The 57,671-nt window shown below is 63.3% G+C and carries 49 protein-coding genes and 1 riboswitch (2 of these 50 cut by a window edge); of the genes, 30 read left to right on the top strand and 19 right to left on the bottom strand.

What is annotated here, in order from left to right; all coding sequences use genetic code 11:
• Positions 1 to 560, bottom strand: the beginning of a protein-coding gene (gene ettA / locus CO676_RS07730; RefSeq protein WP_014765189.1) for an energy-dependent translational throttle protein EttA. It extends 1,090 nt beyond the left edge of the window; 560 of the gene's 1,650 nt are visible here — the first part of the coding sequence; its start codon is at positions 558 to 560; its stop codon lies beyond the left edge, outside the window.
• A gap of 117 nt (positions 561 to 677) precedes the next feature.
• Entirely contained in the window at positions 678 to 1,451 is a 774-nt protein-coding gene (locus CO676_RS07725; protein WP_097520156.1) for a ribonuclease, read from the bottom strand.
• A 255-nt stretch (positions 1,452 to 1,706) separates the two neighbouring features.
• Here CO676_RS07725 and CO676_RS07720 point away from each other — a divergent pair, with 255 nt between their 5' ends.
• Positions 1,707 to 2,660 carry an alpha/beta hydrolase gene (locus CO676_RS07720; RefSeq protein WP_097520154.1) on the top strand — a complete coding sequence of 318 codons (954 nt, stop codon included), beginning with the start codon at positions 1,707 to 1,709 and terminating at the stop codon, positions 2,658 to 2,660.
• An 83-nt stretch (positions 2,661 to 2,743) separates the two neighbouring features.
• Positions 2,744 to 4,390 (top strand): thiamine pyrophosphate-binding protein, encoded by a 1,647-nt coding sequence (locus tag CO676_RS07715; RefSeq protein ID WP_097520152.1) that lies wholly within the window; start codon positions 2,744 to 2,746, stop codon positions 4,388 to 4,390.
• A gap of 87 nt (positions 4,391 to 4,477) precedes the next feature.
• Here the strand turns inward: CO676_RS07715 and CO676_RS07710 are convergent, their stop codons facing one another.
• From CO676_RS07710 to CO676_RS07700, 3 genes are all read right to left on the bottom strand, one after another.
• Entirely contained in the window at positions 4,478 to 4,684 is a 207-nt protein-coding gene (locus CO676_RS07710) for a hypothetical protein (protein ID WP_097520150.1), read from the bottom strand.
• A gap of 360 nt (positions 4,685 to 5,044) precedes the next feature.
• A complete protein-coding gene (locus CO676_RS07705) occupies positions 5,045 to 5,383 on the bottom strand; it encodes a TIGR01244 family sulfur transferase (RefSeq protein WP_014765194.1) in 339 nt (112 codons plus the stop codon).
• Between the two features lie 73 nt (positions 5,384 to 5,456).
• Complete coding sequence (locus tag CO676_RS07700; RefSeq protein ID WP_097520148.1) at positions 5,457 to 6,299, bottom strand: DUF4432 family protein; 843 nt, start codon at positions 6,297 to 6,299, stop codon at positions 5,457 to 5,459.
• A gap of 249 nt (positions 6,300 to 6,548) precedes the next feature.
• Between CO676_RS07700 and CO676_RS07695 the strand changes: the two genes are divergently transcribed.
• Both CO676_RS07695 and CO676_RS07690 read left to right on the top strand, forming a co-directional pair.
• Positions 6,549 to 8,021 carry a L,D-transpeptidase gene (locus tag CO676_RS07695; RefSeq protein WP_097520146.1) on the top strand — a complete coding sequence of 491 codons (1,473 nt, stop codon included), beginning with the start codon at positions 6,549 to 6,551 and terminating at the stop codon, positions 8,019 to 8,021.
• 175 nt (positions 8,022 to 8,196) lie between these two features.
• Positions 8,197 to 9,486 (top strand): FAD-binding oxidoreductase, encoded by a 1,290-nt coding sequence (locus CO676_RS07690; protein ID WP_097520144.1) that lies wholly within the window; start codon positions 8,197 to 8,199, stop codon positions 9,484 to 9,486.
• A gap of 69 nt (positions 9,487 to 9,555) precedes the next feature.
• Here the strand turns inward: CO676_RS07690 and CO676_RS07685 are convergent, their stop codons facing one another.
• From CO676_RS07685 to CO676_RS07660, 6 genes are all read right to left on the bottom strand, one after another.
• Positions 9,556 to 10,272 carry a ParA family protein gene (locus CO676_RS07685; protein ID WP_014765198.1) on the bottom strand — a complete coding sequence of 239 codons (717 nt, stop codon included), beginning with the start codon at positions 10,270 to 10,272 and terminating at the stop codon, positions 9,556 to 9,558.
• A 201-nt stretch (positions 10,273 to 10,473) separates the two neighbouring features.
• Entirely contained in the window at positions 10,474 to 11,619 is a 1,146-nt protein-coding gene (locus CO676_RS07680; RefSeq protein ID WP_097520143.1) for an iron-containing alcohol dehydrogenase, read from the bottom strand.
• Positions 11,616 to 13,001 (bottom strand): aldehyde dehydrogenase family protein, encoded by a 1,386-nt coding sequence (locus CO676_RS07675; RefSeq protein ID WP_097520142.1) that lies wholly within the window; start codon positions 12,999 to 13,001, stop codon positions 11,616 to 11,618. The genes CO676_RS07680 and CO676_RS07675 overlap by 4 nt, the downstream gene beginning before the upstream one ends.
• Before the next feature lie 194 nt (positions 13,002 to 13,195).
• Entirely contained in the window at positions 13,196 to 14,560 is a 1,365-nt protein-coding gene (locus CO676_RS07670) for a glutamine synthetase family protein (RefSeq protein ID WP_097520355.1), read from the bottom strand.
• A 94-nt stretch (positions 14,561 to 14,654) separates the two neighbouring features.
• A complete protein-coding gene (locus tag CO676_RS07665; protein ID WP_097520353.1) occupies positions 14,655 to 16,202 on the bottom strand; it encodes an amino acid permease in 1,548 nt (515 codons plus the stop codon).
• A 107-nt stretch (positions 16,203 to 16,309) separates the two neighbouring features.
• Positions 16,310 to 17,083: an N-formylglutamate amidohydrolase gene (locus CO676_RS07660; protein ID WP_097520141.1), complete on the bottom strand. Its 774-nt coding sequence runs from the start codon at positions 17,081 to 17,083 to the stop codon at positions 16,310 to 16,312.
• Positions 17,084 to 17,253: 170 nt separating this feature from the next.
• On the opposite strand from CO676_RS07660, the gene CO676_RS07655 reads away from it, so the two are divergent.
• The 6 genes from CO676_RS07655 to CO676_RS07630 all read left to right on the top strand — a co-directional run bounded on the left by CO676_RS07655 (position 17,254) and on the right by CO676_RS07630 (position 23,161).
• On the top strand, positions 17,254 to 18,132 hold the full coding sequence (locus tag CO676_RS07655; RefSeq protein WP_097520351.1) for a MurR/RpiR family transcriptional regulator: 879 nt from the start codon (positions 17,254 to 17,256) through the stop codon (positions 18,130 to 18,132).
• Between the two features lie 193 nt (positions 18,133 to 18,325).
• Complete coding sequence (locus tag CO676_RS07650; protein WP_097520140.1) at positions 18,326 to 19,429, top strand: ABC transporter substrate-binding protein; 1,104 nt, start codon at positions 18,326 to 18,328, stop codon at positions 19,427 to 19,429.
• A gap of 68 nt (positions 19,430 to 19,497) precedes the next feature.
• Positions 19,498 to 20,379, top strand: coding sequence for an ABC transporter permease subunit (locus CO676_RS07645; protein ID WP_097520139.1), 882 nt, complete (start codon positions 19,498 to 19,500; stop codon positions 20,377 to 20,379).
• A complete protein-coding gene (locus tag CO676_RS07640) occupies positions 20,376 to 21,164 on the top strand; it encodes an ABC transporter permease (protein ID WP_014765207.1) in 789 nt (262 codons plus the stop codon). The genes CO676_RS07645 and CO676_RS07640 overlap by 4 nt, the downstream gene beginning before the upstream one ends.
• Positions 21,165 to 21,168: 4 nt before the next feature.
• On the top strand, positions 21,169 to 22,230 hold the full coding sequence (locus CO676_RS07635) for an ABC transporter ATP-binding protein (protein WP_097520138.1): 1,062 nt from the start codon (positions 21,169 to 21,171) through the stop codon (positions 22,228 to 22,230).
• Positions 22,231 to 22,345: 115 nt separating this feature from the next.
• Positions 22,346 to 22,597, top strand: a riboswitch (FMN riboswitch).
• Between the two features lie 90 nt (positions 22,598 to 22,687).
• Positions 22,688 to 23,161: a 6,7-dimethyl-8-ribityllumazine synthase gene (locus tag CO676_RS07630; protein WP_097520137.1), complete on the top strand. Its 474-nt coding sequence runs from the start codon at positions 22,688 to 22,690 to the stop codon at positions 23,159 to 23,161.
• A 74-nt stretch (positions 23,162 to 23,235) separates the two neighbouring features.
• On the opposite strand, the gene CO676_RS07625 is transcribed toward CO676_RS07630, so the two are convergent.
• Together CO676_RS07625 and CO676_RS07620 are read right to left on the bottom strand one after the other, a co-directional pair.
• On the bottom strand, positions 23,236 to 23,562 hold the full coding sequence (locus CO676_RS07625) for a TfoX/Sxy family protein (RefSeq protein ID WP_014765210.1): 327 nt from the start codon (positions 23,560 to 23,562) through the stop codon (positions 23,236 to 23,238).
• A 130-nt stretch (positions 23,563 to 23,692) separates the two neighbouring features.
• Positions 23,693 to 24,664, bottom strand: coding sequence for a GlxA family transcriptional regulator (locus CO676_RS07620; protein ID WP_097520136.1), 972 nt, complete (start codon positions 24,662 to 24,664; stop codon positions 23,693 to 23,695).
• 109 nt (positions 24,665 to 24,773) lie between these two features.
• Between CO676_RS07620 and CO676_RS07615 the strand changes: the two genes are divergently transcribed.
• The 10 genes from CO676_RS07615 (at position 24,774) to CO676_RS07565 (ending at position 39,179) form a co-directional block, all read left to right on the top strand.
• Positions 24,774 to 25,676, top strand: coding sequence for a 3-keto-5-aminohexanoate cleavage protein (locus CO676_RS07615; RefSeq protein ID WP_097520135.1), 903 nt, complete (start codon positions 24,774 to 24,776; stop codon positions 25,674 to 25,676).
• 224 nt (positions 25,677 to 25,900) lie between these two features.
• Complete coding sequence (locus CO676_RS07605; RefSeq protein WP_097520133.1) at positions 25,901 to 27,391, top strand: carnitine 3-dehydrogenase; 1,491 nt, start codon at positions 25,901 to 25,903, stop codon at positions 27,389 to 27,391.
• Between the two features lie 189 nt (positions 27,392 to 27,580).
• Positions 27,581 to 28,741, top strand: coding sequence for an acyl-CoA dehydrogenase family protein (locus tag CO676_RS07600; RefSeq protein ID WP_097520132.1), 1,161 nt, complete (start codon positions 27,581 to 27,583; stop codon positions 28,739 to 28,741).
• A gap of 92 nt (positions 28,742 to 28,833) precedes the next feature.
• Positions 28,834 to 30,897 (top strand): acetate--CoA ligase family protein, encoded by a 2,064-nt coding sequence (locus tag CO676_RS07595; protein WP_097520131.1) that lies wholly within the window; start codon positions 28,834 to 28,836, stop codon positions 30,895 to 30,897.
• A 5-nt stretch (positions 30,898 to 30,902) separates the two neighbouring features.
• Entirely contained in the window at positions 30,903 to 31,685 is a 783-nt protein-coding gene (locus tag CO676_RS07590) for a carnitinyl-CoA dehydratase (protein WP_014765216.1), read from the top strand.
• A 271-nt stretch (positions 31,686 to 31,956) separates the two neighbouring features.
• On the top strand, positions 31,957 to 33,546 hold the full coding sequence (locus tag CO676_RS07585; RefSeq protein ID WP_097520130.1) for an ABC transporter substrate-binding protein: 1,590 nt from the start codon (positions 31,957 to 31,959) through the stop codon (positions 33,544 to 33,546).
• Between the two features lie 2 nt (positions 33,547 to 33,548).
• The gene (locus tag CO676_RS07580) at positions 33,549 to 34,655 is read left to right on the top strand and encodes an ABC transporter permease (protein ID WP_041414526.1); all 1,107 of its coding nucleotides are present in this window, start codon (positions 33,549 to 33,551) and stop codon (positions 34,653 to 34,655) included.
• Positions 34,652 to 35,479, top strand: a complete 828-nt coding sequence (locus CO676_RS07575; protein WP_014765219.1) for an ABC transporter permease — start codon at positions 34,652 to 34,654, stop codon at positions 35,477 to 35,479. Before CO676_RS07580 ends, CO676_RS07575 begins: the two co-directional genes overlap by 4 nt.
• Positions 35,472 to 37,103, top strand: coding sequence for an ABC transporter ATP-binding protein (locus CO676_RS07570; RefSeq protein ID WP_097520129.1), 1,632 nt, complete (start codon positions 35,472 to 35,474; stop codon positions 37,101 to 37,103). Before CO676_RS07575 ends, CO676_RS07570 begins: the two co-directional genes overlap by 8 nt.
• Before the next feature lie 78 nt (positions 37,104 to 37,181).
• Positions 37,182 to 39,179 carry a CocE/NonD family hydrolase gene (locus CO676_RS07565; RefSeq protein WP_097520128.1) on the top strand — a complete coding sequence of 666 codons (1,998 nt, stop codon included), beginning with the start codon at positions 37,182 to 37,184 and terminating at the stop codon, positions 39,177 to 39,179.
• 48 nt (positions 39,180 to 39,227) lie between these two features.
• Here the strand turns inward: CO676_RS07565 and CO676_RS07560 are convergent, their stop codons facing one another.
• A complete protein-coding gene (locus tag CO676_RS07560) occupies positions 39,228 to 39,632 on the bottom strand; it encodes an ACT domain-containing protein (RefSeq protein WP_097520349.1) in 405 nt (134 codons plus the stop codon).
• 7 nt (positions 39,633 to 39,639) lie between these two features.
• Positions 39,640 to 40,563, bottom strand: a complete 924-nt coding sequence (locus CO676_RS07555; RefSeq protein ID WP_097520127.1) for an alpha/beta hydrolase — start codon at positions 40,561 to 40,563, stop codon at positions 39,640 to 39,642.
• A 123-nt stretch (positions 40,564 to 40,686) separates the two neighbouring features.
• Between CO676_RS07555 and CO676_RS07550 the strand changes: the two genes are divergently transcribed.
• The 9 genes from CO676_RS07550 (at position 40,687) to CO676_RS07510 (ending at position 50,331) form a co-directional block, all read left to right on the top strand.
• On the top strand, positions 40,687 to 41,595 hold the full coding sequence (locus tag CO676_RS07550; protein WP_097520126.1) for a LysR family transcriptional regulator: 909 nt from the start codon (positions 40,687 to 40,689) through the stop codon (positions 41,593 to 41,595).
• A gap of 141 nt (positions 41,596 to 41,736) precedes the next feature.
• A complete protein-coding gene (locus CO676_RS07545; RefSeq protein WP_014765224.1) occupies positions 41,737 to 42,897 on the top strand; it encodes an ABC transporter substrate-binding protein in 1,161 nt (386 codons plus the stop codon).
• A 251-nt stretch (positions 42,898 to 43,148) separates the two neighbouring features.
• Entirely contained in the window at positions 43,149 to 44,147 is a 999-nt protein-coding gene (locus tag CO676_RS07540; RefSeq protein ID WP_097520125.1) for an ABC transporter ATP-binding protein, read from the top strand.
• Complete coding sequence (locus CO676_RS07535) at positions 44,144 to 45,094, top strand: ABC transporter permease (RefSeq protein WP_097520124.1); 951 nt, start codon at positions 44,144 to 44,146, stop codon at positions 45,092 to 45,094. The genes CO676_RS07540 and CO676_RS07535 overlap by 4 nt, the downstream gene beginning before the upstream one ends.
• Positions 45,084 to 45,899, top strand: a complete 816-nt coding sequence (locus CO676_RS07530; RefSeq protein WP_014765228.1) for an ABC transporter permease — start codon at positions 45,084 to 45,086, stop codon at positions 45,897 to 45,899. Before CO676_RS07535 ends, CO676_RS07530 begins: the two co-directional genes overlap by 11 nt.
• Before the next feature lie 25 nt (positions 45,900 to 45,924).
• Positions 45,925 to 47,352, top strand: coding sequence for a gamma-aminobutyraldehyde dehydrogenase (locus tag CO676_RS07525; RefSeq protein ID WP_097520123.1), 1,428 nt, complete (start codon positions 45,925 to 45,927; stop codon positions 47,350 to 47,352).
• A 458-nt stretch (positions 47,353 to 47,810) separates the two neighbouring features.
• Complete coding sequence (gene fhuF, locus CO676_RS07520; protein WP_245424283.1) at positions 47,811 to 48,470, top strand: siderophore-iron reductase FhuF; 660 nt, start codon at positions 47,811 to 47,813, stop codon at positions 48,468 to 48,470.
• Between the two features lies 1 nt (position 48,471).
• The gene (locus CO676_RS07515; protein WP_097520121.1) at positions 48,472 to 49,605 is read left to right on the top strand and encodes an ABC transporter substrate-binding protein; all 1,134 of its coding nucleotides are present in this window, start codon (positions 48,472 to 48,474) and stop codon (positions 49,603 to 49,605) included.
• 207 nt (positions 49,606 to 49,812) lie between these two features.
• Positions 49,813 to 50,331 (top strand): hypothetical protein, encoded by a 519-nt coding sequence (locus CO676_RS07510; RefSeq protein ID WP_014765233.1) that lies wholly within the window; start codon positions 49,813 to 49,815, stop codon positions 50,329 to 50,331.
• Here the strand turns inward: CO676_RS07510 and CO676_RS07505 are convergent, their stop codons facing one another.
• A complete protein-coding gene (locus CO676_RS07505) occupies positions 50,332 to 50,916 on the bottom strand; it encodes a cysteine hydrolase family protein (RefSeq protein ID WP_097520120.1) in 585 nt (194 codons plus the stop codon).
• A 114-nt stretch (positions 50,917 to 51,030) separates the two neighbouring features.
• On the opposite strand from CO676_RS07505, the gene CO676_RS07500 reads away from it, so the two are divergent.
• Complete coding sequence (locus CO676_RS07500) at positions 51,031 to 51,474, top strand: Lrp/AsnC family transcriptional regulator (RefSeq protein WP_245424278.1); 444 nt, start codon at positions 51,031 to 51,033, stop codon at positions 51,472 to 51,474.
• 17 nt (positions 51,475 to 51,491) lie between these two features.
• Here the strand turns inward: CO676_RS07500 and CO676_RS07495 are convergent, their stop codons facing one another.
• The 3 genes in view from CO676_RS07495 to CO676_RS07485 are tightly spaced (at most 53 nt apart) and all read right to left on the bottom strand, a layout consistent with a single transcriptional unit that may run on beyond the window.
• Entirely contained in the window at positions 51,492 to 53,027 is a 1,536-nt protein-coding gene (locus tag CO676_RS07495) for a trimethylamine methyltransferase family protein (protein WP_179875427.1), read from the bottom strand.
• A gap of 53 nt (positions 53,028 to 53,080) precedes the next feature.
• On the bottom strand, positions 53,081 to 55,528 hold the full coding sequence (locus CO676_RS07490; protein WP_097520117.1) for an FAD-dependent oxidoreductase: 2,448 nt from the start codon (positions 55,526 to 55,528) through the stop codon (positions 53,081 to 53,083).
• Positions 55,525 to 57,671 carry the 3' portion of an FAD-dependent oxidoreductase gene (locus CO676_RS07485; RefSeq protein ID WP_097520116.1) on the bottom strand. 301 nt of this gene lie beyond the right edge of the window, so 2,147 of the gene's 2,448 nt are visible here — the last part of the coding sequence; its start codon lies beyond the right edge, outside the window — the gene reads right to left on this strand; the stop codon is at positions 55,525 to 55,527. The genes CO676_RS07490 and CO676_RS07485 overlap by 4 nt, the downstream gene beginning before the upstream one ends.

Below are 57,671 nucleotides of genomic sequence, written 5' to 3'. Positions count from 1 at the left end.
AGATGGTTCGTCGGTTCGTCGAGCAGCAACAGGTCCGGCTGCGCCAGCAGCAGCTTGCAGAGCGCGACGCGGCGCTTCTCACCGCCCGACAGGTTGGTGACCTCGGCGTCGCCCGGCGGGCAACGCAGCGCGTCCATTGCCATCTCAACCTGGCTGTCGAGGTCCCAGAGGTTCTGGCTGTCGATGATGTCCTGGAGCTTCGCGCCCTCTTCCGCCGTCTCGTCGGAATAGTTCATCATCAGTTCGTTGTAGCGGTCGATGATCGCCTTCTTCGCAGCCACCCCTTCCATGACGTTCTCTAGCACGTTCTTCTGCGCATCGAGTTGAGGCTCCTGCGGCAGATAGCCGACCGTCGCGCCCTCGGCGACCCAGGCCTCGCCGGTATATTCGTGGTCGAGCCCGGCCATGATCCTGAGAACGGTCGACTTACCGGCGCCGTTGGGGCCGAGAATGCCGATCTTGGCGTCCGGGTAGAACGACAGATGGATGTTCTCCAGGACCTTCTTGTTGCCATAGGCCTTGTTGAGCCCGGCCATGTGATAGATGAACTGACGTGCCATAAAGGGATGCTCCGCATCGGAAGGAAAATTTGCCCGCTATGTAGGCGAATTATGGTGGCGGGGCAATCGCCAAAGGCCTGCCCCGCGCCGTTCCTTCGTTGCGATGAGGCCTTCCGCTCAGCCTCGTCCGGCTGCGTCGGCGATCCCCTTGGCGCATTTGAACTCGGTCGGCCCGGCCGCTTTCATCAGGCTTCCAAGGTCCGCCCTGTCAGAGAGATCACCGGAAAGTCCGATGGTCAGTCCGGTGATCACGCTGCGGCCGTCGACGGTCTGGCAGCGCATGCGTACCCGGTCGCCAGCCCCCGCCCCGAAACTCTGGTCGAAGGCCGCTTTGATCTGCAGCTCGCCGATCTCCGAACCGATCTTGTCGGCAAAGAGGGCTCTCACTGCCGATCCGTTCAGCTGGTCGAGAAGACGCAACTGCAGCGAGAAATATGCTTCCGCATTCTCGGTCTGGCAGGTGCCGCTGCGCAGCCATTGGTGCCGGTCGAGGCCGGACTTTACTCCCGGCATGGCGACGAGCAGACGCGCTGCGGTCTCGTCCGCCATGGCGAGCTTCGGCAGGTCGAGCCAATCGCCCTTGCGGTCTTGCGCCTTCAGCTCCGCCTCCACGCCGCAATAGCTCTTCTTCAAAGGCCAAAGGCCGTGAAGCGAAAAATGCGTGGCATCGAACCGCTCGGACGTCTGGTCGACGCATTCCTTGCGCGTCGGCCGCGTCTCGCAAAAGCCCGGCTGCCAGCTGACCGCCAGCACATATTGCGTCGTCCCGATTGCCGGCGCCGTCTTCGCCTCTTCACCCGGCGCCTCCTCCGCTGCGGCGAGGGACGACAGCCCCAAACCCAGAGCAAGCACTGCAACTCTCACCACCTGTATCATAGCCCGCACTGCCATATTGGCCTCCAGCAAAACAAAACAAGAACAAAATATCAACAAAAGCGGGAAACTTGCAACCCCCAATATATCTCTCCGAATTCGTTCTGATCTCATGCAAGAAGCAACAAGCAGCGATTGCCTTTGCCAGCCAAATCGATTTGATATCTCGCGGAGTGTTCGGCGCACTGGAGTCTCCCGCCCTGTCAATGAGCAAGGGCTGCCTCAACTTGGCGAGCGCATTCAGGCCTGGCGATTTGTATGGGAGTGAGGCACATGTTCGGGCAACTAAGGACGCTTCAGAGCCCGACAGGCGCGACGCTCGGCTGGCGCCACTGGCCGGCTTGCGATGCAGCGGAGGGCATCCTGCTGATCAGCCACGGGCTGGCCGAACATTCCGGCCGCTACGCCCGCTTTGCCGAAACCATGGCCAGGCATGGATTCCATGTCTATGCATACGACCATCGCGGCCACGGCGAGAGCCGCGCGCCGGATGCGCAGCTTGGTCTATTCTCCCAGCGCGGCGGCTTCGAAAAGGTGATCGCTGATCTGCGCCACATGCGCGAGATGGCCGTTACCAATCATCCCGGCCTGCCGATAGTACTTTTCGGCCATTCGATGGGCGGACTGATCGCCCTCAACGCCGCCGAGAGCGACCCAGAACTCTATGACGCTCTGGCCGTCTGGAATTCCAACTTCCGCCCTGGTCTCGCCGGCCGAGGCGCCCTGGCGATCCTTGCGATCGAGCGGATGCTGAAGGGCTCGGACGTTCCAAGCCCGCTGCTGTCGAAGCTCACCTTCGGTGCGTGGAGCAAGGCCATTGCCGACCGGAAGACGGATTTCGACTGGCTGTCGCGCGACCAGGATGAAGTTTCCAAATATGTCGCCGATCCGCTTTGCGGCTTTGATGCCAGCGTGTCGCTCTGGATCGACGTTTTCGAACTTGCCTTTGCCGGCGCGCGGTCCGACCGGCTTGCCCGTTTGCCCGCGAAGCTGCCGGTCCATCTGGTCGGTGGTAGCGCCGATCCTTCAACCATGAACGGCGACGCCATCGGCTGGCTCGGCCGACGCATGAAGGCGCGCGGCATGACAGATGTGACGGTCACGATCTACCAGGGGATGCGCCACGAGACGCTCAACGAAATCGGCCGCGAGACCGCGACGGAAGACTTCGTCCGCTGGTGCCTGGAAGCCGTCGGCGCGGAAAGCCGCGCAATCGAACGAATGTGACATAGATCGTCCGGTCCGACGTTGATGGTGGCGCGCCGGCGATCTGAACTCGGAATGAAAGAAACGCATTGGGAGGTGCTGACATGAAAACGGGTGGGCAACTGGTGGTCGAGGCGCTGGTCGCAAACGGTGTGAGACGCATCTCCTGCGTGCCGGGCGAAAGCTATCTGGCCGTGTTGGATGCGCTCTACGACACCGACATCGACGTCGTCGTCTGCCGCCAGGAAGGCGGTGCGGCGATGATGGCGGACACATGGGGCCGGCTGACCGGCGAACCGGGCATCTGCATGGTCACGCGCGGCCCCGGCGCGACCAATGCCTCGGCCGGGCTCCATGTCGCCCGCCAAGATTCGATCCCGATGATCCTCTTCATCGGCCAGGTGCAGCGCGACGCCCGCGAACGCGAGGCCTTCCAGGAGATCGAGTATCGCCGCGCCCTGACGGAGGTCGCAAAATGGGTGGGCGAGATCGACGACCCGGCGCGCATACCGGAATTCGTGACGCGCGCCTTTGCCGTCGCGACCTCCGGCCGGCCCGGGCCGGTGGTGTTGACGCTGCCCGAAGACATGCTGACCGAGAGCGCCGAAGCCCCTGCCGCACGCGCCTACCAGCCGGTCGAGAGCCATCCGGGATCCAGCCAGATCGCCCGGTTTTCCGCGCTCCTCGCGGACGCGAAGCGGCCGATCGCTATTCTCGGCGGCACCCGCTGGTCGGCCGAAAGCGTTGCCGATTTCCAGCAGTTCGCCGAACGCTGGCATCTACCCGTCGGCTGCTCCTTCCGCCGTCAGATGCTCTTCGATCACCTCAACCCGATGTATGCGGGCGACGTCGGAATCGGCGTCAATCCGGCCTTGGCGAAGGAAATCAAGGAGGCCGACCTCATCCTGCTTCTGGGCGGCCGCCTCTCGGAAATGCCCTCCTCCTCCTACACCCTCGTCGACGTGCCCTATCCGAAGCAGACGCTGGTGCATGTTCATCCCGATCCGTCGGAACTCGGCCGCGTCTATCGGCCGGATCTCGCCATCGCCGCGAGTCCCCGCGATTTCGTCGCCGCCCTCGCCGAGGTCGAACCCGCCGGCACGCCGGCCTGGGCGCAACGCACGGCCGCCATGCACGAGACCTATCTCAAATGGTCGACACCACCGGAAACGGGACCGGGCGACGTGCAGATGGGCCCGATCATGAACTGGATCGAGGCGAATACGGCGCCGGACACGATCTTCACCAACGGCGCCGGCAACTACGCCACCTGGCTGCATCGCTTCCACCGCTTCCGCCGCTACGGCACTCAGGCCGCGCCGGCCTCCGGCTCGATGGGCTACGGCCTGCCGGCGGCGGTGGCAGCAAAACACATCCATCGCGACCGCGAGGTCATCTGCTTTGCGGGTGACGGCTGCTTCCTGATGCATGGCCAGGAATTCGCCACAGCGATCCGCTACGGCCTGCCGATCATCGTGCTTGTCATCAACAACGGGATCTATGGCACGATCCGCATGCATCAGGAGCGGGATTATCCCGGCCGTGTCAGCGCCACGGACCTGACGAATCCGGATTTTGCCGCACTTGCCCGCGCCTATGGCGGCCATGGCGAGACAGTCGAGCGCACCGAAGAATTCGCCGATGCCTTCCTCAGGGCGCGCGCCAGCGGCAAACCGACGATCATCGAGATCAAGCTCGACCCGGAGGCGATCACGCCGACGCGCACGCTGAGCGAAATTCGCAATGGCTGAGGGGGGAGCAAACGGTCAAAGCCGGAACTCCGCAGAGCGTCTCGGCGCGGATGCGCCGTGGCTCGCCGAAGGCAAGCTCGTCGCTCCTTAGATTGTCCGGATCATCTCCCACATCTGGCCCGGCTCTCTGATGCCGCTCTGATAGAGCTTGACAATCCTCCTGGCGAGTTGGTCGGCCTCCTCGCTGCCGATCGATAGGTTGCGTTCCTCCAGCGCCCTGGTGAGAACGCCTTCAAGGATCGCGACGTGGCCGGGAAGGATGGGGTAGTCTCGAAAACTGTTGAAGGGATCCATGGCCGATCTCCTCTCTACTGCATGTTTCCTTACGTCGAGGCCGATCTAAGGTCAGCAGTTCAACGCGCTGCAGGTCTGCCCCTTGAGACGCTCTACGCGCTCTCGAAGGGACTGCGAGCACCAAACAACCATACGACGGGGGCAACAACGGCGTCAGAAACGCGAAAGCGCGCTTGTTTGGGCCAAGCGCGCTCCAAGCGATCGATCATTTTGAGGGTTGCCGGCACCCTCGATCGAACAAATGAATTATAGCACCAATGCCGACGGCCAACAACAAAATGCGGCGGTTCGGGCTGCACGGGCTCCGCTATTCCTTTGCGGCATAACGCGGAGCGATCGATCGGCGGCGGACACGCCGTCTCAGCTGCGAATGTGCTGCGTCTGCTGGTAGACAGCCGTCGAGCGAGCGCCGGAACGGCAATAGCCGAGCATCGGGCGCTGAAATTCGTCAAGCGCGTCGACCATGCGGGTCACCGCGTCGGCCGTCACGCCCATCGGACCGACCGGGATATGAGCAATGTCCAAGCCGAGCTCCTGGGCGCGCGCGGCGATCGCGTCGAAGGTCGGCTGGTCGGGAGCCTCGAAATCCGGACGGTGGCAGACGATGGACTTGAAGCCGAGCGCCTTGATCTGATCGAGGTCTTCGACCGCGATCTGGCCGGAGACCGAGTATTCATCGTTGATCTGGCGAATGTCCATGACGTCGTTTCCTCACGAGTATTCTCGCCTTTGTGTAGGCTCCGCGCCCGGCGGCGTCAATCGCCAAGCACGTTCAGCCCACCCGGAAGGAGAGCGCATAATCGCGCGACTGACCGGGCGCGATCAGATCGAGTTCGCCGCCTGCCGAGAGATCGACACGCTTGGCAATACGGTGCGATGCCGGCTCGATGCTGATGACATTCGCCCTGCCGCGTTGGCAGCGCCACATCTGCAGGAAAGGCAGCGTGGTGGTCAGGAACCGCACATGGAGGCCGCGTCCTTGAAGCCCTGGCAGCGCAGACAGCGAAACCTCCGCCCATCGGTCGTCGCCGGCTACCGCAGTTCGACAGAAATGTGCGCTCTCCCCTTCGTCGAACCACCAGCCCAGGGAGCCGCCCTCCACCGAGGCGCTTGCGATCCGGGTCTCATCTCCAAGCAACCGGCCGGCGATGTTCATATGGTACATCATCATCGGCGCGAAGGCGGAAGCGCCTATATTGACGACGCGGTCCTCGAGCATCACGCCCTGCCCATTCCCATCGACTTGCCAAACCCGCTCGATCGCCGCCCTGCCGCCGCAGGCGAGGTCGACTTCCGTGACCGCCGAGCAGCGCAACCCATCGGGAGACATTTCCGTTCGACTGACCGGCGTGCCGGCGAGCGACCCATGCAAGGGATAGCGCACACGGTCGCCACGCCCCTCGATCGGCTCCGGATGGCGTATGTGATCGGGACCGCAGGTGAAAAGAAAGCCTGAAAGTGCACGTTCGATCCGCGGGTCGCCGTCGGAGGGGATCGCGTCGCCCGGCGACAGGTCGATGCCGGCGGTGACGAAGGCAGCGATGTCGAGCGCCGAGGAGCGGTCAAACAGAAGATGGCCGTCGACGCCGCTATCGGCGCTGAAGTTGGTGTGCATTCTCGTCTCCGACCCCGCCCCCAGAATCAGGATGGCGAGGGCATGATAGCGCCGCGCCCTCCCCTTGTGCGCCGATCCGTCAAATTGAACCATCCGAGAGGAAAAACGTTATGAATTCAAGGCGGTCGAACAGCAAGCGGCGTCTTTCGGAAGCAGCGGCTGTTGCAACGGCGGGAAGGCTCGCTTAACAAGAATTTAAGGGATCGTTCATGATGAATTCATTTTTTTCACATTAACGTCGGAATCGGTATGTACCGCCGCAAAGCAACCACCATGAAAACAGGTTCTCTCGTGTCAGCGACCCGCACCGGCCTTTCGCTTTTTGCCGCACTCGGCCTTCTGGCCGTGGAGCTCGTGCCCGCCCGCGCCCAGGACGGCTACGGAGGCTATGGGGGAGACGGCGATGTGATGCTGGTCACGCCCGAGGGCGACATTCTCGACTATATGCCCGGACCGGACGAAGTTCGCGCGGTGCGCGATCGCCGCGGCCGCACGGTGCTCGTGGACCCTTGGGGCAATATCGTCGCCACGGTCGTGCCGAATGACGGCTACGGCGTGCGGCGCCGCGAATACGGGGACGACGGCTATTCCAATCGCCGCGACCGCGGCTACGGCTATTCCGAGCCGGGCGAGTTCACCGGCACCGTGCCGGATTATCGCGACGCTACGCCTGCCCCGGTGGAGCGCGAAGAGCTTCCGAACAGCCTCCCCTCCCTCTCCGAGGGCGAGCAGGCAGCCTATGATCCGCAATACCAGGATCCGCTGAGCCAGCCGATGCCGCCGGCGATCGAGATGAAGGGCAAGTCGCGTGCCGAAATTACCGCCCTTCAGGTTTTCCTCGACCGCGAAGGCTTCTCGCCGGGCGTGATCGACGGCAAGATGGGCTCGAACGTCACCAAGGCGCTTGAGGCTTGGCAGCAGGCGACCGGCGAGAAACTCGACCCCAACAATACCGAGGACATTCTCGAACGGCTGCGCTTCAACGGCGGCCTACCGATCACGACCTACACGATCACACCTGCCGATGCGGCCGGCCCCTACGTTGCCTCGATCCCTGAAGACTATGCCCACAAGGCTCAGCTTCCGCATCTTTCATTCACGTCCACCGCCGAGATGCTCGGCGAGAAATTCCACATGGACGAGGGTTATCTGCGCGAACTCAATCCGGGCGTCGATTTCTCCATTCCGGGCACCACGATCAAGGTCATAAACCCCGGCTCGAACAAAGCGGGCAAGGTAACGCGGATCATCGCCGACAAGGGCCGCAAGCAGGTGCTTGCCTATGACGAGGCGGGCAAGCTTGTTGCCGCCTACCCAGCGACCATCGGTTCGGCCGATACGCCCTCGCCGTCCGGCACGGTTTCGGTCGAGCGGATCGCCTTCAATCCGGGTTACACCTACAATCCGAAGATCAATTTCCAGCAGGGCGCGAACGACAGGATCCTGCAATTGCAGCCGGGGCCGAACGGGCCGGTGGGCACCGTCTGGATCGCGCTGTCGCGGCCGACCTATGGCATTCACGGGACGCCGGATCCGTCGAAGATCGGCAAGACCCAGAGCCACGGCTGCATCCGGCTCACCAATTGGGACGCGACCGAGCTTGGCAAGATGGTGAGCACCGGTGTCACCGTCGAGTTCGTCGACGAGCCTGGGGCGCCGATTTCGGCGGATATGTCGGACCCTTATCAATCGGACCCCTATCAATCGGAACCCTATCAATAAGTCGCCTACAGCCTGAGTTAGACGAAGCCGCGGGAGAGCGCTTGCCCGACTTCTTGCGCTGCGCCCGCCATTGTCGGCCCTTCATGACCTCATGATACATTGTCATGAAAAACTTTGCTTCGATGGTTCTATCAAAGGCAAGGAACCCTCAATCACCGCAAAGGAAGGTCCGCGAATGGCGACGGAGCGCCCTCTTCCCAATCTCTGGCACGCAACGGCTCTAGCCGCTCCCGAAACCGGTCCGCTCGACGGTGACCTGACGAGCGATGTGGCGATCATCGGCGGCGGCTTCACCGGCCTTTCGGCCGCCCTGCATCTGGCAGAAATGGGCGCAAATGCCGTGGTAATCGAGGCGCGCATGATCGGCTTCGGCGGCTCGGGCCGCAATGTCGGCTTGGTCAATGCCGGCATGTGGGTGAAACCCGATGATCTCATTGCCACGCTCGGCGCGCAGGCCGGGGGTCGCTTGCTCAACGAGCTCGGCGATGGCCCCTCGCTCGTCTATGACCTTGTCGCCCGGCATGGCATCCAGTGCGAAGCGGTGCGCAATGGGACGCTGCATATGGCCGTTGGAGCCGATGGCGTGAAGGACATCCAGGAGCGCGAGGCGCAATGGAAAAAGCGCGGCGCGCCCGTGGAGGTCCTTTCGGCCGAGAAGGCACAGGCACTTTCCGGTGCTGAAGGCTTTGCCGGCGCACTGCTCGACCGGCGGGCCGGCACGATCCAGCCGCTCGCCTATGCGCGTGGCCTGGCACGCGCGGCACTGGCCGCAGGGGCCCAGATCTTCACGGAGACGCCACTCGTTGCCGCCGAGCGTCGCGGCGACGCCTGGAAGCTGACGGCCGGCCGAGGCACGCTTACGGCCCGGCATGTCATCGTCGCCACCGAGGCCTATGGAGCGCTCATCGACGGTGCACCGTGGAGGACGCAGACGCAGGAACTCACGGTCCTTCCCTATTTTCAGTTCGCGACCAATCCGCTGCCGGACCATGTCGCCGGCCGAATTCTCCCCGAGCGCCAAGGCGCCTGGGACACGGGCCTCGTCATGACCTCATTCCGCATGGACCAGCAGAACCGGCTGATCTTCGGGTCGATCGGCCGCCTCGACGCGATGGCCGCCGGCACGCACCGCGCCTTTGCCGCACGCTCGGTCCGCAAGCTTTTTCCCTTTATCGGCGATTTTCGCTTCGAATATTGGTGGGACGGCCGAATCGGCATGACCACCAACAATCTGCCGGTCATGCATGTGCTCGCGCCGAACGTAGTTTCCATCAGCGGCTACAACGGCCGCGGCATCGCCCCCGGCACCGTCTTCGGCCGCGCCCTCGCCCGCCATGTCACGGGCGACAGCTCGGCGATCCCGCTCGCCGAGACCCCGATCACGCCGGACCCTTGGCGCAACCTGAAATCCGCCTTCTATCACGCCGGCGCCCAGGCCAAGCATCTCATCGACCGGCGCTTCTAGATCTAGAAGAATTTCGACCGGAATGACGAAGGTCAGTTCCGGTCGGCCTTGGGAGGCATTCAGTGTAATTCAAGCGGCGCGCGGCAAGGCCCAGCGCAGGCGTGACATCACGACATGCCGTGCCGACACCGGGAGCAGCGCTTGCACCTCGCCGGCTAGAGCGAAGGCGTTCTCGCGGGCCTTGTCGAGGTTGCTGACACGGCCTGCGTCCATCGTCTGCAAGGTGCCGCCGCATTCGAAGATTTCACGATAGGCGGCGCGTTCGATGATCGGCGTATCGAGGACCGAAACGCCGCGCGAAGCAAGCAAAGCCTTGATCGCCTGCAGCGCTCGCGTCGTCACCAGTGAGTTGACGCGCGTCAGGACCACCGAGTGATTGATGCGCACTCTTGCCTTCTGTTCGATCTGGCGAATGAGTTCCAGGATCTGGACCGCGCCGCGCGCGTCCATGGCACAGCCCTGAACCGGGATCAGCACCTGGTCGGAAAGCCCGAGCGCCAGCGCAACGATCGCGTCCTTTGCGCCGGCAAGGTCGATCACGATGTAGTCGGCCTCGCCCTTGAGCTCGCGGATATGACAGGGAAGCGACGCGGGCGTGATATGCGAGATCACCTCTAGATTGGCGATTTGGCCGGAAATCTCCGACCAGCTGGTGATCCACTTCTGCGGATCGGCATCCAGGATCACCACACGGTTGCCCTGACGGGCTAGTTCCGTCGCCAGGATCAGGGCAGCCGTCGTCTTGCCGGCGCCGCCCTTTGCGTTGGCCAAAGTAATGACCGCCATCTTACCACCTCGTTCTCTCAGTGCCCTGTCGCCTCGGCGTCGGGGCAGGTTCGATTAAGAGAACCTTTCAGAACATGGTTAACAAAATGGAAATTTTGGTCGGCAAAGATTAACCGGTCAGCCCGGCGAGTGACCGCGTCCGCACAAAAAAGCCCGGGAAATCAACGTCTCCCGGGCTTTCGAAAAAATTAATGCGATGGCTCAGATGCACTCCGCAAAGAGCGTCTTCGCCGCGTCCAGCGTCAGTTCAACCGGATTGCCGCCGGCCGTCGGATCAACGATCGCCATCTCGGCCATCTCGTCGACGCGCTCGGTGCCGACGCCGAGTGCCGCGAGCTTTTCGGGGACGCCGAGTTCCTCGCGCAGTTGCAGCACATAGTCGTAAAAGCCGTCGAACCCGCCGGCAATGCCGAGATAGGCCGCCGCACGGGCGATCTTCTCCTCGATCGCAGGGCGGTTGAAACGCAACACCGGCGGCATCACGACGGCATTGGTCATGCCGTGGTGGGTATTGTAGATCGCCCCGACCGGATGCGAGAGCGAATGGATCGCGCCGAGGCCCTTCTGGAAGGCGACGGCGCCCATCGCTGCCGCACTCATCATATTGGCGCGCGCCTCGATGTCCGTGCCGTCCCTGTAGGCGCGCGGCAGGTATTCCTTGACGAGCCGCATGCCCTCGAGCGCGATGCCGGCCGACATCGGATGATAGAAGGGCGAGGAATAGGCCTCGAGGCAATGGGCAAAGGCATCCATGCCGGTGCCTGCGGTGATGACCTTCGGCATGCCGACCGTCAGCTCCGGGTCGCAGATCGTCACCGCCGGCAGGAATTTCGGGTGGAAGATCACCTTCTTCACGTGGCTCGCCGAATTGGTGATGACGCTGGCCCGTCCCACCTCGGAGCCGGTGCCGGCGGTCGTCGGCACGGCGACGATCGGCGCGATGCCCGCGACGCTGGCGCGCGTCCACCAGTCGCCGATGTCTTCGAAATCCCAGACGGGCCGCGTCTGGCCGGCCATGAAGGCGACGCATTTGCCGAGGTCGAGACCCGAGCCGCCGCCGAAGGCAACGACACCGTCATGACCACCATCCTTGAACGCCTTGATCCCGGCCTCGAGGTTGACGTCGTTCGGGTTCGGATCGACGTCAGCGAAGATGGCGCGCCCGACGCCGCCTGCTTCCAGGATATCCAGCGCATTCTGCGTGATCGCCATCGGCGCAAGCCCGCGGTCGGTGATCAGCAAGGGCTTCTGCATGCCGGCGGCCCTGCAGTGGTCGGCAAGCTCCTTGATGCGGCCGGCGCCGAACTTGATGGCGGTCGGGTAGCTCCAGTTGGCGGTGATCGTCATGCTGTGACTTTCTTCAGATGGTAGGATTTCGGACGGGTGAGATTGTGGAAGCCGAGGAGCGAGAGCGAGCCGCCGCGGCCCGTCTCCTTCACCCCGGTCCAGCAAAGCGCCGGGTCGAGATAGTCGGCGCGATTCATGAAGACCGTGCCGGTTTCGAGTTCGCGGCCGATCCGGGCGGCGCGCTCGGCATCCTTTGTCCAGAGCGAGACGGTGAGGCCGTATTGACTGTCATTCATCAGTTCAATCGCCTCGGCATCGCTTTTCACCTTCATGATGCCGACAGCGGGACCGAAGGTTTCCTCGCGCATGAATTCCATCGAGTGATCGACATCTACGAGAACCTGCGGCGCGAGATAGGCACCGCCATCATCCTGCGGGAAGAGTTTCGGATCGATCAGCGCCTTGGCGCCCTTCGAAACCGCGTCGGCGATCTGGTTGCGCACGGTCGCGGCGAAACGCTTGTTCGCCATCGGGCCGAGAGTCGTTTCCGGGTCGAGCGGGTTGCCGAGCTTGTAATTGGAAACCCAGGCGACGGATTTCTCGACGAAGGCGTCGTAGAGCGACTCATGCACGTAGATGCGCTCGATGCCGCAGCAGCACTGGCCGGAATTGTAGGTGGCGCCGTCCATCAGCGTGTCGACGGCGGCATCAAGATCGGCGTCCGCCATCACGTAGCCGGGATCCTTGCCGCCAAGCTCGAGGCCGAGGCCGGTAAAGGTGCCGGCCGCCGCGCGCTCGATCGAGCGCCCGCCTTCGACCGAGCCGGTGAAATTGATGAAGTCGAAGCTCCTCGCGGCAATCAGCGCCGCCGTCGTATCGTGGTCCAGGAAAAGGTTCTGGAAGACGTCCGCCGGCACGCCCGCCTCGACGAAGGCTCGCACCATGCGCTCGCCGACGAGGATCGTCTGGCTGGCATGCTTGAGGATCACCGTGTTGCCGGCCATCAGCGCCGGCGCGACCGTGTTGATCGCCGTCATATAGGGATAGTTCCAGGGCGCGATGACGAAGACGACGCCATGCGGCTCGCGCTCGATGCGCCGCTCGAAGCGGTCGCTCTCCTCGACGACAAGCGGCTTCAGCGCGTCGGCCGCGATCGAGGCCACATAGTTCGAGCGCTCGTTGAAGCCCTTGAACTCGCCGCCATAACGCACCGGCCGGCCCATCTGCCAGGCAAGTTCCGGCACCACCTCGTCGACCATCTCATTGAGCCGCGCGACGCCGGCGAGCACCAGTTTGACGCGCTCGTCGAGCGGCCGCTTTGCCCAGCTTTTCTGTGCATGCCGCGCCTGCGCCACCGCCTGCTTGGCAAGCTCCAGAGGCATGGCCGCGCGTTCGGCATAGACCTCGCCATTGACTGGCGAAATGCATCTGATCATCGTCATGATCGTTTTCCTGTTTCTGCTTTCAATTAAACCTTCACCTTCCCCTCCCCAACCCCTCCCCACAAGGGGGAGGGACTTACGGGCGGCATCGCCTCGCCGAACGCAACGTTTCCACAGTTGGCGGCGGCTCGGGCCAGCGAAGACGGGGCGGCAACGGGAGCCCCTCCCCCTTGTGGGGGGGGAGAGGTCGTGCCCTATGCTCGTTCGAACCCCCGCGCCACCTCCCAATCGGTGACGCGCCGGTCGTATTCCTCCTGCTCCCACCGGGCGGCGCGAGTATAGTGGTCGATGACCTCTTCGCCGAACGCCTCACGCAACATCTTGGACTCCGTCAGGGCGTCGGTTGCCGCCCTGAGCGTATGCGGAATTTCGCGCACGTCCTTGCCGTGATAGGCATCGCCGACGAAGGGCGCTTCGAGCTCCAGCTTGTTCTCGATGCCGGAAATGCCGGCCGCGATCAAAGCAGCGAAGGCGAGATGGGGGTTAAGGTCGGACCCGCCGACTCGGCATTCGATGCGGATCGCCTTGGTTTCGTCGCCGCAAAGGCGATAGCCGGCGGTGCGGTTGTCCTTGCTCCAGATCGCTTTCGTCGGCGCAAATGTCCCGGCCATGAAGCGCTTGTAGGAATTGATGTAAGGCGCCAGGAAATAGGTGATCTCGCTCGCATGGGCGAGCAATCCGGCCACGTAGTGCCGCATCAGCTCGGACATGCCGTAACGCCCTTCCTTGTCGTAGAATAGCGGCGTCTTGCCGTCGAGGCTCCACAGAGATTGGTGGACGTGCGACGAGGACCCCGCGGCGGAATAGTTCCATTTGGCGAGGAAGGTGATCGCCTTGCCGCGCGACCAGGCAATCTCCTTGCAGCCATTCTTGATGATGGCGTGACGGTCGGCCATCGTCAGCGCGTCGGAGTAGCGGACGTTGATCTCCTCCTGGCCGGCGGAGGCTTCCCCCTTGGAATTCTCGACCGGAATGTCCGCACCCTGGAGGCCGTTGCGGATCGCCCGCATCACGTCTTCTTCCTTGGTGGTCTGGAAGATGTGATAGTCCTCGTTGTAGCCGCTGGCGAGCTGCAGGTCGCGGTAGCCGGACAGGCGCGCATCTTCGTAGGACTGATCGAACAGGAAGAATTCGAGCTCACTCGCCATGAAGGCTTTGAGGCCCATGGCCTCGAGCCGCGCGATCTGCTTCTTGAGGATGGCACGCGGCGAATGCGGCACCTCCTCATGGGTATGGTGATCGAGAACGTCGCAGAGGACCAGCGCCGTGCCCTCGAGCCAGGGAATGCGCCGAAGCGTCCCAAGATCCGGCTTCATCGTGTAGTCGCCGTAGCCCTTCTCCCAGCTCGTCGCCTTGTAGCCGGGCACGGTCTCCATCTCCATGTCGGTCGCCAGCAGATAGTTGCAGCTATGCGTTTCCTTCCAGGCGCTGTCGACGAAATATTGCGCGTGAAAGCGCTTGCCCATCAGGCGGCCCTGCATGTCCACCTGGCAGGCGAGCACCGTATCGATGCGGCCGGCGGCGACATCTTCCTTCAGTTCCTCGAACGAGTAGCTCATGAAAGTCAAATCCCATGTTTCGGCGCGGCCGTTCCCGTAGCCGCCAATACGAAGAGGAGACCGCAAGTGCGATCTCCGCCCTCTTTTTGTCTTCTTAGACTTCGCCGACGGCCTTTTCGGCCGCAGCGATCTCGGCCTGGCGGCGCGCGACCTCATCGCCGATCGGCGGCCCGCGGAAGCGGCGGTTCTCGAAGCCGAACCAGATGATGCCGGTGACGACGAGGAAGCCGACGGTGATGTAGAGCGCCCAGTCATTCGGCGGCTGAATGCCGAGCACGAAGATCAGCACCATCGCGATGATCGACAGGATCGCAAACAGCTTGAACATTCCTTCGCCGAGGTTCCAGGGCCCCATCTTGTCCCATTTCGACGTTCCCCAGGCGAAAAGGCCGAGCGTGATCGGGATCGCGAAGGAGAAGAACAGGAAGATGACCGTGCACGAGACGACGATCGTATAGACCGGCGTTTCGCCGATCGAGACGAGCGACGAGCCCCAGACGAACAGCACTGCGAGGATCGAGCCCGTCCAGATCGCCGCAACGGGCGTGCGATAGGTGGGGCTTACCTTCGAAAGAGCCCTGGAGGCCGGCAGACCGCCATCGCGCGAGAAGGCGAAGATCATGCGCGAGACCGAAGTGACCGTTGCCAGGCCGCACAGCCACTGGCTGACGAAGATGGCGAGATAGAGTATGTCCTTGATGACCGGGTGGACCTGTGCGTCCATCGCCCAGAAGAAGACGTTCCAGCCCTGCTTGGCAGCCTCGTCCATGTTCGGGATCATCAGCACGAAGGCGCACAGCATGATGTAGCCGAAGAGCGCCGACCAGAGCACCGAGGAGACCATGCCGCGCGGCACCGATTCGGCCGCCTTGACCGTTTCTTCCGATGTATGCGCCGAAGCGTCATAGCCGGTGATCGTGTAGATCGGCAGCAGCAGGCCGAGCAGGAAGACCCAGGTTCCGGAAGTCTGCGGCCAGACATTGCCGCCTGCTTCGCCGGAATAGTTCGAGAAGGTGAAGAGCCTGCCGATCTCGTAAGAGTCGGCTGCTGCAAGGCAGGCAATCGCCAGCAGGATCGCGGTCGCGAAGATCAGATAACCCGAGAAGTCGGTGAGCTTCGCCGTCAGCCCGATTCCCATATGGTTCACCAGTGCCTGCGCGCCGGTGATGATGGCCAGGAATACGATGCGCGTGGTCGTCGAGTCCTCCAGTCCCAGATAGGGCGTGCCGAACGAACCCATGAAGAAATAATAGGTACCGACATTGATGGCGCCGAGAACCGTGACCAGCCCGAGGAGGTTGAACCACGCCGTCACCCAGCCGGTAAAACGGTTCCCGAGGATCGAGCCCCAGTGATAGAGGCCGCCAGCCGTCGGATAGGCGGAGCTGATCTGCGCCATGGCAACCGCGAAGACGAGCGAGATGAAGCATCCAAGCGGCCAGCCTATGCCGATTGCCGCTCCGCCCGCACCGGCGGTCGCCTGCGCCAGCGAGTTGATGCCGCCTGATAGGATACAAATGATTGAGAAGGATACGGCGAAATTCGAGAACTGGCTCATTCGCCGCTCGAGTTCCTGGGCATAGCCCATCGAATGCAGGACTTGCAGATCCTGCTTCTTATCGGTTTCGATGTAGTCTGACATCTCTTTCCCCTGTTTCTCCTGACCCGGCGCGCCATTGCGAAAGGTCATGTCACCTCCTGTTCCGGCACAGGAACAGGACCGCGGCTTTGCCGCTCCCCTGGGTCTTTTTATCTTTTCGGAAGGGCGGCCACGCTTCTGGCGAACAGCCCTTCCAGATAATCGGCCATGACCCTTTGGCCGATCTCGTTGCGAATGAGATCGTTTCTGATCTCGATCATCACGTTCGGCAGCCCATAACGGACGCCGTATTCTATCAAGCTATGCGTTACCCCGTCATTCGGCCCATAGGGCTCATTGCGACGGATGTCGTATGCAACCTGCCCCGCCGTCGCGGCCGCCAGCATGCGATCGGCGAGCCGACTGTCGGCGTCGTGCAGGATGCCGAGCTCGACGCTGCGCGGCTTGCCGAAATAGACCGGCGTGAAGCTGTGCATGGTGACGAGGATGGGAAGCCTGCCGGCCGCCTTGCGGCCGACGACGAACTCGGACACCGCATCGTGGAACGGCAGGTATATCTCGTCGATCCGCGCCTGGCGCTCCGCCGCCGACATCGATCGGTTCCCCGGCACCTCGTAGACCTCGCTGACGACGGGTGTTGCAGCGTCGGAATCCGGAGGCCGATTGCAGTCATAGACGAGGCGCGAAAAACGCTGATGAATGAGCGTGCCGCCCAGCTTCCCGGCAAGCAGCCTCGAAACCGCCAGCGCACCCGGGTCCCAGGCGATGTGGCTCTCAAGCGCTTCCTTGGAAAGCCCAAGCGTTCCGAGGCGCTCTGGCAGACGGCTGGACGCATGCTCGCAGACGAAGAGGAAATCTCCCTTCGCATCGGCATTCTCAATGGCGACCGAGTCGCCTTCCGCCTGCGTCAAAAGCCCCGCCAAAACCGGCTCCCCATTGCCTCGTCAGACGATGTTGATGAAAAGAATTCTTCACGAATCGGCGAGTGTCAATAAAAATCTGAAACGATCTCTTCAGATTTCCATTGACTCCAATTGGGGCCGCGATGTTTAATTTCCTTCAAGCTGGCAAAGACCGGCTGAGGGGCATGACATTGAACGGCAACAGGGCATCCATGACGGTGTCGGATGTGATCAACGCACATTTCGCGGTGCTGACGCGCGCCGAGAAGCGTTTGGCGGAGACACTTCTCGACAACTATCCGGTCTCCGGTCTCGGCTCGATCACCACGGTCGCCGAGAACGCCGGCGTTTCGACGCCAACGGTGGCACGCATGGTGCAGAAGCTCGGTTTCCGCGGCTTTCCCGATTTCCAGTCGAGGCTGCACCAGGAATTGGAGGCGACGATCTCCAATCCGATCGCCAAGCACGATCGCTGGGCGGCAAGCGCACCGGGCACCCACATCCTCAACCGCTTCGCCGATGCCATCATGGGCAACATGCGCCAGACGCTATCGCAGATCGAGCCCGTCGAATTCGATCAGGCGGCGGCCCTCGTCGCCGACCGTAAGCGAAATGTCTATCTCGTCGGCGGCCGTATCACCCGCTCGATGGGCGATTATCTCTTCACCCATCTCCAGGTCATCCGCACCGGCGTCACGCAGATTGCCGCCAATCCGAGCTCGTGGCCGCACTACGTTCTCGACATGAAACAGGGCGACGTCCTGATCCTGTTCGATATCCGTCGCTACGAACAGGAAATGGAGACCCTCGCCCGCTCGGCCCGCAACCGGGGCGTCGAGATCATCCTCTTCACCGACCAATGGGGTTCGCCAATCGCCAAGTCCGCCTCCAAGGTTTTCCGCGCCCAGATCGAGGTGCCCTCGGCCTGGGACAGCTCGGTCATGCTGCTATTTCTCGTCGAGACGCTGATCGAGGCGGTGCAGAGCTCGAATTGGGACGAGACGAGGGATCGAATGAAGACGCTCGAGGGCCTCTTCGATTCGACACGCATCTTTCGCAAGCCAGGCTAGGAGGTACCGGTCGCAGACTGAATGTCCGGATGAAGGATTGAAGGTGCAAGGCGCGCCGCGCACCCCTTGGAACGCAAGCCCGGCCAAAGCGGCGTTCTCGCCGCAAACGGGAAAAAGGCCTGTCACACAAGTTTCATCGCGCCACTTTAACAGCACCGCCGAAGTTGACTGAAAACCGATAAGGAGAACACCAGTGATTTCAAGGACTCAACGCCTGCTCTCGCTCTCGACCGCCATGCTGCTGGCAACCACGGCTGTGGCCGCTGCCGAGCCGAGCGAAGAGCTCATCGCCGCCGCCAAGAAGGAAGGCACGCTGACGACCATCGCGCTTCCGCACAGCTGGTGCGGTTATGGCGACGTCATTGCCGGCTTCAAGGCTAAGTACGGCATCGAGGTCAACGAATTGAACCCGGACGCCGGTTCGGGTGACGAGATCGAAGCGATCAAGGCCAACAAGGGCAACACCGGCCCGCAGGCGCCTGACGTGATCGACGTCGGCCTGTCCTTCGGCCCCTCGGCCAAGGCCGAAGGCCTGATCCAGCCCTACAAGGTCTCGACCTGGGACACGATCCCGGACAGCGCCAAGGATCCGGAAGGCTTCTGGTACGGCGACTATTACGGTGTTCTCTCCTTCGTCGTGAACACCGACATCGTCAAGGAAGTGCCGAAGGACTGGGCGGACCTCAAGAAGTCGGACTACGCGAACTCGGTCGCGCTCGCCGGCGATCCGCGCGCGTCCAACCAGGCCGTGCAGGCCGTCTATGCCGCCGGCCTTTCCGCCGGTGAAAAGGATGCCGCCAAGGCGGGTGAGGCAGGCCTCGGCTTCTTCGCCGAAGTCAACAAGGCCGGCAACTTCGTTCCGGTCATCGGCAAGTCCGCTTCGCTCGCGCAAGGCTCGACCCCGATCATCATCGCCTGGGACTATAACGGTCTCTCCTGGCGCGACAGCCTGAACGGCAACCCGCCGGTCGAGGTCGTCGTTCCGGCCTCCGGCGTCGTCGCCGGCGTCTATGTGCAGGCGATCTCGGCCTACGCCCCGCATCCGAACGCCGCCAAGCTGTGGATGGAATATCTCTATTCGGACGAAGGCCAGCTCGGCTGGCTGAAGGGCTATTGCCACCCGATCCGCTTCAACGACCTGGCCAAGAACGGCAAGATCCCGCAGGAAATGCTCGACAAGCTGCCGCCGGCAGCGGCCTATGAAAAGGCCGTCTTCCCGACGCTCGAGGAGCAGGCTGCCGGCAAGGAAGCGATCACCACCAAGTGGGACAGCGTCGTCGGCGCCAACGTGCAGTGATGCAAACGCCTCCCCGCTCATCCGCGGGGAGGCCTACTTCCTCCGACACCGGAACGGCCGAAGCCTTCATGACCACGACTACAGCGACAGCACCTCTGATCAGCAAACGAGCGGTCATCGATTGGCTCGGCATCGCACCCTTCGCAATCTTCGCGCTTCTGTTCCTGATTGTTCCGACACTCTATCTCGTCACCGGCGCCTTTCTGACGCCCGAGGGGGCGTTCACCTTCAAGAACCTCGGCGATCTCTTCACCCCGTCGATCATGAGCGCCTACTGGATCTCGATCCGCGTCTCGGTCGCCTCCTCGCTCGGCGGCGCGCTGATCGGCTTCTTCCTCGCCTGGGCGATCGTGCTCGGCGGCGTGCCGAACTGGATCCGCTCCGGCCTGCTGACTTTTTCCGGCGTCGCCTCGAATTTCGCCGGCGTGCCGCTGGCCTTCGCCTTCCTGTCGACGCTCGGCCGCACCGGCCTCGTCACCGTCTTCCTGCGTGACTGGTTCGGCTTCAATCTCTACGGAACCGGCTTCAATCTCCTGAGCTTCTCCGGTCTCACCATCACCTACATGTATTTCCAGATCCCGCTGATGGTGCTGATCCTGACGCCGGCGCTGGACGGGCTGAAGAAAGAGTGGCGCGAGGCCGCCGAAATCCTCGGCGCCTCCACCTGGCAATATTGGCGCATGGTGGCGCTGCCGATCCTCTGGCCGAGCCTGCTCGGCACGACGCTTCTGCTTTTCGCCAATGCCTTCGGCGCCATCGCGACGGCTTACGCGCTGACCGGCAGTTCGCTCAACATCGTGCCCATCCTGCTTTACGCTCAGATCCGCGGCGACGTGCTGCACAACCCGAACCTCGGCTACGCGCTGGCGCTCGGCATGATCGTCATCACCGGCGTTTCCAACATTCTTTATATCTGGCTGCGTATGCGCGCCGAACGGTGGCAGAAATGAAAGCACAACGCCTCGGCGCCTGGATCGCCATCGCCATCGGAGCGAGCTATTTCATCGTTCCGCTGCTCGGCACGCTGGAGTTCTCGCTGCGCATGCGTCGCGGCGCCTATTCTTTCGACGCCTACGCATCGGTTTTCTCCGACATCCAGTTCCGCGAGACTTTCGGCTATTCGATGCTGATGGCTGTGCTGACGATCATCTTCGGCATGCTGCTCGTCGTACCGACGGCCTATTGGGTGCGGCTGCGCCTGCCGCAGGTCCGCCCGGTGGTGGAATTCGTCACCCTCCTGCCGCTCGTCATCCCGGCGATCGTCATCGTCTTCGGTTATCTCCGGCTCTACAATTCCTCGTCGATCCTGCCGCTGACCGGCTCGACCTCGGGCACCAATGCGCTGCTGATGTTCTCCTACATGACGCTGTCGCTCCCCTACATGTACCGCGCCGTCGATACGGCGATGCGGGCGATCGATGTCAGGACGCTGACGGAAGCGGCGGAAAGTCTCGGCGCCAAGTGGCCGACGATCCTCTTCCGCTGCATCTTCCCGAATGTGATGAGCGGCGTGCTTTCCGGCGCCTTCATCACCTTCGCGATCGTGATGGGCGAATTCACCATGGCGGCGTTGCTCAACCGGCCGGCCTTCGGTCCTTATCTGCAGCTCGTCGGCGCCAACAAGGCCTATGAGCCCTCGGCGCTCGCAGTCATCGCCTTTGCCATCACCTGGCTCAGCATGGGGCTGCTCCAGCTCGTCTCCCGTTTCCAGAAATCCGTTTCGCCCAAGGCTTGATCACATGGCATTCCTGACACTGACCAATATCCAGAAGTCCTTCGGCCCGGTTCAGGTCGTCCATAATTTCGACATGGGCATTAACAAGGGAGAGTTCGTGTCCTTCCTCGGCCCGTCCGGCTGCGGCAAGACCACGGTCCTGCGGATGATCGCAGGTTTCGAGACGCCGTCCGGCGGTTCGATCGTCATCAATGGCAAGGACCAGGGCACGCTGAAACCAAACCAGCGCAACATCGGCATGGTGTTCCAGGCCTACGCGCTTTTCCCGAACATGAACGTGCAGGACAATGTCGCCTTCGGCCTGAAGGTCGCCGGCGCCTCCAAAACGGATATTGATATACGGGTGAAGCAGATGCTCGGGCTCATCAAGCTCGAGCACCTGGCGGACCGCTTCCCCTATCAATTGTCCGGCGGCCAGCAGCAGCGCGTGGCACTTGCCCGCGCGCTTGCCGTCAAGCCGCAAGTGCTGCTGCTCGACGAGCCGCTCTCGGCACTCGATGCGAAGATCCGCATCTCGCTGCGCGAAGAGATCCGGCAGATCCAGCAGCAGCTCGGTATCACCACGGTGTTCGTCACCCACGACCAGGAGGAGGCGCTTTCGATCTCCGACCGCATCGTCGTCATGAACGCCGGCCGCGCCGACCAGATCGGCACCCCCTTCGAGATCTACAATACGCCGGCGACCCGCTTCGTCGCCTCCTTCGTCGGCACGCTCAACATCATCGAAGGCAAGGTGGCCGACCCCGCCACCGGTGCCGTGATCGTCGGCGGACACCGTATCTCGCTGAAGGAGCCGATCGCCGCCCTGAAGGGCGGAGACGGTATCTCGCTGGCGCTCCGGCCGGAAGCGGGGTCCATCGCCGAGGGCGCGAGGGGCGACACAGCGCTTCCCGGTGAAGTTGTCTCGACGAGCTTCCTCGGGTCAGTGATCCGCACCAAGCTGCGGGTTGGCGAGGATGTCATCTCGTTCGACATGTTCAATGACCCAGGCATCACTCCCCCTGTTGCGGGAGAGAATGTGACATTGCGCTTCGCCGCCAAGGACCTGCTGGTCATTCGGGAGTAGCTCTGGGCCGGAATGTTTTGTTGGGCTTCCCAGGTTCGGAAAGAAATCTGTCGTGATTTCTCGCTTTTTCGTCGTTGCGCGCGTTTGACCGGCGCCGACCTCTGTGTATAGTCGCACGCGTTCTCAGGGCGGGGTGAAATTCCCCACCGGCGGTAGCGGTCGGTGGATCTAACGATCCGACGGTCGAAGCCCGCGAGCGCTTCAGGCACCTACAGCGCCGCGCGTCTGTTTGACGCGCAAGGGTCGCTGTAGTTTTTGAGTCGCTGCATGATTTCGCCCTTAAAAGGAATCATGCAGTGCCTGAAGGTCAGCAGATCCGGTCGAAGTCCGGAGCCGACGGTCACAGTCCGGATGGAAGAGAGCAAGCAGTGCGAACCCCTTTCGCGGGGTAGCCGCGCATGCATGTTCGCCCGACGGGATCATTGGAAAAAATGCCAACCCTGAAAGGCTTGAGACCATGACCATTCTTTCCCACCCCTCCACCAAGATCGCCATCGTCCGCGCCCGCTGGCACGCCGATATCGTCGACCAGTGCGTCGATGCCTTCGTCGCGCAATGGTCGAAGCTCGGCGGCAACGCGGCCGACGTCGAGATCTTCGATGTGCCGGGAGCACTGGAAATTCCGCTGCATGCGCAGAAGCTCGCCAAGACCGGACGCTATTCTGCGATTCTCGGCACCGCCTTCGTCGTCAATGGCGGCATTTACCGCCACGACTTCGTTGCCGGCACCGTGCTCGACGGTATGATGCGCGTCCAGCTCGACACGGATGTGCCGGTGCTTTCGGCCGTCCTCACTCCCCACAACTTCCAGGAAAGCGAGCCGCTGATCGCCTTCTTCCGCGACCATTTCGTCGTCAAGGGCGAGGAGGCTGCGAATGCCTGCGCGCAAATTCTCGCTGCGCGCGCCAAGCTCGCCCTAGTCAACGCCTGAGGCGTCTTTCGCTAAATCTGAGGAGGGGGCGCGTGAAAACGCGCCCCCGTTACGCCCCGGGCCGCTGCCTGCGGTCACTTCGGCGGCAGCGAGAGCACATAGCCGAGCGCCGCATCCAGCAGGCGTCTCCTCAGGGCATCGTCGCCATAGGCCTCGGCACCTGCGCGCACCCAGCCATGCATTCGACGCTCGCCCATCACCATCGGAGCAATGCCCGGGAGGGCCAGGGCCCAGCCGTCATTGCCCTTGCCGAGCCTCACCAGCATCCCGTCCTCCCGGGCGCCGGAGACGAGATTGCCGTTCACGAGAAACGCCAGGCCGCCGAACATCGGCTTTTCGGAGAGCCCCGGCCGCTCGCCGAGTTCCTGCCTGATCAATTCTTCAAGCCCCAGATCGCGCATTGGATTTTTTCCTCGTTCTCTTCCGGCCAAGGCGGCGCGTGCATGATTCACTTCCCGACAAACCGGCAATAAATCTCTGATTCAATTCACGGAAACGGCCTCCGCTGAATCACTCTCTGAAGTCGTTGAATCAGCTCTTGAGCTTCAGTCTCCGCCGCGTCTCGCTCGGGCTCTCGCGATAGTGGGCGCGGTAGCTGCGCGAAAACGACGACGACGAGTTGAAGCCGCAAATCGCCGCGATGTCGGCAAACTCTATTCGCGTCTCGATCACCTTGCGGCGCGCCGCATTGAGGCGTAGCGCCAGGTAGTGCTCGTGCGGGGCCACCCCCATGGTGTCCTTGAAGAGGTCTTGCAGGTGCCGGGCGCTGACGCCGATCCGGCGTGCCAGCTTGGCGAGTGTCAGCGGCGCCTCGACGGTATCCTCCATCAGCTTGACCGCCGCGCCGACCCGACTGTCGAGAATGCGCATGTTGCCGATCGCCGGCACCTGCAGCAGGTCGCCGCGCGTGCGCTCCTGCTCGTAGATGAAGAGGCGCGAGACCTCGAGCGCCAGCGAATAGCCGTGCGCACGACGGATCAGTTCCAGCATCAGGTCGAGCGTCGGCAGCGAGCCGCCGGTGGTGATGCGCTTGCCATCGATGACGAAACGGTCGCGAACCATGCTCACCTGCGGATAGGCGGTGGCGAAATCCTCGAAGTCTTCCCAATGGGTCGTGGCGAAAAAATTGTCGAGGAGGCTCGTCTCGGCCAAAAGCCAGGAACCGGATTCGATCCCCGCCATCGCATCGCGGTGCCGCGCCGTCTGCGACAGCAGCATCTTCAGCTGCGAGGTGGCGCTGCGCCGCCAATTGTAACTCGACAGTACGAAGAGCGGCGCCGTCTCGCGCAGCGGCCGAAAGGGGCCGGACACCGGGATCGGGATGCCGCTTTTGGTCTCGATCGCTTCGCCGTCCGGGCTGAACATCGTCCAGCTATAGAGCGCCCGCCCAGCGATCCGGTTGGCGGCGCGCAGCGGCTCGACGACGGAGGCGACAAGAATGAGATTGGTCTCCGGCAGGATCAATAAATCAATATGCTGCACGTGCGAAATCCGAGCGTCCATGGCGAAACTTCGTCCCATTTGTGCCGATAATGTATAGGATCGCTCCACTTATGGAAAGCAGCGTCGCCTTTTCTGGCTCGTAATGGGTGCAACGAAAAGGGAGACAGCTATGCCGCTCAGCATGAACCGCGAGGTCTTCATCACTTGCGCCGTCACCGGTTCGGGGGACACCGTTTCGAAATCGGGCCACGTTCCGATCACGCCGAAACAGATCGCCGAAGCGGCGATCGAAGCGGCCAAGGCGGGTGCCGCCATCGTCCATTGCCATGTCCGCGATCCCGAAACCGGGACGCCGGCTCGCCGCCTCGACCTCTACAGGGAGGTGACGGACCGCATCCGCTCCGCCGATGTCGACATGGTCCTCAACCTGACCGCCGGCATGGGCGGCGACCTCGTCTTCGGCAATGTCGAAAACCCCCTCCCGCTCAACGAGAAAGGCACCGACATGGCCGGCGCCACCGAGCGCGTCGCCCATGTCGCCGAATGCCGGCCGGAGATCTGCACGCTCGACTGCGGGACGATGAACTTCTCGCTCGGCGATTATGTGATGACCAACACGCCGTCGATGCTGCGCGAGATGGCGCGTCAGATGACCGCCCTCGGCGTCCGCCCCGAGATCGAGGCCTTCGACACCGGCCATCTCTGGTTCGCCAAGCAGCTCGTCGAGGAAGGCCTGATCGAGGATCCGGTGCTGATCCAGCTCTGCATGGGCATTCCGTGGGGCGCGCCGGACGATCTCAACACCTTCATGGCGATGGTCAACAACGTGCCGTCGAACTGGACCTTCTCGGCCTTCTCGATCGGCCGCAATGCGCTCGCATATCCGGCAGCGGCGATCCTCGCCGGCGGCAATGTCCGCGTCGGCCTGGAGGACAATCTCTATGTCGGCAAGGGGCAGCTCGCGACGAACGGTCAGCTCGTCGAAAAGGCCGCGTCGGTAATCGAGGGCATGGGTGCAAAGATCATCGGACCGGCAGAGGTCCGCGAGAAGCTGAAGCTGACGAAGCGGTGACAAGACCCCTCCCTTCCCCAAAAGGGGGGGCTTAGTCTGCCGCGCCGGCAAACCCGAAGTCATCGTCGGCATGCTTGGCCAAGTCTTGCGAAAGACCGAGCGGCAGGGCGAAGGAGCGAAGAGGGACGTAGAGGATCCGGAGCCACCCATCCCTCCCCCTTGTGGGGAGGGTGGCCCGAAGGGCCGGGAGGGGCTCCCCACGGAACAAACGGGGTGGAGAGGGAATGAGCATCATCACCAGGGCCGCCTGTGTCGGCGGCGGCGTCATCGGCGGGGCCTGGGCGGCGCGGTTCGCGCTCGCCGGCATCGACGTCAACATCTTCGACCCGCACCCGGAAGCCGAGCGCATCATCGGCGAGGTCATGGCCAATGCCGAGCGGGCCTATTGCATGCTGACCATGGCCCCGCTGCCGCCGCGCGGCAAACTCGTCTTCTGCAAAAGTATCCAGGAAGCCGTCCACGACGTTGACTGGATTCAGGAAAGCGTTCCCGAACGGCTGGAACTGAAGCGCGGGGTGGTAACCGAGATCGATGCCTTCGCCCGCCCCGACGCGCTGATCGGTTCCTCCACCTCCGGCCTGCTTCCATCGGACCTGCAGGCCGAGATGAAGCATCCCGACCGTATGTTCGTGGCCCACCCCTACAACCCCGTCTACCTGTTGCCGCTGGTGGAGCTGGTCGGCGGCAAGCAGACTTCGCCGGAAACGATCAAGCGCGCCGAAGCAGCCGTCGCCGAGATCGGCATGAAAGGCGTCGTCATCGCCAAGGAGATCGAGGCCTTTGTCGGCGACCGGCTGCTCGAAGCGCTCTGGCGCGAGGCGCTCTGGCTGATCCAGGACGATATCTGCGATACCGAGACGCTCGACGATGTCATGCGCTACTCCTTCGGGATGCGCTGGGCGCAGATGGGTCTGTTCGAGACCTATCGTATCGCCGGCGGCGAATCGGGCATGCGTCACTTCCTCGCCCAGTTCGGTCCCTGCCTCAAATGGCCCTGGACCAAGTTCACCGACGTCGTCGATCTCGACGACGCACTCGTCGAGAAGATCGGCGCGCAATCCGACGCCCAGGCCGCCGGCCGCTCGATCCGCGAGCTCGAACGCATCCGTGACGAAAACCTCGTCGGCATCATGCAGGCGCTGAAAGCCGGCAATGACGGCGAAGGCTGGGGCGCCGGCAAGCTGCTCGCCGATTTCGAGAAGCGCCTCTGGGCGAAGGGCGGCAATCAGTCGAAGACGTACGACGCTTCCGGCCCCCTGCGCCTGGTCGAAATCAAGGTCAACGCCGCCTGGGTCGACTACAACGGTCACATGACCGAGCACCGCTATCTGCAGCTCTTCGGCGACACGTCGGATGCGCTGCTCAGGCTGATCGGCGTCGACTTCGCCTATGTGGAGGCGGGCCACAGCTACTACACCGTCGAGACGCATATCCGCCATCTCGGCGAGGCCAAGCTCGGCCAGGCACTCCATACGACGCTGCAAATTCTTTCGTCGGACGAAAAGCGCATCCACTTCTTCACGAGGATTCATGACGCCGCCTCTGGTGAGGTGATCGCCACCGCCGAGCAGATGATGCTGCATGTCGATGCCAAGGCCGGCAAGTCTGTCGCTGCGCCGGCCGCGGTGTTGGAGAAGCTGAAGCCGATCGCGGAAGGCCACGCGAAGCTCGCCGCGCCGGAAGGTGCAGGGCGGTACGTGGGGCAGAAACGCTAGCGCCTGAGGCGGCTGCCCCTCATCCGGCTGCCGCCACCTTCTCCCCGCAAGCGGGGAGAAGGGAGACGCCGAGTCGTCCAAGTCCCCTCTCTCCGGGGAGAGGGCTAGGGTGAGGGGAAAAGCACCAGCGGATCGTTGAGGAGCGATCTGCGGGCGAACGCAGGCGGACAAGAACGACGAGGGAGAACCATGAATTTCGCACTGACCGAAGAACAGCAGATGATTGTCGATACGGTCCGCAGTTTCGTCGAGACCGAGATCTATCCGCACGAGGACGAGGTCGAGCGCACCGGCATCGTGCCGCGGGAGCTTGGCCAGGACATCGCCCGCAAGTGCAAGGAGCTCGGCTTCTTCGCCTGCAACTTTCCGGAAGAGGTCGGCGGCGCCGGCCTCGATCACCTGACCTTCACGCTCGTCGAGCGCGAACTCGGCCGCGGCTCGATGGGCCTGACCGTCTTCTTCGGCCGCCCCTCCGGCATCCTGATGGCCTGCAATGAAGAGCAGCGCGAGCGTTACCTGCTGCCGGCGATCCGGGGTGACAAGTTCGACGCGCTTGCCATGACCGAGCCGGACGCTGGTTCCGATGTGCGCGGGATGAAATGCTTCGCCAGACAGGACGGCGACGACTGGATCGTCAACGGCACCAAGCACTTCATCAGCCACGCCGATATCGCCGATTTCGTCATCGTCTTCATCGCCACCGGCGAGGAGCAGACACCGCGCGGGCCGAAGAAGAAGATCACCTGTTTCCTCGTCGATCGCGGCACGCCCGGCTTCGAAATCCGCGACGGCTACAACTCCGTTTCGCATCGCGGCTATAAGAACTGCATCCTGACCTTCGACGATTGTCGGCTGCCCTCCTCGCAGATCCTCGGCGAAGTTCACAGAGGCTTCGATCTTGCCAATGACTGGCTCTACGCAACACGGCTGACGGTCGCCGCCACCTCCGTCGGCCGCGCCCGCCGCGCCTTCGATTATGCCCTCTCCTATGCGGCCGAGCGCAAGCAGTTCGGCAAGCCGATCGGCGCCAACCAGGGCGTCTCCTTCAAGCTCGCCGACATGATCACCGAAATCGATGCCGCCGACCTCTTGACGCTGTCGGCCGCCTGGCGGCTCGACCAGGGCCTGCCGGCGAACCGCGAGATCGCCTCTGCCAAGGTCTACGCCACCGAAATGCTCGCCCGCGTCACCGACGAAGCCATCCAGATCTACGGCGGCATGGGGCTGATGGACGACCTGCCGCTCGCCCGTTTCTGGCGCGACGCCCGCGTCGAGCGCATCTGGGACGGTACCTCGGAAATCCAGCGGCACATCATCAGCCGCGATCTGCTCAGGCCGTTGGGGGCATGAGGGATGGTGGTCTTGATCGATATGCGTTTTCAAAAAGCCCCTCCCCCCAGCAAAAAAGATCGAGGCGTCTTTATTCGCGAGGGAGGCAATCGATGACCGCCCCTCCCCGCTCCCTCGACCGCCTCATCCGCCCCCGCTCCATCGCGGTCTTCGGCGGCAAGGAGGCGCGCCGCGTCATCGAACAATGCGACAGGATGGGTTTTGCCGGCAAAATCTGGCCGGTCCATCCGCGCGAGGATGAAATCCTCGGTCGCCGCTGCCATCGCTCGGTCGCCGACCTGCCGGAGGCGCCGGATGCTTCCTTTGTTGGCGTCAACCGCGCATTGACCATCGAGATCATCCGCGATCTGGCGGCGCGCGGCGCCGGCGGTGCGGTCTGCTACGCTTCAGGCTTCCGCGAGGCGGCGAGCGAGCTTGCCGACGGCAACGACCTGCAGGAGGCGCTGGTCGCCGCCGCAGGTGACATGCCGATCGTCGGGCCCAACTGCTACGGCTTCATCAACATGCTGGACGGGGCGCTTCTCTGGCCGGACCAGCACGGCATGCTGCGCGTCGAGCGCGGCGTGGCGATCCTCACCCAGTCCTCCAACATCGCCTGTAACATCTCGATGCAGAAACGCGGGCTGCCGCTCGCCTATGTGATGACCGCTGGCAACCAGGCGCAGACCGGCCTCTCCGACATCGCCTGCGCCGTGCTCGAGGATCCGCGCGTCACCGCGGTCGGGCTCCATATCGAAGGTTTCGACGGTATCGAGGCGCTGGAGCGGCTCGCTACCCGCGCCCGCGAATTGCGTAAGCCGGTGGTGACGCTGAAGATCGGCAAGTCGGAGGCCGCGCAACTCGCGACGATTTCCCACACCGCTTCGCTCGCCGGCAATGACCGCGTCTCTTCGGCCGTGCTCGCCCGGCTCGGCATCGGCCGCGTCGACACGCTGCCGGAGCTTTTGGAAACGCTGAAGCTTCTGCATCTTCATGGCCCCCTCCCCAGCGCCGACATCTCCTCGATGAGCTGTTCGGGCGGCGAAGCCTCGCTGATGGCGGATGCCGGCGTCCGGCGCAAGGTCGCCTTCCGAGCGCTCAAGGACGAGCAGCGCCAGCCGCTGCGGGAAAGTCTCGGCGACATGGTGACGATCGCCAATCCGCTCGACTACCACACCTTCGTCTGGGGCAATCGCGAGAAGCAGACCGCCGCCTTCACCGCCATGATGCGGGGCGGCTACGCGCTGAACCTGATCGTGCTCGATTTCCCTCGCCTCGACCGCTGCAACGCCGAAGACTGGGCGATGACCTGTGATGCGGTGATCGACGCGGCGAACGCGACAGGCGCCGTCGCCGGCATCGTCGCTAGCCTCGGCGAGAACATGCCGGAAGAAACCGCGCTCTCCTTGATCGCAGCAGGCGTCGTGCCTTTCTTCGGCGTCGACGAGGCCCTCGCGGCGGCCGAGACAGCGGCCGCAATCGGCGCCGCTTGGGAAAGGCCGGCCCCGCCGCCTCTCGTCAAGGCCGCAGCAGCCGGCGGCGATGCCACCTCATTGACGGAGGCTGAAGCCAAGGCGGAGCTCGCCCAAGCGGGTGTGGCTGTACCGCAAGGCAAAACCGCTGTAACGCCGAAGGAAGCTGCAGAGGTCGCCGAAACCATCGGCTTCCCGGTCGCACTCAAGGGTCTCGGCGTTGCCCACAAGACCGAAGCCGGTGCCGTCAGGCTCAATCTGACAACCCGGGAAGAAGTGCTCGCCGCCGCGGAAGCGATGGCATCGGTCGCCTCCGGCTATCTGGTGGAGAGAATGATCGCCAGGCCGGTCGCCGAGCTGATCATCGGGGCGATGCGCGATCCGGTGGCGGGTCCGGTGCTGACCATCGGGGCTGGCGGAATCCTGGTGGAATTGATCGACGATTCCGCAATCCTGACGCTACCTGCCACCGAAGCGATGATCAAGGCGGCAATTGACGGCCTGAAAATCAGGAAACTGCTCGACGGCTATCGCGGCGGTCCGAAGGGCGATGTCGCGGCGTTGACAGACACTGTCGCAGCCGCGGCATCCTATGTCGTTGCAAACGCTTCCAAACTCGAAGAACTCGATATCAATCCTATTATGGTATTGCCGGATGGCCATGGAGCCGTCGCCGCCGATGCCTTGATCCGCCGGAGGAAATGACGCCTATGACCGGACCGATCCTCACCCGCCGCGAAGGCGGCATTCTCGAAGTCACGATCGACCGGCCGAAGGCGAACGCCATCGACCTGAAGACAAGTCGGGTCCTGGGCGAGATCTTCCGCGATTTCCGTGACGACCCGGCGCTGCGGGTGGCGATCATCACCGCGGCCGGCGAGAAATTCTTCTGTCCCGGTTGGGACCTGAAGGCGGCGGCGGAGGGCGATCCCGTCGATGGCGACTATGGTGTCGGCGGTTTCGGCGGCATGCAGGAGCTCCGCGACCTTAACAAGCCGATCATCGCCGCCGTCAACGGCATCTGCTGCGGCGGGGGGCTGGAGATCGCCCTTTCGACAGATCTCATTCTCGCGGCCGAACACGCGACCTTCGCGCTACCGGAAATCCGCTCCGGCACGGTCGCCGACGCTGCCTCGATCAAGCTGCCGAAGCGCATCCCCTATCACATCGCCATGGACATGCTTCTGACCGGGCGCTGGCTCGAAGCTGCGGAGGCGCATCGCTGGGGTTTCGTCAACGAGATCCTGCCCCCAGGTCGACTGATGGAGCGCGCCTGGGAACTCGCGCGCCTCCTCGAAAGCGGCCCGCCGCTCGTCTATGCGGCAATCAAGGAGGTGGTGCGCGAAGCCGAGGGCCGCGACTTCCAGACGACAATGAACAAGATCACCCGTCGCCAGTTCAAGACGGTCGACGTGCTTTATTCGAGCGAAGACCAACTGGAGGGAGCCCGAGCCTTCTCCGAGAAGCGCGATCCGGTCTGGAAGGGGAGATGAGACCGGTGGCCCGGAATGGCGGCGTGGTGCCGTAGACTGGAGTCCACAAGGCCAACTTATGGAAAGAAATGATCATTTAGGACGTTACAAGCTTCCATCGAGCGGATAGCCTTTGGTTGAAGCCTATAGCGCCCCCGAGACAGGAGGGAGGATAAAAGGAAAGGACATCCAAGCGGTACAGTGCCTTGGGCCATCGAAAAAGGATGGCAATACGCAGTCTCTACCAATCACAATGAACGGCGAATGCCGGCTAACGAAAGGGAACAGGGGAATGAGCGATTACAAGGATTATCTGACACGACAGGTCATGCTGGGCAAAATGAACCGCCGCGAGTTTCTCGGGCGCGCTGCCGCGTTAGGCATTGCCGCATCGACCGCGAACACGCTGTTTGCGACCAGTGCCGCAGCGCAGGAGCCGAAGCGCGGAGGGCACCTGAAACTCGGCCTCGAGGGTGCGGCCGCAACCGATTCAAAAGACCCGGCAAAGGCGCTTTCACAATTCCTGTTCGTCGTCGTTCGGACCTGGGGCGACCTGCTCGTCGAAAGCCACCCCACGACCGGCGCGCCCGTGCCGGCGCTTGCCGAGTCTTGGGAGCCTTCCGCCGACGCGGCGACCTGGACCTTCACGATCCGCAAGGGCGTCAAATTCCATGATGGCAAGGAACTGGCGGTAGAGGACGTCGTCAAGACGCTGCAGCGTCACACGGACGACAAGTCGGAGTCGGGCGCCCTTGGCGTCATGAAATCCATCAAGGAAATCAAGGCCGATGGCGGCAAGCTCGTGCTGACGCTGACCGAAGGCAATGCCGACCTGCCGCTGCTGCTTTCCGATTATCACCTCGTCATCCAACCGAACGGCGGCATGGACAACCCCGACGCCATGGTCGGCACCGGGCCCTACAAGGTCGCGAGCTTCGAACCGGGCGTGCGTGCCACTTTCGAAAGAAACCAGGACGACTGGCGTACGGATCGAGGTTACGTGGATTCGGTCGAACTGATCGCCATGAACGACGCGACGGCACGCATCGCCGCTCTTTCATCCGGTCAGGTGCACTTTATCAACCGCATCGACCCGAAGACGGTCAGTCTCCTGAAGCGCGCGCCGACGGTCGAGATCCTGAACACGTCCGGCCGCGGCCACTACGTTTTCATCATGCATTGCAACACCGCGCCGTTCGACAACAACGACCTTCGCATGGCGCTGAAGCTGGCGATGGACCGCGAGACCATGGTCCAGCGAATCCTCGGCGGTTACGGCAAGATCGGCAACGACTTCCCGATCAACGACACCTATGCCCTCTTCCCGGAAGGCATCGAGCAGCGCGTCTATGATCCGGACAAGGCCGCCTTCCATTACAAGAAGTCGGGCCACAGCGGGCCGGTGCTGCTGCGCACCTCCGACGTCGCCTTCCCGGGCGCGGTGGATGCCGCCGTTCTCTACCAGGAGAGCGCCAAGAAGGCCGGCATCGAAATCGAGGTCAAGCGCGAGCCGGGCGACGGCTACTGGACCAATGTCTGGAACGCCCAGCCGTTCTGCACCTCCTATTGGGGCGGCCGTCCGACCCAGGACCAGATGTACTCGACGGCTTACCTGTCCAACGCCGACTGGAACGACACCCGCTTCCAGCGTGAGGACTTCGACAAGCTCCTGCTCCAAGCGCGTTCCGAGCTGGATGAGGCCAAGCGCAAGGACATGTACCGCACCTTGGCGATGATGGTCCGCGACGAAGGTGGCGTGATCCTGCCGATGTTCAACGACTTCGTGAACGCGTCCACCAAGCAGGTGAAGGGCTACGTCCACGATATCGGCAACGACATGTCGAACGGCTATGTCGCAACCCGGGTGTGGCTGGACGCGTGACGATGGAGAGCGGACCGATCACTGGTCCGGTTCTGACCGATGGGGCCGCGGGTGACACACACCCGCGCTCCGCCGAGCTTTCCGGAGTACCAGCAAAGCCCAACCCTGCCACCGGCGAGCTCGGCGGCACGTTCTGGCGGCGTTTCGTCTTTCGCCGCCCTCTCGTGGCGCTGATCCTTCAGCGCCTCGGCCTCAGCGTCGGCCTGCTCTTCGCCGTGTCGCTGATGATCTTCGGCGGCATCGAGGCGCTCCCCGGCGATTTCGCCACCACCTATCTCGGCCAGTCGGCGACGCCGCAAGCAGTCGAGAACATCCGCAAGGATCTCGGCCTCGACCGGCCCTGGAGCGAGCGCTATCTCAGCTGGCTCGGCGGTGCCGTTCAGGGCGACTTCGGCACCTCCTGGGCAAGCAAGAACTCGGTCAGCGAACAGATCGGCAAGAGACTCGGCAATTCCCTCTTTCTCGCCTTTTTCGCGGCTCTCATTTCCGTGCCGCTTGCCGTCGGCCTCGGCATGCTCGCGGTGCAGTTCCGCAATCGACTACCGGACAAGATCATCAACGTGATTTCGCTGGCGGCGATCTCTCTGCCGGAATTTTTCATCGGCTATCTGCTGATCATGTTCTTCGCCGTCCAATTGGGCGTCGCCACATTCCCGGCGACCGTCTACGACAGCATGACCTTCACCGAGCGGCTCTCGGCGATTGCACTCCCGGTCGCAACCCTCGTGCTCGTCGTCCTAGCGCACATGATGCGCATGACGCGGGCGGCGATCCTCAACGTCATGTCATCGGCCTATGTCGAGACCGCTGAACTCAAGGGTCTCGGCACCTTCCGCATCATCGCGCGGCATGCCGCGCCCAACGCCGTGGCGCCGGTCATCAACGTCATCGCGCTGAATCTCGCCTATCTTGTCGTCGGCGTCGTCGTCGTCGAGGTGGTGTTCGTCTATCCCGGCATGGGGCAGTACATGGTGGACGCGGTGACGGTGCGCGACATGCCGGTCGTGCAGGCCTGCGGGCTGATCTTCGCGGCCTTCTACATTTTCCTCAACATGGCGGCCGATATTCTCGCCATTCTCGCCAATCCGAGACTGAGGCACCCGCGATGAACCTGCGATCTATCCCCATCAGCGCCTGGGTCGGCATCATCGGCATTGCTGTCGCCCTTCTTTGCGCCCTCTTCGCTCCCTTCATTGCCCCCTTCGGCGAGCGGGACGTCGTCGGCGAGATCTGGATGCCAGCCGGTGGCGATTTCCTGCTCGGCACTGACAATCTCGGGCGCGACCTGCTCTCGCGCCTGATCTACGGCGCCCGCACAACAATCTTCGTGGCGCTGGCGGCGACCCTGATCTCCTTCGCGCTCGGCATGATCCTGAGCTTCGCGGCGGCCGTCACCGGCGGCTTCGTAGACCAGCTCTTCTCGCGCTTCAACGATCTGATGATGGCAGTCCCGACGCTGATCTTCGCGCTCGTCGTGCTTGCCGTCCTGCCGCAGCATCTCTGGATCCTCATTCTGGTGATGGCGGTGCTCGACTCCACCCGCGTCTTCCGCATCGGCCGCGCCGTCGCCCTCGATGTCGCGGTGATGGAATTCGTGGAGGCCGCACGGCTTCGCGGCGAAGGCAGCCTGTGGATCATCTTCCGGGAGATCCTGCCGAACACGCTGTCGCCGCTGCTTGCCGAATTCGGCCTGCGTTTCGCCTTCTCGATCCTATTCCTCTCCACCCTCTCCTTCCTCGGCCTCGGCATCCAGCCACCGGCCGCCGACTGGGGCGGCATGGTCAAGGACAACAAGGACGGCATCATCTTCGGCATCTCCGCGGCACTGGTTCCCGGCGCGGCGATCGCAACCCTCGCCATCAGCGTCAACCTCGTCGTCGACTGGCTGATGAAGCGCACCTCGAGCCTGAAAGGAGGGCGCGGCGATGCCTGATCTGCTTTCCGTCAAGAACCTGAAGATCGAGGCGACGAGCTATCCGCCCGGCGAACCGCCGAAAGTGGTGACGCTCGTCGAAGGCGTCTCCTTCAATCTCGAAAAAGGCAAGGTGTTGGGTCTCATCGGCGAATCCGGCGCCGGCAAGTCGACGATCGGCCTCTCCGCACTCGCCTATGGCCGCGGGGGCGTTCGCATCACCGGCGGCGAGGTGCTGCTCAATGGCCGGGACATCCTGAAGCTCGACCGCAGCGGCATCAATTCTGTCCGCGGATGCCACGTCTGCTATGTCGCCCAGTCCGCGGCGGCGGCCTTCAACCCGGCCCACAAGCTCGGCGACCAGGTGATCGAAGCCTCGCTCCGCCACGGCATCATGTCGAGAGAGGAAGCGAAGAAACGCGCCCTCTATCTCTTCCGTGTGCTCGGCCTTCCCAGCCCTGAAACCTTCGGTGAGCGCTATCCGCATCAGGTTTCCGGCGGTCAACTGCAGCGCGCCATGACCGCCATGGCGCTCTGCCCGAACCCGGAGCTGATCGTCTTCGACGAGCCGACGACGGCGCTCGACGTGACGACGCAGATCGACGTGCTGGCGGCGATCAAGCACGCCATCGAGGAGACGCACACGGCGGCGCTCTATATCACCCACGATCTCGCGGTGGTCGCCCAGATCTCCGACAACATCATGGTGCTCCGTCACGGCAAGACCGTCGAATACGGTACCACCAAGCAGGTGATCGAAGCGCCGCGGGAAGACTATACCCGGGCGCTTGTCAGCGTTCGGCAGGCGAAGCGCGACGAAGCCCCGGACCAGTCCGGCACGCTCCTCAAGATCGAGGGCGTCCATGCCGGCTATTCGAACGGTTTCAAGGTGCTGCACGAAGTCTCGATGCATCTGCCGAAGGGGCAGACGCTGGCGATCGTTGGCGAATCCGGCTCCGGCAAGTCCACCCTCGCCCGCGTCATCACCGGCCTTCTGCCGCCAAGCCAAGGCCGGATCGTCTTCGACGGCAAGGAACTGCCGAAGGCGCTAAAAGGCCGGACGAACGAGCAGTTGCGCCGCATCCAGATGATCTACCAGATGGCGGACACGGCCATGAACCCGCGCCAGACGGTGCGCGACATCGTCGGCCGGCCGCTCTCCTTCTATTTCGGCATGCGCGGCGCCAGGAAAACCGAACGCGTCAAGGAACTACTCGACCAGATCGAGATGGGGTCGCGCTTTCTCGATCGCTATCCGGCCGAACTCTCCGGCGGTCAAAAACAGCGCGTCGCGATCGCCCGGGCGCTCGCCGCCAAGCCGGAACTCATCCTCTGCGACGAGCCGACATCGGCGCTCGACCCGCTGGTGGCCGAAGGCATCCTCAACCTGCTTACGAAGCTTCAGGAGGAAACCGCTGTTTCCTTTGTCTTTATCACCCACGATATCGCAATCGTCCGGGCCATCGCCGACTCGGTCGCCGTGATGCATCGCGGTCGACTGGTGCGGTTCGGTCCGAAGTCGAAGGTGCTCTCGCCGCCTTTCGACGACTACACCGACCTGCTCTTGAAGTCGGTGCCGGAGATGGAAATCGGGTGGTTGGAGCGGGTGCTGAAGACGCGGCGGATGGAGAGTGCCGGGAATTGATCGAGAGCGGAGCGCCCCGCCCTGCATTCACAATCCGCGGCAGATCGCTCACGTGCAGAAAATCGGGAGAAAATAACCGTGTCCGATCGCAACTTCACCGTAATGGAAAACGAGTGGATCACGCTCCGGGACGGAACGCGGCTGGCGGCGCGCATCTGGATGCCGGAGGGCACCGAGCAGAACCCCGTGCCAGCAGTGCTCGAATATCTGCCCTATCGCAAGCGCGACGGAACCTGCGCCCGCGACGAATCCACCTATCCGGTCTTCGCAGCGGCCGGCATTGCCGGCGTCCGCGTTGATATCCGCGGCTCCGGCGAATCCGAAGGCGTGATCGACGGCGAGTATACGCCGCGCGAACTCTCCGACGGCTGCGAGATCATCGAATGGATCGCCGCTCAGCCCTGGTCGAACGGCAAGGTTGGGATGATGGGCATTTCCTGGGGCGGCTTCAACTGCCTGCAGGTGGCCGCTCTGAAGCCGACGGCTCTCAAAGCCGTTATCTCCATCGCCTCGACCGTCGACCGCTATAATGACGACATCCACTACAAGAACGGCTGCCATCTCTCGGCCCAGCTTTCCTGGGCGGCGACCATGCTTGCCTATCAGTCGCGTTCGCCCGACCCGGAACTCGTCGGCGAACGCTGGAAAGAAATGTGGCTGGAGCGGCTGGAGAATGAACCATTCTTCCTGGAGGAATGGCTCGCGCATCAGCGTCGCGACGATTTCTGGCGCCACGGCTCGATCTCGGAGGATTTCGAGGGCTTCCCGATTCCCGCGCTCGTCATCGCCGGCTGGGCCGACGGCTACCGCAACACGCCGATCAAGGCGATCGAAGGACTCGGCGGCAAGGCCAAGGCACTGATCGGCCCCTGGGTTCACAAATATCCGCATTTCGCCTGGCCGAAGCCGCGGGCGGATTTCCACAACGAGGCGATCCGCTGGTGGAACCGGTGGCTGCGCGACGAGAGGAACGATGCCGAAAAGCTGCCGCAGATGCGCGCCTATATCCTCGACGGCCCGAAGCCGACGCTGAGGCGCAACGAAGATCCCGGCCGCTGGATCGCCAAGGACGTCTGGAGCGCACCTGAAACGCGGACTTTCGCGGTTTCCAGCGACGGCAGTCTGGTGACCGGCGGCTCGGCCAAAAATGGGATCGGCGACATCTATGTCCGCTCACCGCTCGATACCGGCGCCGCCGCCGGCGAATATTTCACGCTCAAACCGGATGCCGAGATGGCCGGCGACCAGCGCATCGACGATGCGGGGTCCCTCACCTTCGACAGCCACCGCCTGCTCGAGGCGGAGGACTATCTCGGGCAGCCGGTCCTCACCGTGGATGTCTCCTGCGGCGCCGACACCGCCAATCTTGTCGCGCGTCTCGTCGATATCCATCCGGACGGCACGGCAACGCGCGTTGCCTTCGGCGTCCTCAACCTCGCCCACCGCAACGGCAATGCGAAGCCGCAGCCGATGCAGAAGAACCACAAGACGCGCATCACGCTGGTGTTCGACGCCTGCGGCTATCGCTTCCGCGCCGGTCATCGCATCCGCCTGTCGCTCTCGACGTCCTACTGGCCGATGATCCTGCCGCCGCCGACCGATCCCGGCCTGACGATCGATACCGGAAGCCTCTCGCTGTCGCTGCCGCTTCTCGGCGACCACCGCCAGATCGTCGTGCCGCAGCCGGCCAACCCCAATCCGCTGCCCACCTATATCGAGCACTCGCCGGCGCAAACGCGCCGCAGCGTCGAGCGGGACATGACCAAGGGTGTGACGCATTACCAGATCTACGAGGACACCGGGCTCGTCGAACATCCCGAAACGGGCAACGCTACGCAGGATATCCGTGACGAAACCTGGTCGATTGCACCGGGCGACCCGCATTCGATGATAGGCATCTCCAAATGGACCTGCATTGCCAAGCGCGGCGAACAGTTTCTCAAGACCGTTTCGACCTCGCGGCTTGGCTGCACGGAAACGGAATGGATCACCTCGGCCAAGGTCGAGGCTTTCGAAGGTGAGGAGAAGGTTTTCGAGAAGACCTTTGAGAAACAGATCATGCGGGATTTCATGTAAGTTGAGCGATCAGACGGATCGCCCCGCCATCTGATGCAAGCCTCCGGCTCAGCTATTGCCACGGCTCAGGGCATGCAACGCCGCGAGCGAGCGATCCGCATCCGCCGTCGGCACGAAGATGTGGTCGTGATAATATGCAGCCACGACATTGGCACTGACACCGGCCCGAGTGAGCGCGGCCGAAACAGCGGCCGTCAGCCCCACCGCCTCGAGGGCTGAATGAACGCTCAGCGTAATCAGCCGCAGGACCGGGCCATAGGAAAGCCCGGCCGCATCCGCCTTTGACCGTTCGAGGATCAGCGTCATCCCCTCTGCTTCGCGGAAAGTGCCGATCGGCTCAAGGGCAAGCCACAACGCGGCATCGCCCACGACGGTGCAGTAGACATATTCGCGTTCGGCCAGGATCGGGCTCATCTCATTGAGCAGGCGCTGAAGGTCGGTCTCCCCGCTCATGATCGCCTCACGCTGTTCCGACCAGCCGCGCCACGCCATGCACGAGATGGTCAAACCCTTCGCGCGCGCCCGGACTCATGTGCCGCGCCCGGAGCCAGGCATGGATCATCTGCGGCTCTTCGCGATAGGTGACGTCCACGCCTGCTTGGGCAAGGCGCGCCGCATAGCCCCGTGCGTCGTCCCGCAAGGGATCGAAATACGCCCCGGTAATGAATGCCGGCGGCAGCCCGGCCAGATCGTCCGCCTTCAGCGGATGGGCGAAAACGTTGTCGACCGGCGCCTTCCGCACCTCGCGATAATAGGCGACGTCTTTGGTCGAAAGCCCCGGCGCCTCAGCCATCTCGACATAGGAACTGCCGGCGAGATCACCGAGAAGACCGGGGTAGATCAGCACCTGGCCGACGATGCCCGGACGCCCGTCCACCGTCGCCCTGAGCGCGATCCCCGCAGCGAGATTGCCGCCGGCGCTGTCGCCGGCGACGACCACCGGGCGGCGATCGGCAAGCATGGTTTTCAGCACCTCGTGGCAATCTTCGAAAGCCGCCGGCCAGATATGTTCCGGCGCCAGCCGGTAGTCGACCGAGACCAGTTCCGCCCGCGCGCCATGGGCGAGTTCTGCGCAGATCGCGTCATGGCTTTCGAGCGAGCCGACGACGAAACCGCCGCCATGAATGTAGAGGATGCGGGTTTCTGTCGCGACGTCCGCCGGCCGATAGTGTCTGACCGGGATGCGTTCTCCGACGCGCTCGTCCCGCCGCGTCAGCCCGGCCGGAGACGGTGCGCCGAATTCGGCGCAAAGTGCATCGTACCATTTGCGCTGCTGCGCGATCGAGGCGTTGACGGCATCCGCCGGATAGAAAGCCTCGCAGCGTTCATGAAAGGCCAGAATTCCAGGCTCTGTCGGCGTTGGCCGCGCTGGTTTCGAATCCATCCTTTTCTCCCTCGAAGGCACCTTAACACCGGCGTCATTCTTCGGGCGACAAAATGCGGCAAGCCAAGGCGCAGCCGCGTCGCATCGCTTGCCATCGGGTCCCTACCCGGTGTTAATTCGCTCATGGCATTCACACTCCGGCAGCTGCAATATTTCGTCGCCGTCGCCGAGCAGGGCTCGGTCACCCGTGCGGCGCAGAACCTGTCGATCTCGCAGTCCTCGATCACCGAAGCGGTCAAGGAGTTGGAGACCGATCTTGGCGTCGAGCTTTTCGACCGCCACCCGCGCGGCCTTTCCATCACTCATAACGGTCACCAGTTCCTCAGGCATGCGACGAAGATCCTCGCCGATGTTTCGGATGCGCGGCGCAGTTTCTCCGACAGCCGCGAGGAACGCGGCGGCAAGCTCAATCTCGGCGTCACCTCGCTCGTTGCCGGCTACGTGCTCTCCGATCTGCTCGCCCGCTATCGACGCGCCTGCCCGGGTGTCGAGGTGAGCGCCCTCGAGGACAACGGCTCCTATCTCGAGCATCTGCTGATCGGCGGCGAGCTCGACGTCGCCGTCATGGTGATCTCCAACCTGCGCGACCGAATGGCGCTGCAGGCGGAAATCCTCGAGACCTCGCCCTACCGGCTCTGGCTGCCGATCGGCCACCCGCTCGTCAGCGCCGACATCATCTCGGTCGAAGATATCGCCAAGGAACCGCTGATCATGCTGACGGTCGATGAGATCGAGGAAAACACCGGCAAGCTGCTCTCGGCGCTCGGCGCCCGCCCCCATGTGGCCTTCCGCACCCGCTCGGTCGAGGCGGTCAGAAGCCTGGTCGCGACCGGCGCCGGCATCGCCCTCCTGCCCGACCTCATCTATCGGCCCTGGTCGCTCGAAGGCGACCGGATCGAGAGCCGCGATGTTTCCGGCGCTTTGCCGGTCGTTCAGGTGGGCATGGTGTGGCGCAAAGGCTCGAGCCTGCCGCAGTCGGCGCGCGATTTCGTCGGCATCGCCGAGGCTTTGCGCAGCGCCCGTCCCCGCTGAGTCCAACTCCTACTCCGCGTCCCGTATCGGAAAATCCGATATCGCCATTCTGATTAATGAATTTGCGAATGCGGAGAAATAGAGGCACGCTTCATCTCAGGGAACAAGCCCGCAAAGGCGGCACAAACTGGGGAGACTTCAATGAAGCAGATCCTGAATTCTTGTACGGCGCTTACCCTTTCGCTCAGCCTCGTCGCCCCCGCCCTTGCCCAGGAACCGCTGAAGGAGCTCGGCCAGGGTGAAGGCGAACTCTCGATCGTTGCCTGGCCCGGCTACATCGAGCGCGGCGAGACCGACAAGAACTACGACTGGGTCACCGAATTCGAGAAGAAGTCCGGCTGCAAGGTCAGCGTCAAGACAGCCGCCACCTCCGACGAAATGGTCGCACTGATGAACGAAGGCGGCTTCGACCTGGTCACCGCATCGGGCGACGCCTCGCTTCGTCTGGTTGCCGGCAAGCGCGTCCAGCCGATCAACACCGACCTCATCCCAAGCTGGAAGACGATCGACGAGCGCATGCAGAACGCGCCCTGGCACACGGCCAACGGCGTCCACTACGGCACGCCCTATGTCTGGGGGCCGAACGTGCTGATGTACAACACCGAGGCGTTTAAAGGACAACCGCCGAAGAGCTGGAACGTCGTTTTCGAGGAAATGACGCTGCCGGACGGCAAGTCCAACAAGGGCCGCATCCAGGCCTATGACGGTCCGATCCATGTCGCCGACGCGGCCAACTACCTGATGGCCCACAAGCCGGACCTCGGCATCAAGGATCCCTATGAGCTCAACGAGGATCAGTACAAGGCCGCCCTCGACCTGCTTCGCGTTCAGCGCACGCTGGTCGGCCGCTATTGGCATGACGCGATGATCCAGATCGACGACTTCAAGAACGAAGGCGTCGTCGCCTCCGGCTCCTGGCCCTTCCAGGTCAACCTGATGCAGGCCGAGAAACTGCCGATCTCGTCGATCATTCCGGAAGAAGGGGTGACGGGCTGGGCGGATACGACCATGCTGCATGCCGAGAGCGAGCATCCGAACTGCGCCTATATTTGGATGGAGCACACGCTCTCGCCGAAGGTGCAGGGCGACGTCTCCGCCTGGTTCGGCGCCAATCCTTCGGTGGGCGCCGCCTGCAAAGGCAACGAACTCCTGACAGACGAGGGCTGCGCGACCAACGGCTATAACGACTTCGACAAGGTCAAGTTTTGGAAGACGCCGGTGGCGAAATGCGCCAGCCAGGGCGAATGCGTGCCCTATCACCGCTGGGTCTCCGACTATATCGGCGTGATCGGCGGTCGGTAAGCCGCCCTTTCCCCCTCGTCGGGAAGGTTGCCCGCAGGGCCGGCAGGGGTTTTTCAAGGCCCCTCCCCAAACCTCCCCACTAGGGGAAGGAGTGGATCCCGTATGCCGCGCCAACCGCGGGTTCGCCTCCGCCAAAGCTCGGAACCCCGAGAGAAGCTTGACCGAGGCACCGGCCGCGAGTCCTCTTCTCCCCGCTTGCGGGGAGAAGGTCGCGGCAGCGGGATGAGGCGCAAAATTATCTGGAGTCCGTTATGAATACCGCCGTCCTCTTCGACAATGTCTCCCGCCATTTCGGTGCGGTGCGCGCCGTGGATCGCGTCACCCTGCAGGTCGCCGAGGGCGAGTTCTTCGCGATGCTCGGCCCCTCCGGCTCCGGTAAGACCACCTGTCTGAGGCTGATGGCCGGGTTCGAGCAGCCGACGACCGGGCACATCGAGATCTTCGGCGAGACGGCAGAGGGCGTGCCGCCCTATCGCCGCAGCGTCAACACCGTCTTCCAGGACTATGCGCTCTTCCCGCATCTCTCCATTCTCGACAACGTCGCCTACGGGCTGATGGTCAAGGGAGTTGGCCGCGAGGGAAGACGGAAGGCCGCGGAAGATGCGCTCGCCATGGTCAAGCTGCCTGGCTACGGCGCGCGCCGGCCCGGCCAGCTTTCCGGCGGCCAGCGCCAGCGGGTGGCACTCGCCCGCGCCCTCGTCAACAAGCCCAAGGTGCTGCTCCTCGACGAACCGCTCGGCGCGCTCGATCTGAAGCTGCGCGAGCAAATGCAGGAGGAGTTGAAGAGCCTGCAGAAATCGCTCGGCATCACCTTCATCTTCGTCACCCACGACCAGGGCGAGGCGCTGTCGATGGCCGACCGGATCGCCGTCTTCAACGAAGGGCGTATCCAGCAGCTCGGCAGGCCGGAAGACGTCTACAATCAGCCGAAGACCCGTTTCGTCGCCGATTTTGTCGGTTCGTCCAATGTACTCTCGGCCAAGCTCTGCCAGAGCCTCGGGCTGAATGCGTCCTTCGCGAGCCTCAGGCCAGAGGCGGTGGTGATCGCGCCGGCGGCGAACGGGGCGCTCAGCCTCTCCGGCACCGTCGCCGGCCGCAGCTTCCTCGGCGCGACCAACCGCATTGTCGTCGATGTCGACGGCAATCGCATTGCCGTTGCCAGCCCCGCCGCGCAAGCCGTGCCCGCAGTCGGCAGCCCGGTTACCTTGAGCTTCGCCGCCCGCGACCTTCACCCGATGGAGGACGCATGACCGTCGTTGTCGAAAGCCTTGTCCTCCCGGAGCGCCGCAGCACAGCCGGGCGTCTTTCGGATTTCTTCTGGCGGCATCCGCACGTGCTTCTGACAGTCCTGCTCGGACCGCCCTTGCTGTGGCTCGGCATCGTCTATCTCGGCTCGCTCTTTGCGCTGCTCCTCCAGAGCTTCTTCTCGATCGACGAGTTTTCCGGTCTCATCAATTACGAGTTCACGCTTGCGACCTACCGGCAGCTCCTGAGCGAAGCCAATCTCGATATCATCCTTCGCACCGTCTCGATGGCGGCGCTCGTGACGCTGATCTCGGCGTTCATCGCCTTCCCGATCGCCTATTACGCTGCCCGCTACGCGCGCGGGAAATGGAAGGCGCTCTTCTATCTCGCGGTCATGCTGCCGCTCTGGTCGAGCTATCTCGTCAAGGTCTATGCCTGGAAGCTGATCCTTGCCAAGGAAGGCATCCTCACCTGGTTCTTCGAGAAGCTGAACCTTCTCTGGCTGCTCGATGCCTGGCTGGCGCTTCCAATCGTCGGCGGCAATTCGCTGTCGGTCAGCTATACCGGCACCTTCATCGTCTTCGTGTATGTCTGGATGCCGTTCATGATCCTGCCGATCCAGGCGGCGCTGGAGCGCGTGCCGGCCAACCTCATCGAGGCCTCGTCCGACCTCGGCGGCACGCCGGCGCAGACCTTCCGCCACGTAGTCTTCCCGCTGGCGCTCCCCGGCATCGTCGCCGGCTCGATCTTCACCTTCTCGCTGACGCTCGGCGACTACATCATCCCACAGATCATCGGCTCCTCGCGGCTCTTCATCGGCCAGGCTGTCTACGCGCAGCAGGGCACCGCCGGCAACATTCCACTCGCCGCCGCCTTCACGGTCGTGCCGATCGTCATCATGGGAGCCTATCTCTGGATGGCCAGACGCATGGGGGCCTTCGATGCGCTCTGAGAAATCGAACCGCGCGCCCCTTGGCCTGAAAATCGCCGCGGCAGCCGGCCTCGCCTTCATGCACCTGCCGATCCTGCTGATCTTTCTCTATGCGTTCACGACAGAGGAAAAGACCTATCAATTCCCGCCGCCCGGACTGACGACGCAATGGTTCGCCGTCGCCTGGAGCCGACCGGATGTGTGGGCGGCACTGACCCTCTCGGTCAAAGTCGCCGCCATCGCTACCGCGGCCGCGCTCGTCCTCGGCACGCTCTGCGCCGCCGCCGTCAGCCAGACACGCTTCTTCGGACGTGAGACGGTGTCGCTGCTCGTCATCCTGCCGATCGCGCTACCCGGCATCATCACCGGCATCGCGCTGCGCTCGGCGTTCTCGATGGCCGATATCCCGTTTTCGTTCTGGACGATCGTGCTCGGCCACGCGACCTTCTGCATCGTCGTCGTCTACAACAATGCGGTTGCCCGCTTCCGGCGGATCTCCGGCTCGCTGATCGAGGCGTCGATGGATCTCGGCGCCGACGGCTTCCAGACCTTCCGTTACGTGATCCTGCCGAATATCGGCACGGCGCTGCTCGCCGGCGGCATGCTCGCCTTCGCGCTTTCCTTCGACGAGGTGATCGTCACGACCTTTACCGCCGGGCAGCAGTCGACCCTGCCGATATGGATGCTCGAGGAGCTGATCCGCCCGCGCCAACGGCCGGTCACCAACGTCGTCGCGATGATCGTGGTCATCGTCACCTTCCTGCCGATCCTCGGCGCCTACTACCTCACCCGCGACGGCGACCAGATCGCCGGCGCCGGCAAATGACATCGAACATGAAGGGAGAACAGACATGGACACCCAACTCCTGATCGGATCGCGCTTCGAGGCGGGAACCGAGGCCGAAGAGCACATCCTGAACCCGCGTACCGGCGCCAGGATCATCGATCTCGCCGAAGCCTCCCATGCACAGATCGACGCCGCCGTCGACGCGGCAGAGCGCGGTTTCGTCACCTGGTCTGAGACGACGCCCGCCGAACGCTCGAGCCATCTCCTGAAGATCGCCGATGCGATCGAGAAAAACGCCGACGACTTCGCCGCGCTGGAAGCCTTGAACTGCGGCAAGCCGATCAATGCGGTGAAGAACGACGAACTCCCGGCGATCATCGATTGCTGGCGTTTCTTCGCCGGGGCAGTCCGCAACCTGCATGGGCCGGCGGCGGGCGAGTATCTGCCGGGCCACACCTCGATGATCCGCCGCGACCCGATCGGCATCGTCGGCTCGATCGCGCCGTGGAACTATCCGTTGATGATGATGGCCTGGAAGCTGGCACCAGCGATCGCCGGCGGCAACACGGTGGTCTTCAAGCCATCGGAGCAGACGCCTCTCACGGCCCTGAAGCTCGCGCGGCTTTTGGCCGACATTCTCCCAGAAGGAGTCGTCAACGTCATCGCCGGCCGCGGCGAAACGGTCGGCAATGCGCTGATCAACCATCCCAAGGTCTCGATGGTGTCGATCACCGGCGATATCGCCACCGGCAAGAAGGTGCTTACCGCCGCCGCCAAGACGGTCAAGCGCACCCACCTCGAACTCGGCGGCAAGGCGCCGGTCATCGTCTATGACGACGCCGATCTGGAAGCGGTCGTCAACGGCATCCGCACGTTCGGCTATTACAATGCCGGCCAGGATTGCACCGCCGCCTGCCGCATCTATGCGGAGGCCGGTATCTACGACAAGCTCGTCGCCGAGCTGACATCTGCCGTTTCGACCATCCGCTACAACCTTGCCGACGATACCGAGAACGAGATCGGACCGCTGATCTCCAGGCGCCAGCGCGATCGCGTCGCGAGCTTCGTCGAACGCGCCGCAGACCAGAAGCATATCGAGATCACCACCGGCGGCCGCACGGGCAGCGCCGAGGGCTTCTTCTTCCAGCCGACGGTCGTTGCCGGGGCGACGCAGGAGGACGAGATCGTCCGCCGCGAGGTTTTTGGGCCGGTCGTTTCGATCACCCGCTTCACCGGCCAGGACGACGTGATCGGCTGGGCGAACGACAGCGACTACGGCCTGGCTTCCTCCGTCTGGACCAAGGACATCAGCAGGGCCATGAAGGCGGCCTCCCGCCTGCAATATGGCTGCACCTGGATCAACACCCATTTCATGCTGACCAACGAAATGCCGCACGGCGGGGTCAAACAATCCGGCTACGGCAAGGACATGTCGGTCTATGCGCTGGAGGATTACACCGCGGTCCGCCACATCATGATCAATCACGGCTGAGGCAGCGTTTTTGCTTGCCCCGTTTCCGGTGCCGGCAGCCTGGCAATCGATCGCCCGCCCGCCGGCCATTCCCCGGCGGCGGGCACTTTTCATTCACATGAGCCAATTGGAGATACCAGCAGTAGCGCTGTTGCCACGCGCGCAGCGTGTTGTTGCACATTTCCCACAAGCGCCTGAACATGAGCGCCATGATCATAAAATCTTGTTGCGCATGCAATAATCATGAGTGAACAGCTCATCTTAAGGCTCATCGTTCAGAAAGCTGCAATCGCAATGCCCAGCCAAACGTCCGCCCCTGCTTCGACCGGCGCGACGCTATTCGCCGCAGGATCATCGGCTCACAGCGCTTCAACGGGTGACGCGTGGCGACCGGAAGCCCCATCGGCGTGACGGACGCCGCAGGACTGAGAGGCTTGTCGGCGGCGTTTGCCGGTCCGCATGCCTGGTGCAACGAAAAGATGCTGTTGTCGTCCGACCTTGTCGACGGCATGCCGCTGGCCGAGTTCTTCGCCTCCGGCGCCTTCGACCGGGCGCTTTCGACCTATGCGGCAACATTCGGCGATAGCGATCGCCGGGCGGTCGCCTCCATGTGGTCGCTCTTCTATTTGTCGAGCCTTACCATTCCCTATGTCGTCGCCTGGGCGCTGGAACGCCAGGTATTGCCCGTTGCTTTCGACGAGATGACGGTGGCGCTTTCGGCCGACGGCTTGCCTCGTGCCCTCGGAGTCCCGGCGCCCGGCGAATGGAGCGACGGGGATGGGCAGGAGATTTTCTCCGCACTTCGCCCCCTGATGGACGAACACCTCGCCAAGGTCATTGGCCATCTCAAGGCGGTAGGCGGCATTGCGCCGAAACTCGCCTGGAACAACGCCGCCGTCTATATCGACTACGCGCTCAGGACAGCCGGAACGGAGCCCCTGAACGATGAGGCCGATGCAATGACCAGTTTGCGTCTGATGCCGAACGGGACGCCCAACCCCTTCTTCGACTGCCTGCGCCACGAGGAAGAGGACGGCGCGCGCGTCTGCCGGCGCAAGATCTGCTGCCTGCGATACCTCCTTCCCGGCATCCCGAGCTGCGGCAGCCTCTGCGCACTTCCGAGCCAAAGGAACCAATAGCGTGTCCCTCGTTCGTCAGACCTCCTCGGCCGTCGTTGGAGCCGCCGTATTGCTGTCGATCACTCTGTTGGCGTTTGCAGCCCGGGCGGAAACGCAGTGGCCGATGACGATCACCGACTCGGCAGGACGCCAGGTCACGATCGCGTCGCGTCCCCAGGCGGTTCTGCTTGGCACCGGTTTCAATCTCGTCGCGCTGTCGCTCGTCCTTCCGGATCCGGTGAGCGTGCTTGCCGGCTGGTCCGGCGACATGAAGGGCGACAATCCGGAGATTTACGAAAGCTTCCGACGCAAATTCCCGAGACTTGCCGAGGTGCCGTTGATCGACGACGGCAGCGGACCGGGCCTTTCCTTCGAGACGATTCTGACGCTCAAGGCCGATCTCGCGCTCCTCGCCAATTGGCAAGCGGATACGGAGGCCGGCCAGCGCGCTATCGACTATCTCTCGGGGATCGGCGTCCCGGTGGTCGTCGTGAACTTCAACGACGACGTCCTGAAGCGCACGCCCGACACCATGCGCCTGCTCGGCAAGATATTCGAGCGCGAGGAGAAGGCGGAGGAATTCGCTCGCTTCTATGAGGAACGCCTTGCCCGTATCCGCGACCGGGTTGCCAAGCATCCAGGTCCCGGGCCAACTGTGCTGATGGAGGCCTTCCCCGGTGCGGAACGCTGCTGTTGGGCCTTTGGCATCGGCGGTCTCGGTGAATTCATCAGCCTGACCGGCAGCCGCAACATCGCTGAAGGCAAGCTGCCCCGGCCGGGCGGCATGATGAACGCGGAAGCCGTCATGGCCGCGGACCCCGATGTCTATATCGCCACCTCGTCGCCGGGCGGCAAGTATAGCGGGGTTTCCATCGGCGCCGGCGTCAGTGCCGAAGAGGCCGAGCAGACATTGGCCAAGGCAGTCTACGCGCCCGTAATGGCGAGCATCGCAGCGGTGCGCAACGGTCGCGTCCACGGTCTTTGGAACTTCTTCAACGCCATCCCGTTGAACATCGTCGCGGCGGAAGCCTTCGCCGCCTGGCTGCGGCCGGACCTCTTTCCCGATGTCGATCCGGCCAGGACCCTGGCCGAAATCAACGAACGCTTCGCAGCCGTTCCCTTCGAGGGCGCCTATTGGATCAGCCTGAGGAAATGAACTTCGCCGAAGGCGAGTGAGAGCCCTGTCGCATTGATTTCCGCATACTGCGGCGGCAATTGCCAGCTTTGCGCGAACCCATATAGGATTCCGCCACTGCATGAACTCAGATCGGTATCGATTTAGGGGAAAAATCATGCAGTAATTCAAAGCGCTACAGCGACCTTGCGCGTCCTGTCGGAGGCGCGGCGCTGTAGGAGGATCTTTATGCTGTGGGTGATTGCGCTACTGCTTGGCTTAACGATCGTATATCTCGCGGCCCGCTATGGTCGCTTTCGCAGCTGGGTGGAGCCGGCCCTTTCCATTGCGGTCGCCGTGGGCCTCGCCGCCGCCTTTCTGATCTGGCTGAGCGAAAGCACCCCCGAGCCGCCTGAACCCGCACCCTCCCCGATGCCGGCCGGGCTCGCCGCTTCCGACATCGAGCTCGAGAACCTGACCTTCGAACGCAACCAGTCGGAACGCAGCTATCGCCTCCGTGGAACCGCCAGAAACACTTCCGCACTCACGCTCGAATATATCCGGCTGACCGTCACGCTTGAGGATTGCCCGGAAGCCGGTTGCAAGCCGATCGGCGACGACACGGCGCTCGTGCTCGTACGCATCCCGGGTGGTGAGACACGTCCCTTCGAGACATTTCTCACTTTCCCGTTCCGTCCGGACGAAGCGCCGAGGGCGCCCAAATGGAGCTACCGGATCGTGGAGGCGAAGGGCGCAACGGCCCGATGATTACGCCGCCTTCGCCCTGCCGAGCGCTGTCAGCAATTCCTCTGTGGTCACCACCTCGGCAAAATCGGCTCTGAGCGTCGCTACATGCGCGCGGTGGATGTCCCGCGCTCCGCTCACGCTGCCCGCGCCATCCGCCAAATCGAAGCAATCGCAGGCATCCTCCACAAGGAGGGCGCGATAGCCCAGATTGGCGGCGACCCGCACCGACGTCGAGACACACATATCTGTCGAGATGCCGAACATCACAACAGTGTCGGTTGCGAGGCGGCGGAGCCTGAGGTCGAGATCCGTGCCTATGAAGGCGGCGTTCACGCTCTTGGTGACGAGAGGCTCCTGTCCCACGGGACCAAAGCCGGGACGAAAGGCGTTGCCCGGATGCCCCTGTTGCAATGTCGAGCCCTCCTTGACGCTATCGTGCCGCACATGAATGATCGGCCGCCTCGCCTCGCGCCAGGCGTCGAGCAGTGCCAGACCATTTTCATCGACGCGTTCGTTCCAGCGGGGCGGCCACGGCGGAGCATCAAAGGCGCGCTGCATGTCGATCGGGATCAGGACGGTATTTTCGGGCAGTTTCAAGCTGTTCATGACGTGGGCTCCTTCGTTGTGCGAAGAACCTAACTTCCCTATCGTCCGGTTTCATTGAGCATGATGCCGTGCTGGCCGGACATTCGTCCGGCGCACGCGGCCGAGGACGACGAATTGACCGAACTCGACGAGAAAGACCGCCTGCTGCTTGCGGCGTTGCGCAGGGACTCGCGCCAGAGCCTGGTGGCGCTTGCCCGCCATGCCGGGCTGTCGCGCAGCGCGACGCATGAACGGCTGCGGCGGCTCGAAACCAAGGGCACGATCGCCGGCTATACGATCCGGCTGGGGGCCGAGGAGAAGACCCCGGTCGTGCGCGCCCTCGTCGCCGTCGCCTTCCAACCAGGCAAGAATTGCGACCATGTCGTGCCGCACCTTTCCGGCATCCCGAACGTCGTCAGTTGCTGGTCGGTCGCCGGGGCGACGGACTTGATGCTGCTCGTCGAATGCGACTCGAACGGCGATCTCGACACGATCCGGCGGCAGATCGCCACCATTCCGGGTGTCGCTACCGTCCACACACAGGTGACGCTTAGAACGCACTTCGACCGGCGCGGCTGACCAGGCAGCTCTGTCGGTCAGCAATAGATCTTGAACCTTTCCCGGATAGCCCGGTCGATTTCCGGCGCAATGACCGACGACGCGGCCTCGGCGAGAATGCGGTTCTTCCTCTCGATCGCGCGCGCCACCAAATCCGGTCGGCCGATCTCCACCCATTCCTTCGGGCTCGTGCGGTCGGCTACCGCCGGATAGATGTACTCGGTCTGCATCAGCCCAAGCGTCTGCGGGTGACCCAGATAGTGGCCCGGACCGTCGAGGCAGACGGAGCGCATGGTTTCGAGCGAGACCGAATCCTCGGTCACGTCGATGCCGCGGATGCAGCGCTGTACCTGGCCGAGCAGGTCGTCGCCGAGCACCAGCGATTCCAGGCAGAAGCCGAGGAGCGAGGCGTGCATGCCGACCGCCTCATAGACCATGTTGAGACCCGAGAGCCCTGCCATGACGTTGGAGATCGCCTGTTCCCAACCCGCCTGCATGTCGGGAAGCTTCGCATCGGCGATGCCGGCAGCCGCACCGCCTGGCAGGCGGTAGAACTGGTGCATCTGCGCGCAACCGGCCGTCAGCAGCGCCTGCTCGCCGGAACCGCCGGACATCGCCCCGGTCCTCAGATCCGAAACGAAGGGCCAGGTGCCGAAGATGGCCGGATGGCCGCGCGACATAGCGTTGACATAGACCACCCCCGCCAGGCATTCGGCCACCGCCTGCACAATCGCCGTTGCAAGCGGCGCCGGCGCGGTCGCCCCCGCCTGCCCGGCCGATAGCAGCAGGATCGGCATGCCGCCGCGGATGCACTTCTCCATGGTGATGCAGCTCTCTTCCGCAAACTTCATCGGCGGTACGACGAAGCAGTTGGAATTCGAGACGAAGGGCCGCGCCCGCCACTTGTCCTCGCCGCCGGCGATCATGTGGATGAGGTCGAAGCAACCCTCCACATGCGACGGATCCGAAAAGCTGGTGCCGACATGCTTCGTCGTACCGGCACAGCAGGCATAAAGCGTATTGATGTCCATCAGGAAATTGTCGGGAACGTCCCGGCAGACCATGGCGCGCTGGAAGAAATGGACGTTGTCGAGATGGTGGACGAGTTGTGCGGCGTTCAAGAGGTCCTTCGCAGTCGACTCGCGATACTCGCGCTTCTCGACGTCGACCACATGCACAGCGGCGCCGGCCGTGCCGTAATAGACGCGGGTGCCCTCGAGTTCGAGATCCTGTTTCGAATCGCGGGCATAAAGGATGATGTCGCGCGCGGCGATCGCCAGCATGTCTTCTACCAGCGCCCGCGGGAACCGGATGCGCCCGTCGTCGCCGAGGATGGCGCCGGCGCCGGTCATGATCTCGACGCCGGACTTCGGCGCATTGGCAAGGCCGATCTGCTCCAACGCATCGAGCGCCGCCTCGTGGATGCGCCTGACACCGGCATCGGTCAGCGGCCTGTACTGCCCGCCGGACAGGCCCGGTCGGACCGGCCGGATGTTTTCGGCAAGCGGCGCGGAACGAAGCGCCACGCGCGCCGCTCGTCCCCCGGATCGTCTCGAAACCGCAACCTCAGCCATCATTCCATCTCCCAATGGCACTTTCGTTTTTCGCGTCGTTCATCCGAACACGCTTACGCGCGCACCCGCTCCGCCTTCGGGTCGTACATCGGCTTCAGCGAAGCCTCGGCCTTGACCCGCGTTCCGGCGATTTCGATTTCGTAGCTCGATGCCAACACATCCGCGGCTCTGTCGCCGCTACAGGGCACGTAACCGAGTCCGATTGCACCGCCGAGATGGTGGCCGTAATTGCCCGAGGTGATCGTACCGACGATCTCGCCGTCGCGGATGATCGCCTCGTTGTGGAAGAGCAGCGGCTCTGGATCGGCGAGCCGGAACTGCACCAGCCGGCGCGACAGGCCCTTGTCTTGTTTCGCAAGCACCGCCTCACGACCGATGAAGTCGCCCTTGTCGATCTTCACCGCAAAGCCGAGCCCGGCTTCGAGAACATGATCCTCGTCAGTGATGTCGTGACCGAAGTGGCGGAACGCCTTCTCGACGCGGCAACTGTCGAGCGTGTGAAGACCGCAGAGCTTGAGCCCGACATCACCTCCCGCCGCCTCCAGCGTTTCGAAGACGTGGGCCGCCTGGTCGGTCGAAACATAAAGCTCCCAGCCAAGCTCGCCGACATAGGTGACGCGATGGGCGCGGGCGAGCCCCATGCCGATTTCGATCTCGCGGGCCGTGCCGAAGGGATGCGCCTCATTGGAGAAATCGTTCGGGCTCACCCTTTGCATCAGTTCGCGCGCCTTTGGCCCCATGGCGCAGAGCACGCTCTCGGCGGCGGTCACGTCGGTGATCACCACGAACTCGTCGCGCAGATGCTTGCGCAACCAGGCAAGATCGCGTTGCAGGGTGGCACCCGGAACGACGAGCAGGAAGGCGGTTTCCGAAAGCCGAGTGACGGTCAAGTCGCTTTCGATGCCACCGCGGGCGTTGAGCATCTGCGTATAGACGATGCGGCCCGGTTCGACATTCATGCAGTTGGCGCAGAGACGCTGCAGGAAGGAAAGCGCGTCGCGACCCTCCACGTGGACCTTGCCGAAGGACGTCATGTCGAAAAGGCCGACACCGTTTCGCACGGCCAAATGCTCGGACTTCTGGTTCTCGAACCAGTTCTGCCGCTTCCAGGAATAGCGGTATTCGCGCTCCTGCCCGTCATTGGCAAACCAGTTGGCGCGCTCCCATCCGGCCACCTCGCCGAAAACCGCGCCGCGCGCCTTCAGATGCTCGTGCAGCGGCGAGCGGCGAACGCCACGCGCCGTCGCCATCTGGCGATAGGGGAAATGGTCCGCGTAGAGCAGCCCGAGCGTCTCGGAGACGCGTTCCTTGAGGTAGGCGCGGTTCTTCTGGAACGGCTGGGCGCGGCGGATATCGACCTCCCAGAGATCGAAGGGCGGTTCGCCGTCGTTCATCCATTGCGCCAGCGCCATCCCCGCGCCGCCGGACGACACGATGCCGATCGAGTTGTAGCCGGCCGCGATCCAATAGCCTTTGAGCTCGGGCGCCTCGCCGAGATAGTAGCGGTCGTCAGGCGTAAAACTTTCCGGCCCGTTGAAGAAGGTATGGATGCCCGCCGTCTCCAGCATCGGCATGCGGTTGACCGCCATTTCGAGGATCGGCGCGAAATGGTCGAAGTCCTCCGGCAGCTGATCGAAGCAGAAATCCTCGCGGATGCCCTCCATCCCCCAAGGCTTTGCCTTGAGCTCGAAGGCGCCGATCAGCATCTTGCCGGCATCTTCCTTGTAATAGGTACACTCGTCCGGCACGCGCAGCACCGGCAGGCGGCTGAGGCCCGGGATCGCCTCGGTGACGATATAGAAATGCTCGCAGGCATGGAGCGGCACAGTGACGCCGGACTGACGCGCAAGCTCCCTGCCCCACATCCCGGCGCAGTTGACGGCATTCTCCGTCTCGATCGTGAAGCTCTCGCCATTTTGCTCGCAGGTGACGCCAGTGACGCGGCCGTCCTTCTTCACGATCGACGTGACCTTCACGCCTTCGATGATCGTCGCGCCGTTCTGGCGGGCTCCCTTGGCCAGGGCCATGGCGATATTGGCGGGATCGCACTGTCCATCGAGCGGCAGGTGGACCGCCGCCTTGACGTCGGAAGTGTTGAGATGCGGATACATCGCCTTGACCTCGTCCGGCGTGATCTCGCGCACGTCGACGCTGAAGGCGCGGGCAAGCGAGGCCTGGCGATAGATCTCCTCCTTGCGCTCCTCGGTGAGGGCAACGGTGATCGAGCCGTTCTGCCGCATCCCGGTGGCAATGCCGGTCTCAGCCTCGAGCCTGACATAAAGATCGGCGGAATATTTCGCGAGCCGCGTCATGTTCTGAGAGGCGCGAAGCTGGCCGATCAGACCGGCCGCATGCCAGGTCGTGCCTGAGGTCAATTGCTTGCGCTCGAGCAGCACCACGTCGGTCCAGCCGAGCTTCGACAGGTGATAGGCGACCGAGCAGCCGGAAACACCGCCGCCGATGATGACCACGCGCGCCTTTGCGGGAATGGGCTTCGTCATGCTTTCAGTCTTTCGTTCGAGGGATCCCAGAGCGGCTGGTCGGGCTCAACCGTCGCCTTGAAGCGGTCGCCGAAAATCTCGACTTCGATTTCCAGGCCGGGCACGGCGAGATCGGCGCGCAGCATGCCGAGCGCAATCGACTTTCCGACGCGATAGCCCCAGTTTCCGGACGTTGTCTCACCGACGACCTGGCCACCAAACCAGAGCGTCGACATGTAAGGCGCGTCGCAGTCGCCGGCCTCGACGGTCAGCGTGACGAAGCGCTTGATGACGCCCTGCTGCTTCTCGCGCTCCAGCGCCGCCTTGCCCTTGAAGCTCGGCTTCGCCCAATCGACGAAGCGTTCGAGCCCGCCCTGAAGCACCGTATAGTCGGTCGAAAGATCGCCCTTCCAGGCCCGATATCCCTTCTCGATGCGCAGGCTGTCTAGCGCTTCCATGCCGAAGGGCTTGAGGCCGTGTCTCTGGCCGGCGTCCGACACCACATCGAAGATTGCCGCTGTATCGTCCGCCTTCGTATGGATCTCCCATCCGAGTTCGCCGGCGAAAGAAACCCGCACGAGCTGGCAATAGCGCCCGGCGATTTGCGCTGTCTGATGCGTCAGCCAGCCCTTCGAGAGGTCGGCGTCGGAAACTCCAGCGAGGATGTCGCGCGATGTCGGTCCGGTGAGGATCTGGCAGGAGAAATTCGTTGTCACGTCGTCGAGCGTGAAGGCGGCATCGGCTGGTCGGTGCTTCTGAAGCCACTCGAAATCATGCCATTGCGCCGTTGCCGCGGTGATCAGGAAGAAGAAATCCTCCTCGATCGCCATCACCGACATTTCCGTGACGATACGGCCCTTGTCGTCGGCGAAATAGGCAAGCCCGATGCGCCCCGGCTTCGGCGCACGCCCGGTGATGAGACCGGAGAGCCATTCGCGCGCGCCCTCCCCCTTCACGCGGAAGCGCGAGAAGCCCGGCAGGTCGAGGATGCCAGCGGCATCGCGTACCGCCAGACACTCCTCCTCGATGCGCTTAGCCCAGGGGCCTTCCCGTCCCCAGGTCTGGGTCGCCTCTTCGGATGTATCGTCGCCAGGCTTCGCATACCACATGGCGCGCTCCCAGCCGTTATAGGGCTTGAACTGCGCACCAAGGGCGGCAATGCGGCCGTGGATCGGCGAAAGCTTCTTGTTGCGCCCCGCCGGCCAGTAATGCTTCGGAAAATGCATCGCATATTCGTGGCCGTAGATCTCCATGCCCTTGGCGATGCAATAGTCCTGGTCGGTATAGTCGGTGTAGCGGCGCGGATCGCAGGACCACATGTCCCATTCCGTCTGGCCCTCGGTCACCCATTCTGCCAGCACCTTGCCGGCCCCGCCTGCCTGGCAGATGCCGAAGGTGAAGACGCAGGCCTCGAAGGCGTTCGGCACGCCGGGCATCGGCCCGATCAACGGGTTGCCGTCCGGCGCATAGGGAATCGGCCCGTTGATGACGCGCGAAAGGCCCGCCGTACCGAGGATCGGCACCCGCTCGACCGCATCGTTCAGATACCAGTCCAGCCTTTCGAGATCGTCGGGGAAGAGCTGGAAGGAAAAGTCCTCCGGCATCGGGTCGTCCGGCGTCGTCCAATGCGCCCGGCAATTACGCTCGTAGGGCCCGAGATTCATGCCGTATTTCTCCTGCCGGAGATAATAGGAGGAATCGACGTCGCGTAAGAGCGGCAGCTTATGGCCCACCTCCTTCGACCAGGCGGCAAGCTCGGGAATCTCGTCGAAAAGAATATACTGATGGCTCATCACCATCATCGGCACGGCGCGGCCGAACATCTTGCCGACTTCGCGGGCATAGTAGCCGGCGGCATTCACCACATACTCGCAGCGGATTTCGCCCTGCGGCGTTGTAATGACCCACTCGTCGTTCTCGCGCCGGGCGCCCGTTACCGGACAGAAGCGGATGATCTTCGCCCCCATGTCGCGCGCGCCCTTGGCAAGCCCCTGGGTAAGCTGCGCCGGATCGATGTCGCCGTCATAGGGGTCGTAGAGCGCGCCCATCAGCTCATGCGTTTTGAGGAAGGGATAGCGGCTGCGTATCTCGTCCGGCGTCAGAATGTCGAGGTCCATGCCCTGATAGCGGCCCATGCCGACGACGCGCTTGAACTCCCGCAGGC

It is taken from the genome of Sinorhizobium sp. BJ1, assembly GCF_002531555.1.
In the GTDB taxonomy this organism is placed as follows: domain Bacteria; phylum Pseudomonadota; class Alphaproteobacteria; order Rhizobiales; family Rhizobiaceae; genus Sinorhizobium; species Sinorhizobium fredii_B.
Note: the sequence above shows the minus strand (reverse complement) of the source record. Positions and strands in the feature narration are given on the sequence as shown.

Bases quoted from the DNA above. Each gene is read 5' to 3' on its own strand.
- CO676_RS07725 (WP_097520156.1), bottom strand. From the start codon at position 1,451: ATGGCAGTGCGGGCTATGATACAGGTGGTGAGAGTTGCAGTGCTTGCT.
- CO676_RS07720 (WP_097520154.1), top strand. From the start codon at position 1,707: ATGTTCGGGCAACTAAGGACGCTTCAGAGCCCGACAGGCGCGACGCTC.
- CO676_RS07715 (WP_097520152.1), top strand. From the start codon at position 2,744: ATGAAAACGGGTGGGCAACTGGTGGTCGAGGCGCTGGTCGCAAACGGT.
- CO676_RS07710 (WP_097520150.1), bottom strand. From the start codon at position 4,684: ATGGATCCCTTCAACAGTTTTCGAGACTACCCCATCCTTCCCGGCCAC.
- CO676_RS07705 (WP_014765194.1), bottom strand. From the start codon at position 5,383: ATGGACATTCGCCAGATCAACGATGAATACTCGGTCTCCGGCCAGATC.
- CO676_RS07700 (WP_097520148.1), bottom strand. From the start codon at position 6,299: ATGCACACCAACTTCAGCGCCGATAGCGGCGTCGACGGCCATCTTCTG.
- CO676_RS07695 (WP_097520146.1), top strand. From the start codon at position 6,549: ATGTACCGCCGCAAAGCAACCACCATGAAAACAGGTTCTCTCGTGTCA.
- CO676_RS07690 (WP_097520144.1), top strand. From the start codon at position 8,197: ATGGCGACGGAGCGCCCTCTTCCCAATCTCTGGCACGCAACGGCTCTA.
- CO676_RS07685 (WP_014765198.1), bottom strand. From the start codon at position 10,272: ATGGCGGTCATTACTTTGGCCAACGCAAAGGGCGGCGCCGGCAAGACG.
- CO676_RS07680 (WP_097520143.1), bottom strand. From the start codon at position 11,619: ATGACGATCACCGCCAACTGGAGCTACCCGACCGCCATCAAGTTCGGC.
- CO676_RS07675 (WP_097520142.1), bottom strand. From the start codon at position 13,001: ATGACGATGATCAGATGCATTTCGCCAGTCAATGGCGAGGTCTATGCC.
- CO676_RS07670 (WP_097520355.1), bottom strand. From the start codon at position 14,560: ATGAGCTACTCGTTCGAGGAACTGAAGGAAGATGTCGCCGCCGGCCGC.
- CO676_RS07665 (WP_097520353.1), bottom strand. From the start codon at position 16,202: ATGTCAGACTACATCGAAACCGATAAGAAGCAGGATCTGCAAGTCCTG.
- CO676_RS07645 (WP_097520139.1), top strand. From the start codon at position 19,498: ATGACCACGACTACAGCGACAGCACCTCTGATCAGCAAACGAGCGGTC.
- CO676_RS07640 (WP_014765207.1), top strand. From the start codon at position 20,376: ATGAAAGCACAACGCCTCGGCGCCTGGATCGCCATCGCCATCGGAGCG.
- CO676_RS07635 (WP_097520138.1), top strand. From the start codon at position 21,169: ATGGCATTCCTGACACTGACCAATATCCAGAAGTCCTTCGGCCCGGTT.
- CO676_RS07630 (WP_097520137.1), top strand. From the start codon at position 22,688: ATGACCATTCTTTCCCACCCCTCCACCAAGATCGCCATCGTCCGCGCC.
- CO676_RS07625 (WP_014765210.1), bottom strand. From the start codon at position 23,562: ATGCGCGATCTGGGGCTTGAAGAATTGATCAGGCAGGAACTCGGCGAG.
- CO676_RS07620 (WP_097520136.1), bottom strand. From the start codon at position 24,664: ATGGACGCTCGGATTTCGCACGTGCAGCATATTGATTTATTGATCCTG.
- CO676_RS07615 (WP_097520135.1), top strand. From the start codon at position 24,774: ATGCCGCTCAGCATGAACCGCGAGGTCTTCATCACTTGCGCCGTCACC.
- CO676_RS07605 (WP_097520133.1), top strand. From the start codon at position 25,901: ATGAGCATCATCACCAGGGCCGCCTGTGTCGGCGGCGGCGTCATCGGC.
- CO676_RS07600 (WP_097520132.1), top strand. From the start codon at position 27,581: ATGAATTTCGCACTGACCGAAGAACAGCAGATGATTGTCGATACGGTC.
- CO676_RS07595 (WP_097520131.1), top strand. From the start codon at position 28,834: ATGACCGCCCCTCCCCGCTCCCTCGACCGCCTCATCCGCCCCCGCTCC.
- CO676_RS07590 (WP_014765216.1), top strand. From the start codon at position 30,903: ATGACCGGACCGATCCTCACCCGCCGCGAAGGCGGCATTCTCGAAGTC.
- CO676_RS07585 (WP_097520130.1), top strand. From the start codon at position 31,957: ATGAGCGATTACAAGGATTATCTGACACGACAGGTCATGCTGGGCAAA.
- CO676_RS07580 (WP_041414526.1), top strand. From the start codon at position 33,549: ATGGAGAGCGGACCGATCACTGGTCCGGTTCTGACCGATGGGGCCGCG.
- CO676_RS07575 (WP_014765219.1), top strand. From the start codon at position 34,652: ATGAACCTGCGATCTATCCCCATCAGCGCCTGGGTCGGCATCATCGGC.
- CO676_RS07570 (WP_097520129.1), top strand. From the start codon at position 35,472: ATGCCTGATCTGCTTTCCGTCAAGAACCTGAAGATCGAGGCGACGAGC.
- CO676_RS07560 (WP_097520349.1), bottom strand. From the start codon at position 39,632: ATGAGCGGGGAGACCGACCTTCAGCGCCTGCTCAATGAGATGAGCCCG.
- CO676_RS07555 (WP_097520127.1), bottom strand. From the start codon at position 40,563: ATGGATTCGAAACCAGCGCGGCCAACGCCGACAGAGCCTGGAATTCTG.
- CO676_RS07550 (WP_097520126.1), top strand. From the start codon at position 40,687: ATGGCATTCACACTCCGGCAGCTGCAATATTTCGTCGCCGTCGCCGAG.
- CO676_RS07545 (WP_014765224.1), top strand. From the start codon at position 41,737: ATGAAGCAGATCCTGAATTCTTGTACGGCGCTTACCCTTTCGCTCAGC.
- CO676_RS07540 (WP_097520125.1), top strand. From the start codon at position 43,149: ATGAATACCGCCGTCCTCTTCGACAATGTCTCCCGCCATTTCGGTGCG.
- CO676_RS07535 (WP_097520124.1), top strand. From the start codon at position 44,144: ATGACCGTCGTTGTCGAAAGCCTTGTCCTCCCGGAGCGCCGCAGCACA.
- CO676_RS07530 (WP_014765228.1), top strand. From the start codon at position 45,084: ATGCGCTCTGAGAAATCGAACCGCGCGCCCCTTGGCCTGAAAATCGCC.
- CO676_RS07525 (WP_097520123.1), top strand. From the start codon at position 45,925: ATGGACACCCAACTCCTGATCGGATCGCGCTTCGAGGCGGGAACCGAG.
- fhuF (WP_245424283.1), top strand. From the start codon at position 47,811: ATGCTGTTGTCGTCCGACCTTGTCGACGGCATGCCGCTGGCCGAGTTC.
- CO676_RS07510 (WP_014765233.1), top strand. From the start codon at position 49,813: ATGCTGTGGGTGATTGCGCTACTGCTTGGCTTAACGATCGTATATCTC.
- CO676_RS07505 (WP_097520120.1), bottom strand. From the start codon at position 50,916: ATGAACAGCTTGAAACTGCCCGAAAATACCGTCCTGATCCCGATCGAC.
- CO676_RS07495 (WP_179875427.1), bottom strand. From the start codon at position 53,027: ATGGCTGAGGTTGCGGTTTCGAGACGATCCGGGGGACGAGCGGCGCGC.
- CO676_RS07490 (WP_097520117.1), bottom strand. From the start codon at position 55,528: ATGACGAAGCCCATTCCCGCAAAGGCGCGCGTGGTCATCATCGGCGGC.